The organism is Streptomyces sp. NPDC057486 (assembly GCF_042802415.1).
Lineage (GTDB): Bacteria > Actinomycetota > Actinomycetes > Streptomycetales > Streptomycetaceae > Streptomyces > Streptomyces yanii.
The window spans coordinates 21193-78180 of the sequence record NZ_JBHVEE010000032.1 but is presented as its reverse complement, the minus strand read 5'-3'; the positions used below and the strand labels follow the sequence as shown (position 1 = coordinate 78180).

The window sequence follows — 56988 nt, the reverse complement described above, 5'->3', positions numbered from 1 at the left end:
TCCGGCGCAGCGACAGCTCCTCGCGGGGCGCCAGCACGAACCTGGCCTTGTGCAGGTCGACCGCGTCACCGAACCGCCCGTCGTCCAGCCGCACTCCGCCGCGGCACTCGAAGACCTGCGCCCGGGTGCCGTGTGCCGGGGCCTGGGCCTGGGCCATGACGATGCCGAAGGGGGGAGTGGTGCCCAGGTTCCCCGTGTCGACACTGACCCATGCCTCGGTCATGTACAAGGTCCGCTCCACCGTCAGCTGCGGGGCGTTCAGTGCGCGCCGGCCACGCCCCGCCCGCAGCCGGCTGCCGCGCAGACTCAGCGAACCGCCTACCTTCGCGCCGCGCAGACTCAGCTCGCCACGCGTCTCGACCATCTCCGCCTGCAGGTCCTGCGCGACCGTCAGACCGTCCGCGGCGAGCGCGCGGCCCTGCCGGTCGGCCCCGAGCTCGATCTGGTTGAGCAGCAGATCGGTGCCGATATGGGCGTCGGTGAGCCGGATCCCGCGCTCGATTCGGCAGCGCGGCAGATGCAGATCGCCCTCGGTGCGCAGCCGCGCCGCCTCCAGCCGGGGCACCGCGCAGCCGACCATCCGCAACGTCGTGAAGTGACACTCCGGCAGGACCACCTCCTCCTCGAAGCGGCACCCGGTCAGCTCCACGTACGGAGCGACACGCCCGCCCGCGAGATCGAGCGTCCCGGTGATCCGTATCCCCCGGAGCTTCAGCGCGGCGACCCGTCCGGGCCGGGCGGGCGGCCCGCTCAGCAGCAGCCGGGCGACGACACGGGCGTCCACACTGCGCTCGGCGCCCCAGACCGTCGGCGCGAACGGGTCGTCCCGCATCGGGTCGCGGGCGCGCAGATCGTAGGTGCTGCCGTTCCGGAACGCCCGCCACATACCCAGTTCCGCCGTGCTGAGGCTGTCCGGGATCTCGCTGTCCTGCGGTTCGGTCACCGGGGCCCCTTCCGCTTGCAGCTGTTATTCCCTCTGTGTTCCCTCTGGGTGACGGAGTGAACGCCGACGGTCAGTAGTGGCCGGGAGTAGTCGGCCGTGACGGCCGGGTCATGTATCAGCCAGTGATACGGGCGAACTGCCGCCGGAGGCGGTCTGAGAGAATTGGGGTGTGATCTCTCGAATCGATCTGCGCGGCGATGCCCTCCCCGAGGGCGGCGACCTGCGCGACCTGCTGCCCCGAGCCGAGTTCGACGTGGAAGCCGCACTGGAGACGGTGCGCCCCATCTGCGAGGACGTACGCCATCGTGGCTCAGCGGCAGTGATCGAGTGGGGGGAGAAATTCGACGGCGTACGGCTCGACTCGATCCGGGTCCCGGCCGCGGCGCTCTCCGAGGCGCTGGACCGGCTCGACCCCGCCGTACGGGCCGCCCTGGAGGAGTCGATCCGCCGCGCCCGTCTCGTCCACCACGAGCAGCGCCGCACCACGCACACCACGCAGGTCGTCCCCGGCGGCACCGTGACCGAGAAGTGGGTGCCCGTCGAGCGCGTCGGCCTGTATGTGCCGGGCGGGCGCTCCGTCTACCCGTCGTCCGTGGTCATGAACGTCGTCCCGGCGCAGGAGGCGGGTGTCGAGGGCATCGCCGTCGCCTCCCCGCCGCAGAAGGAGTTCGGCGGTCTGCCGCACCCCACCATCCTCGCCGCCTGCGCCCTGCTCGGCGTCGACGAGGTGTACGCCGCCGGCGGCGCCCAGGCCATCGCGATGTTTGCGTACGGAACGGCCGAATGTCTCCCGGTGAACCTCGTCACCGGTCCCGGCAACATCTATGTCGCCGCCGCCAAGCGCCTCCTCAAGGGCCGCATCGGCATCGACGCCGAGGCCGGACCCACCGAGATCGCGATCCTCGCCGACTCCACCGCCGACCCGGTGCACGTCGCCGCCGATCTGATCAGCCAGGCCGAGCACGACCCGATGGCCGCCGCCGTCCTCGTCACCGACTCCGAGGAACTGGCCGCCGCCACCGAGGCCGAGCTGAAGCCGCAGATCGCCGCGACCAAGCACATCACCGACCGGATCGAGCCCGCGCTGGCCGGCCGTCAGTCCGCGATCGTCCTGGTCAATGATCTGGAGGACGGCCTCAAGGTCGTCGACGCGTACGCCGCCGAGCACCTGGAGATCCAGACCGCCGACGCCGCAGCCGTCGCCGACCGGGTCCGCAACGCCGGAGCGATCTTCGTCGGCCCGTGGTCCCCGGTCTCGCTCGGCGACTACTGCGCCGGCTCCAACCACGTCCTGCCCACCGGTGGCTGCGCCTGCCACTCCTCGGGCCTGTCCGTGCAGTCCTTCCTGCGCGGTATCCACATCGTCGACTACACGCGCGACGCGCTCGCCGAGGTCACCCACCATGTCGTGGCCCTCGCCGAGGCGGAGGACCTCCCCGCCCACGGCGCCGCTCTCAGGGCCCGATTCGCCGAAGGCGAACTGGACGAGCACAGTGGCTGGAAGGTTCCGCAGCAGTGACGAACAGCAGCACCACCCGTATCGACGACCTGCCGATCCGGGACGAGCTCCGTGGTCAGTCCCCGTACGGTGCGCCCCAACTCGACGTGGCCGTACGGCTGAACACCAACGAGAACCCGTACCCGCTCCCCGAGGCGCTCGTCGACCGTATCGCCGAGCGTGTCCGCGAGGCCGCCCGCGACCTCAACCGTTACCCCGACCGGGACGCCGTCGAGCTCCGTACCGAACTGGCCCGCTATCTCACCCGCACCGCCGGGCACGAGGTCGGTCTCGCCAACGTCTGGGCGGCCAACGGCTCCAACGAGGTGCTGCAGCAGTTGCTGCAGACCTTCGGCGGCCCCGGACGCACCGCGATCGGCTTCGAGCCCTCGTACTCGATGCACGCTCTCATCGCGCGCGGCACCGGCACGGGCTGGATCTCCGGACCGCGCAAGGACGACTTCACGATCGATGTCGACGCGGCCTGCGAGGCCATCGCCGAGCAGTGCCCGGACGTCGTCTTCATCACCTCGCCCAACAACCCCACGGGCACCGCGGTCGACGCGGCCACCGTCCTCGCGCTGTACGACGCCGCCCAGGCCGCCAGGCCCTCGATGGTCGTCGTCGACGAGGCGTACGGCGAATTCAGCCACCACCCCTCGCTCCTCCCGCTGATCGAGGGCCGGCCGAACATGGTGCTCTCGCGCACCATGTCGAAGGCGTTCGGCGCCGCCGGACTGCGCCTCGGCTATCTCGCCGCCGACCCGGCCGTCGTGGACGCCGTCCAGTTGGTGCGGCTGCCCTACCACCTGTCCTCCGTCACCCAGGCCACGGCACTCGCCGCCCTGGAGCACACCGAGACGCTCCTCGGATACGTCGCGCAGCTCAAGAGCGAGCGCGACCGGATCGTCACCGAACTGCGTGCCCTCGGCTTCGACGTGACGGACTCGGACGCCAACTTCGTCCAGTTCGGCCGCTTCGCCGACAGCCACACCGCCTGGCAGCAGATCCTCGACCGGGGCGTCCTGGTCCGGGACAACGGCGTACCGGGATGGCTGCGGGTCTCCGCAGGAACCCCGGCAGAGAACGACGCGTTCCTCGATGCGGTACGCGAACTCAAGAAGGAGCACGACGGATGAGCCCCCGCGTAGGCCGCGTGGAACGCACCACCAAGGAGACGTCGGTGCTCGTCGAGGTCAACCTCGACGGCACCGGGAAGGTCGACGTGTCGACCGGGGTCGGCTTCTACGACCACATGCTCGACCAGCTCGGCCGCCACGGCCTCTTCGACCTCACGGTCAAGACCGAGGGCGACCTGCACATCGACACGCACCACACGATCGAGGACACCGCCCTGGCCCTCGGCGCCGCCTTCAAGCAGGCGCTCGGCGACAAGGTCGGCATCTACCGCTTCGGCAACTGCACCGTCCCGCTGGACGAGTCGCTCGCCCAGGTCACCGTCGACCTCTCCGGCCGCCCCTACCTGGTGCACACCGAGCCGGAGAACATCGCGCCGATGATCGGCTCGTACGACACCACGATGACCCGGCACATCCTGGAGTCCTTCGTCGCCCAGGCACAGATCGCCCTGCACGTCCACGTCCCGTACGGCCGCAACGCCCACCACATCGTGGAGTGCCAGTTCAAGGCGCTCGCCCGCGCCCTGCGGTACGCCTGTGAGCACGACCCGCGCGCCGCCGGAATTCTTCCTTCCACGAAGGGAGCCCTGTGACCGGCCTCAACACCGTTCTGATCGTCCTCGGCCTCTTCCTGGCCGGCGGCGTCTACTCCTTCTCGAAGCAGAAGATGCCCAAGGGCGTCATCGTGCTGCTCGGGATCGCATCCGTGATGTGCCTGGTCGCAGGTGTCATGCGGATCCAGGGACTCTGGGACTGAGGGAGCGACCTGTGAGTGAGAAGAAGAAGGTCGTCGTCTTCGACTACGGCTTCGGCAACGTCCGTTCCGCCGAGCGCGCCCTCGCCCACGTCGGCGCGGACGTCGAGATCACACGCGACTTCGACCGGGCGATGAACGCCGACGGGCTGCTGGTGCCCGGCGTCGGCGCGTTCTCCGCCTGCATGGAGGGGCTGAAGAAGGCCCGCGGCGACTGGGTCATCGGCCGCAGGCTCTCCGGAGGCCGACCGGTGATGGGCATCTGCGTCGGCATGCAGATCCTCTTCGAGCGCGGGATCGAGCACGGCGTGGAGACGGAGGGCCTCGACGAGTGGCCCGGCACCGTCGCCCCGCTGAAGGCCCCGGTCGTCCCGCACATGGGCTGGAACACCGTGCGGTCCCCCGAGGACTCCGAGCTCTTCGCCGGTCTCGACCCCGAGGCCCGGTTCTACTTCGTGCACTCGTACGCGGTGCACGACTGGAGCCTCGAAGTCACGAACGCCAGGATCAGGGCCCCCCGGGTCACCTGGGCCACCCACGGTGAGCCGTTCGTCGCCGCCGTGGAGAACGGCGCCCTGTGGGCCACCCAGTTCCACCCCGAGAAGTCCGGCGATGCCGGCGCCCAGCTGCTGACCAACTGGATCGGAACACTCTGATGTCCACCAAGCTTGAGCTCCTCCCCGCCGTCGACGTCCGCGACGGCCAGGCCGTCCGCCTCGTGCACGGCGAGTCCGGCTCCGAGACCTCGTACGGCGACCCCCTGCAGGCCGCTCTCGCCTGGCAGAAGGCGGGCGCCGAGTGGCTGCATCTCGTCGACCTGGACGCCGCGTTCGGCACCGGTGACAACCGGGCGCAGATCGCCGAGGTCGCCCGCTCCATGGACATCAAGGTCGAGCTGTCCGGCGGCATCCGTGACGACGCCTCGCTCGCCGCCGCCCTCGCCACCGGCTGCACCCGGGTCAACCTCGGTACCGCCGCCCTGGAGACCCCCGAGTGGGTCGCCAAGGTCATCGCCGAGCACGGCGACAAGATCGCCGTCGGCCTCGACGTCCGCGGTACGACGCTCCGCGGCCGCGGCTGGACCCGCGACGGCGGCGACCTCTACGAGACCCTCGCCCGCCTCGACTCCGAGGGCTGTGCCCGCTACGTCGTCACCGACATCGCCAAGGACGGCACGCTCCAGGGCCCCAACCTGGAGCTCCTGAAGAACGTCTGCGCGGCCACCGACAAGCCGGTCGTCGCCTCCGGCGGCGTCTCCTCGCTGGACGACCTGCGGGCGATCGCCTCGCTCGTGCCGGACGGTGTCGAGGGCGCGATCGTCGGCAAGGCGCTGTACGCGAAGGCGTTCACCCTCGAAGAGGCGCTGCAGGTGGTCTCCGGATGACCGATTCCGTCAACCGCATCTCCTCCGGCGCACCCTGGGAGGACAAGTTCGGCTACTCCCGCGCGGTGCAGCTGCCGAACGGGCTGGTCCTGGTCGCCGGCTGCACGTCGGTCGTCAACGGACAGATCTCCGCGGGCGGCCCGTACGAGCAGGCCGTCGTTGCCTTCAACGTCGCCTTCGACGCACTGAAGCAAGTGGGGCTGGGTCGCGAGGACGTCGTCCGTACCCGGATGTACATCACGCACGCCCGGGACGTGGACGAGGTCGGCCGCGCCCACAAGGAGCTGTTCGACGACGTCCGCCCCGCCGCTTCCATGATCATCGTCTCCGGTTTCGTCGACCCCAGCCTGGTCGTCGAGGTCGAGATCGAGGCCTACCGGGAAGGTGCGCAATGAGTCTCGCGGTACGAGTCATCCCGTGCCTGGACGTCGACAACGGCCGGGTCGTCAAGGGTGTCAACTTCCAGAACCTGCGCGACGCGGGTGACCCCGTCGAGATGGCCAAGCTGTACGACGCCGAGGGCGCCGACGAGCTGACCTTCCTCGACATCACCGCGTCCAGCGGCGACCGGGAGACGACCTACGACGTGGTGCGCCGCACCGCGGAGCAGGTTTTCATCCCGCTCACCGTCGGCGGCGGTGTCCGTACCGCCGAGGACGTCGACAAACTGCTGAGGGCCGGCGCCGACAAGGTCGGCGTCAACACCGCGGCGATCGCCCGCCCGGACCTCATCCGGGAGATCGCCGAGCGGTTCGGCCGACAGGTCCTCGTCCTGTCCGTGGACGCCCGGCGTACCCCCGCGGGCACCTTCGAGGTCACCACGCACGGCGGCCGCAAGGGCACCGGCATCGACGCCGTCGAGTGGGCGCACCGGGCCGCCGAGCTGGGCGCGGGCGAGATCCTGCTCAACTCGATGGACGCCGACGGCACGAAGGACGGCTACGACACCGAGATGATCGCGGCGGTCCGCACTCATGTCACCGTCCCCGTCATCGCCTCCGGCGGCGCGGGCCGTCTCGCGCACTTCGCACCGGCCATCGTGGCAGGCGCCGACGCGGTGCTCGCCGCGTCCGTCTTCCACTTCGGCGATCTGCGGATCTCCGAGGTCAAGGGTGCTCTCAGGGAGGCCGGACACCCGGTCCGCTGACCGCAGTACTCCGTCGATCGCCGGACGAGCCGTTGTGGCCCGTCCGGCGATCGACGTTTTGCGGGCCGTCCCCTCACGGCATCAGGGCGGTATCCGAGATTCCGCAAGTTTTATTGCACAAAAAAGATTGTGCAAGTTTTCTTTCCTGTCTACGGTGAGGGCATGGCAAGCAACGAATCTCGCCGGATCTCCGACCTGGAGACCCTGAAGGCGTTCGGGCACCCCCTGCGGATGAAGCTCTACCGGGCGCTCTACATCTCCCGTACGGCCACCGCCTCCCAGCTCGCCGAGCAGGTTGACGAGGCGGTCTCGCTGGTCAGTTACCACCTGCGCAAGCTCGCCGACCACGGCCTGATCGAGGAGGCCGAGCAGCAGGGCAAGGACGGCCGCGAGCGCTGGTGGCAGCCGGCCTCGAAGGGGCTGAACGTCCATGCCGAGGATTTCAGTGACGCGCCCGAGAAGGTCGCCACGCACACCGCCATCGGTCGGCTCTCGTTCGACCAGCACGTCGAGCTGTACCGCAACTACATCGACTCGGCCCAGAGTTGGTCACTGGAGTGGCGCAGCGCCGCCTCCGGCTCCGAGTACCTGGCCCGGCTCACCGCCGACGAACTCGCCGCGCTCAGCCGTGAGGTGCACGAACTGATCGACCGGTACGAAGAACTCGGCCGCGCCCGCGACGAGGCCGGAGACACGGAAGGCCGCGAGAACGTCGCCATGCACCTGTACGCATTCCCGTTCCGCACCTGAGTCGCCGCCCCGGGAGGACGACCCTCATGACCGTCACCGTCACGGCCACGAAAGCACCCGAACGCCCAGCCCACCGCGACGGCAACGTCCTGCGCTGGCTCGGCGCCTACGCCGCGTCGATGATCGGCGACAGCGTCTACTACATGGCGCTCGCCTGGTCCGCCGCCCGCACCGGCAGCGCCACCCAGGCCGGGCTCGTCCTCGCCGTCGGCTCCATACCCCGGGCCCTGCTGATGCTCGGCGGGGGAGTGCTCGCCGACCGGCTCGGCCCGCGCCGCGTCGTCATCGGCAGCGACGCCGCCCGCTGTCTGGTCGTGCTGGGCCTGGCGGGCGCGCTGCTGTTCACCTCGCCCGCCGTGTGGATGCTGGTCGCCGTCGCGCTCGTCTTCGGTGTGGTCGACGCGCTCTTCCTGCCCGCCGTCGGCGCCCTGCCGCCCCGGATCACCGCCGCCGGACAACTGGCCCGCGTCCAGGGACTGCGCGGACTCGCCTCCCGTGCCGCCAACGTCGTCGGAGCCCCGCTCGGTGGCGCCGCAGTGGCTTTCGGCGGCCCGACCCTCGCGTTCGCCGCGGCCGGGGTGCTCTTCGCCGTGTCGCTGCCGTTGCTCCTTGCCCTGCGGATCAGCCCGCTGCCCGCAGCGGAAGCCGGTGAACCGTCCGGCACCGCCTGGCACGACCTGACCGACGGGCTGCGCCACATCCGCCGCCACCCGGTGCTCGGACCGCTCATGCTCGTCGTGGCCCTCAGCGAGCTGGGCTTCACCGGGCCGTTCAACCTCGGCCTGGTCCTGCTTGCCGGGCAGCGCGGCTGGGGGGCGTCCGGCATGGGCTGGATCGTCGCCGCGTTCGGGATCGGAGCCGGTGCGTCGGCGCTGCTCCTCGCGGTGCGCGGCCGGGTGCCACGGGCCGGTCTCGTCATGTGCCTGACGGCACTGGTCGGCGCACTCGCCACAGCCGTCCTGGCCTTTGCCCCCTCGGTGGGCCTCGCCGCCGCGGTCGCCTTCTGCGTCGGGCTCTTCGCCGGACTCGGCGGCGCCCTGTGCGGCGCCCTGATCCAGACCGTCACCGACCCTGCCTACCTGGGCCGGGTCACCTCGGTCTCGACGCTCTTCACCCACGCGATCGCCCCGCTCAGCTACCCGGTCACAGGAGCCGCCGTCGCCGCCTGGGGGACGGGCCCGGTCTTCGTCACCAGTGCAGTGGTGTGCGTGGCCGGGGCGACGGCCGGTCTGGCCTTCACCCGACTGCGCCGCGCCGAACTGCCGCACTGACATCGGGCGGCGGGTCGCGCGTACGGCACGCCGCCGACCACGCCCCGTCGTCCTACATGCCGAGCTCCGCCGTCCGCAGCCGGGCCACCGCCTCCTTGTCGCCCTCGACCTCCACCCGGGCCGCGTCCTGCCGCCCGGACGCGTACAGCAGAAGTTCGCCCGGCTCGCCGGTGACGGTCACCACCGGAGTGCCCTTGTGCGCCACCGCGGTCTGCCCGTCCGGGCGGCGCAGCACAAGACCCACCGGCGCCTTGCGCCCCATCAGCCGCGCCGCCTTCTCCATGCGCGACCAGAGCGCATCGGCGAAGACCGGGTCCAGCTCCCGCTGCGACCAGTCGGGCTGCGCCCGGCGCACATCCTCGGCGTGGATGTAGAACTCCACCGTGTTGGCCGCCTCGTCCACCTGCTTCAGCCCGAACGGCGACATCCGGGGCGGCCCCGTGCGGATCAGCTGGATGAGTTCCTCGTACGGCTTCTCGGCGAACTCGGCCTGCACCCGTTCGAGCCGGTTCTTCAGCGGGCCCAGCAGCACCCCGGCCGCCGCGTCCGGTCGGCGCTCGCGCACCACGACATGGGCCGCCAGGTCCCGGGCCGTCCAGCCCTGGCACAGGGTGGCGGCTTCGGGGCCCGCCGCCTCCAACAGGTCGGCAAGCAGAAGTCGTTCGCGCTTCGCATGGGTCGACATGCTCGCCAGCGTACGACCGGGCCCCGCGGTCCGCCCAGTGGACGTCTCACGGAACCGCCCTCGCGACCACGGCAGAATGGGACCCATGACCAGCATGCCCGCGCCCAGCACCCCGCCCGCCAGCAGCCTGGACCCCGCCATCGCCGCCCGCCTCAAGCGCGGTGCCGACGGACTGGTCCCGGCCATCGCCCAGCAGTACGACACCGGCGAGGTGCTCATGCTCGGCTGGATGGACGACGAGGCCCTGCACCGCACCCTGACCACCGGCCGCTGCACCTACTGGTCGCGCAGCCGCCAGGAGTACTGGGTCAAGGGCGACACCTCGGGCCACATCCAGGTGGTCAAGTCCGTCGCCCTCGACTGCGACGCCGACACCGTTCTCGTCAAGGTCGACCAGACGGGTGCCGCCTGTCACACCGGTGACCGGACGTGCTTCGACGCAGACGTACTCCCGCTGGGACAGTAGGGTCAGCCGCCATGGATCTTGAGACCTTCCGCAAGCTGGCCGCCGACCGGCGTGTCATCCCCGTCAGCCGCCGACTCCTCGCGGACGGCGACACCCCGGTCGCGCTCTACCGCAAGCTCGCGGGCGAGCGCACCGGCACGTTCCTCCTCGAATCCGCGGAGAACGGCCGTACCTGGTCCCGTTACTCCTTCATCGGCGTCCGCAGCGCCGCCACCCTCACCGTCCGCGACGGGCAGGCGCACTGGCTCGGCACCCCGCCCGTCGGCGTCCCCGTCGACGGGGATCCGCTGGACGCCCTGCGCGCCACCGTCGAGGCCCTGCACACGCCCCGCGACCTGCACTCCGGCATGCCGCCGTTCACCGGCGGCATGGTCGGCTATCTCGGTTACGACATCGTGCGCAGACTGGAGCGGATCGGCGAGCACGGAGGCGACGACCTGCAGCTCCCCGAGCTGACGATGCTCCTCACCTCGGACCTGGCCGTCCTCGACCACTGGGACGGCAGCGTCCTGCTGATCGCCAACGCGATCAACCACAACGACCTGGAGACCGGGGTCGACGAGGCGTACGCCGACGCCGTCGCCCGGCTCGACGCCATGGAGGCGGACCTCTCCCGTCCGGTCGAGAGCGCCCCCGTGGCCCTTCCGCCGTCCGAGCTCCCGCCGTACACCGCGCTCTGGGGCGGCCAGGCCTTCCAGGACGCGGTCGTCGACGTGAAGGAGCGCATCAGGGCCGGCGAGGCGTTCCAGGTCGTCCCGTCCCAGCGCTTCGAGACCCCGTGCACGGCAAGCGCGTTGGACGTCTACCGGGTGCTGCGTGCGACCAACCCGTCGCCGTACATGTACCTCTTCCGGTTCGAGGGCTTCGATGTCGCGGGTTCCAGCCCCGAAGCCCTCGTCAAGGTCGAGGAAGGGCGCGCGATGGTCCACCCGATCGCCGGGACACGGCCCCGCGGCGCCACCCCGCAGGAGGACCAGGCTCTCGCCGACGAGCTCCTCGCCGACCCGAAGGAACGCGCCGAGCACCTGATGCTCGTCGACCTCGGCCGCAACGACCTGGGACGGGTCTGTGTGCCCGGCAGCGTCGAGGTCGTCGACTTCATGTCGATCGAGCGGTACTCGCACGTGATGCACATCGTCTCCACGGTCACCGGCCGCGTCGCCGAAGGCCGTACCGCCTTCGACGTCCTGACCGCGTGCTTCCCGGCCGGGACTCTCTCCGGCGCCCCCAAGCCGCGGGCCATGCAGATCATCGAGGAGCTCGAACCCACCCGCCGCGGACTGTACGGAGGCTGCGTCGGCTACCTCGACTTCGCCGGGGACTCCGACACCGCGATCGCGATCCGTACGGCTCTGCTGCGCGACGGCACCGCGTACGTCCAGGCCGGAGCGGGAATCGTCGCCGACTCGGACCCGGTCGCCGAGGACACCGAATGCCGCAACAAGGCCGCCGCGGTCCTGCGCGCCGTCCATACCGCCAACCGCCTCCACGAAAGCTGAACGGGTAAGGGATAGTGGGGTACGTGAGTGCTGTCCCCGTACCCCAGCCCCGTGCCCGAGCCGCCACCGCGCCCGACGCCACGGGAAGCCGCCGCAGCCTGGCCGCCGGCCTGCTTCTCGGGGCGGTCGGTGCCACCGTCGTCCTCCTCGCCTCCGGCCAGACATGGGCCGAGGGCAAGGCCGCCGTCGGCGGCGGCTCCCTGCCTCTGACCGCCGACGGCCGGGACGTCACCGGACTCCCCGCGGCCCTCGCCATCGTCGGCCTGGCCGCCCTCGTCGCCGTCTTCGCCGTCCGCAGCACCGGCCGGCTGCTCGTCGCCGGGCTGCTCGCCCTCAGCGGCCTCGGTGCCGGACTGAGCGCCTACCTCGGCGCCTCCGACAGCGCGGCCCTCGACGAGAAGGCGGCGCAGACCACCGGCGACACCTCCGCCACCATCGACGCCCTCAGCCACACCGCCTGGCCGTACGTCACCGCCGCAGGCGGACTGCTGATCCTCATCGCCGGGCTGCTCGCCCTGCGGTACGGGAAGCTCTGGCCGACCATGTCGGGCCGGTACGAGCGCGACGGCACCCCACGCCCCCGCAAGGCCCCCCGCACCGCCCCGGACCCGGACCGGCCCGAGGACCTGTGGAAGGCCCTGGACCGCGGCGAGGACCCGACGCACTGAAGGACTTCCCGGCGCGAGCGGGGCGTGACCGGTAGGACACACCCCGGGTACGACCCCCAGCTCACGTCGTACCCGTCCGTACGGGACAATGGTCGTGAGCTTTCTGCACAGCGGCAGCACAGCGCCACCAGCTTTGCGTACAGCGATACAGCGATACCCACAGCGCAACACCAACGAGGAGCAACTCATGGCGGGCAGCAGCCACGGTCACACCCCGGCCGCCTGGACCGGTGTCATCATCTCGTTCATCGGCTTCTGCGTCGCAGGCGTCTTCATGGTCGCGGCCAACCCGCTCGGCTTCTGGGCAGGTGTCGCGGTCATCCTCATCGGCGGAGTCGTCGGTTTCGCGATGAAGGCCGCCGGCCTCGGCATGCCGAAGGAGTCGGCCGAGATGGCCGCCGCCCGGGCGCGCGCCGGACAGGCCCAGACGTCCGCCTGACGCCGGTCGGAGCATCGTGAAAGGCGCAGCCCGGGCCGGGCTGCGCCTTTCCGCGTGAGCGGGGACAATCACCGGGTGGACGCCTCGCCTTCTCCCGAAGCCGCACCGGGCCCGCCCGGTCACCAGCCCGCGCCGGTCGTCGTGCCGGCGCCCGGTCACCCCGCGTCGGCCTTCCCGCCGGCACCCGTGCCCGCATCACCTTTCCGGCGGCTCGTCACCCCGGTGGCGGTGATGGCGGCCGTCATCGGGGCCTTCGGCTACGTCGGCGCCGTCGACCCCAACCAGCCGGGCCACTACCCGGTCTGCCCGATGCTGCAGGTCACCGGCCTGTTCTGCCCCGGCTGCGGCGGGCTGCGCAGCGCCCACGCCGTTGCCCACGGCGATATCGCCGCCGCCTTCGGCTCCAATGCCCTCGCCGTCGTCGGCTACGCGATCTTCGCCGCCGTCTGGGTGGTCTGGATGGTCCGCGCGAGCAGAGGAATGCCCGTACGGATCAACCTCGCACCGGCCTACTGGTGGGGGATCGGCGCTGTGCTGCTGATTTTCACCGTCGTTCGGAATCTGCCGTTCGGATCAGTACTGGCGCCATGAATGCCCAGCTAGTGGGACATTCGGCGGCCGGATGCGGGCCCTCGGCCCTCCTACGGATACCATCGAGATGGCTGATCCTGTTCCCTCATCACCGTCCCGGAAGGGGGCCGCTCGCGTGAGTGTGCTCGACGAGATCATCGACGGCGTCCGCGCCGACCTCGCAGAGCGGCAGGCGCGTGTCAGCCTCGACGAGCTCAAGGAACGCGCGGCGCGCGCTCCGGCGGCCAAGGACGGAGTCGCCGCCCTGCGCGGCGAGGGCGTGACCGTCATCTGCGAGGTCAAGCGCTCCAGCCCCTCCAAGGGGGCCCTGGCCGCGATCGCCGACCCGGCCGCGCTCGCCGCGGACTACGAGGCCGGTGGCGCGTCCGTCATCTCCGTCCTCACCGAGGAGCGTCGCTTCGGCGGTTCGCTCGCCGACCTGGAAGCCGTCCGCGCCAAGGTCGACATCCCGATCCTGCGCAAGGACTTCATCGTCACCTCGTACCAGCTCTGGGAGGCCCGCGCCTACGGCGCCGACCTCGCCCTGCTGATCGTCGCCGCCCTCGACCAGGAGGCCCTCGTCTCCCTGATCGAGCGCGCCGAGTCCATCGGCCTCACGCCGCTGGTCGAGGCGCACGACGAGGAGGAGGCGGAGCGCGCCGTCGACGCCGGAGCGAAGATCATCGGTATCAATGCGCGCAATCTGAAGGACCTCAAGGTCGACCGCTCCACCTTCGAGCGTGTCGCCCCCGAGATCCCGGCGGGCATCGTCAAGGTCGCCGAGTCCGGCGTCCGCGGCCCGCACGACCTCATCGCCTACGCAAATGCCGGCGCCGACGCCGTACTCGTCGGCGAGTCCCTGGTCACCGGTCGCGACCCGCGGGCCGCTGTCGCCGACCTGGTCGCCGCGGGCGCCCACCCGGCCCTGCGGCACGGACGGGGCTGACCCGCACCATGTCCGCCGACCGTCCCCTGCCCCGCACCCGGCCGCGCCTGCGCCTGGCCATGGTGACGGCTGCCCGGGACCCGCACGCGCCGCTGGCGCGCGGCTGCCGCCCCCGCGGCTGCCGCGCCCCCGCGCGCCGCGTGCACGGACGGCGGGTGCGGTATGTGATCGGCGACGAGCCCGGCCAGGTCAACGGCATGCGATGGCGCACGGGGACCGCGCTGTAGCGAGCCCCGGCCGACGTACTCGCACCACCCACTCGTACGTACGACCGCACCGTCCGACCGTCCCCGGTCGCGGCGGCGCTCTGCTGACGGCGCATACGGTGAACCCACCCGTTGCCATGACGAGGAGCACGTCGGATGTCATCTGACTTCTTCATTCCGGACCCCGAGGGTCTGATCCCCAGCGCCGAGGGCTACTTCGGCGCGTTCGGCGGCAAGTTCATCCCGGAGGCGCTCGTCGCCGCCGTGGACGAGGTCGCCGTCGAGTACGACAAGGCGAAGGCCGACCCGGCCTTCGCCGCCGAGCTCAATGAGCTCATGGTCAACTACACCGGTCGGCCCAGTGCGCTGACCGAGGTGCCCCGCTTCGCCGAGCACGCGGGCGGAGCCCGGATCTTCCTCAAGCGCGAGGACCTGAACCACACCGGCTCGCACAAGATCAACAACGTGCTGGGCCAGGCACTGCTCACCAAGCGCATGGGCAAGACCCGCGTCATCGCCGAGACCGGCGCCGGCCAGCACGGCGTCGCCACCGCGACCGCCTGCGCCCTCTTCGGCCTCGAATGCACCATCTACATGGGTGAGATCGACACCGAGCGGCAGGCGCTGAACGTGGCGCGGATGCGGATGCTCGGCGCCGAGGTCGTCGCCGTGAAATCCGGCTCCCGCACACTCAAGGACGCCATCAACGAGGCGTTCCGCGACTGGGTCGCCAATGTGGACCGCACGCACTACCTCTTCGGTACGGTCGCGGGCCCGCACCCCTTCCCGGCGATGGTCCGCGACTTCCACCGCGTCATCGGCGTCGAGGCCCGACGACAGGTCCTGGAACGGACCGGCCGGCTGCCGGACGCCGCGATCGCCTGTGTCGGCGGCGGCTCCAACGCCATCGGCCTGTTCCACGCCTTCATCCCGGACGCGCACGTCCGGCTGATCGGCTGCGAGCCGGCCGGACACGGCGTGGAGACCGGCGAGCACGCGGCGACCCTGACCGCGGGCGAGCCCGGCATCCTGCACGGCTCGCGCAGTTACGTCCTCCAGGACGACGAGGGCCAGATCACCGAGCCCTACTCCATCTCGGCCGGTCTGGACTACCCGGGCATCGGCCCGGAGCACGCGTACCTCAAGGACATCGGTCGCGGCGAGTACCGCGCGGTCACCGACGATGCCGCCATGCAGGCGCTGCTGCTGCTCTCCCGCACCGAAGGGATCATTCCGGCCATCGAGAGCGCCCACGCGCTGGCCGGAGCCCTGGAGGTCGGCAAGGAGTTCGGCAAGGACGCACTGCTCGTGGTCAACCTGTCCGGCCGTGGCGACAAGGACATGGACACGGCGGCCCGCTACTTCGGGCTGTACGACGCGGACGCGACCGTCGAGGCGGACGCGGGGAACGGCGACGCCGAGATCGAGGAGGACGCCAAGTGAGTGGCAACATCGAGCTGTTGAGCGCCGCTCTCGCCGGCGCCAAGGCGGAGGACCGTGCCGCGCTCATCGCCTACCTGCCGGCCGGGTTCCCGACGGTCGACGGCGGTATCGAGGCCGTGAAGGCCGTCGTCGCCGGTGGTGCCGATGTCGTTGAGGTGGGCCTGCCGCACAGCGACCCCGTGCTCGACGGGCCGGTCATCCAGACAGCCGACGACATCGCTCTGCGCGGCGGCGTGAAGATCGCCGACGTGATGCGTACGGTCCGCGAGGCGTACGAGGCGACCGGCGCCCCGATCCTTGTCATGACGTACTGGAACCCCATCGACCGGTACGGCATCGAGCGGTTCACCGCCGAGCTCGCCGAGGCGGGCGGCGCCGGGTGCATCCTGCCCGACCTGCCGGTCCAGGAGTCCTCGGTGTGGCGCGAGCACGCCGACAAGCACGGTCTCGCGACCGTCTTCGTCGTCGCACCGAGCAGCAAGGACGAGCGCCTCACCACCATCACCGCGGCCGGCTCCGGCTTCGTCTACGCGGCCTCGCTGATGGGGGTCACCGGCACCCGCGAATCGGTCGGCGAGCAGGCCCAGGACCTGGTCCGGCGCACCTGCGCAACGACCGAGCTCCCGGTCTGCGTCGGCCTCGGCGTCTCCAACGCCCAGCAGGCCGCCGAGGTCGCGGTCTTCGCCGACGGGGTGATCGTCGGCTCCGCCTTCGTCAAGCGGATCCTGGACGCCCCCGACGAGGCGTCCGGTCTCGCCGCGGTCCGCTCATTGGCGGGCGAATTGGCCGAAGGCGTTCGAAAGCGCTGACATCGGGTGTAATCCATCCGGGTGGACCTGGGGCCGGGGAGGCACGCGCGTGCCTCCCCGGTTCGTTGCTGCGGGTGTGAGCGAGAACAACCAAGAGGGAAAAAGGGCCGCGCGCGACCGGCTCATCCAGCAGCGTGAGCAGGAGAAGGCGCGCGAGCGCCGCCGGCGCACGCTGATCGTCTCCACCGCCGTGGTGGGTGTGCTGGCGCTGGCCGCCGTCATCGGCGTGATCGCCGCGAATTCGGGGGGCAAGGGCAACAAGGCGAGCAAGTCGGGGCCGGCCGTCGCACCGTCGGGGGCGACGGGCAAGGACAGCCTGGCCATCCAGGTGGGCGCGAACGACGCCCCGTCCACGCTGACGGTCTGGGAGGACTTCCGCTGCCCGGTCTGTGGCCAGTTCGAGAATGCGTTCCGGAACACGATCCACGAGCTGGAGAACACCGGACAGCTCAAGGTCCTGTACCACCTGGTCACGCTCATCGACGGCAATCTCGGCGGCAGCGGATCGCTGGACGCGGCCAATGCGGCCGCTTGCGCGCAGGACGTCGGGAAGTTCTCCGCGTACCACGACGTCCTGTACCGCAATCAGCCGCCGGAGACCGACGACGCCTTCGGCAAGAGCAGCAAGCTGATCGAGCTGGCGGGCAAGGTCGAGGGCCTCGACACGCCCGACTTCCGCAGCTGCGTGGAGGACGGCACGCACAACACCTGGGTCCAGAAGTCCCACACCGCCTTCCAGAACGGCGGATTCCAGGGCACGCCGACCGCGCTCCTCAACGGCGAATCGATCTTCCCGAAGAAGGGGAACGAACCGATCACCGAGGCGAACCTGAAGAAGTGGGTCGTCGAGGCGAACAAGGGCAAGAAGCCGGTGAAGGTCACACCGTCGCCCTCCGGTTCCTGAGTCACCCCGCTGACGTGGGCTGCGGGGCGGCCCGGACGGGGAATTGATGACCGGCTCGTTACCCAGAAGTTGTCGGGCGGGTTGCCGCACCTCCCGCCCGGCAGGGTAGCGTCGACCCTGTCATGGACCTTGCCTACATTCCCAGCCCGTCGACCGGCGTGATCAATCTCGGCCCGATCCCGCTTCGCGGCTACGCGTTCTGCATCATCATCGGTGTGTTTGTCGCCGTCTGGTTCGGCAACAAGCGCTGGATCGCCCGGGGCGGCAGAGCCGGCACGGTGGCCGACATCGCCGTCTGGGCCGTGCCCTTCGGTCTCGTCGGCGGTCGGCTCTACCACGTCATCACCGACTATCAGCTGTATTTCAGCGACGGTGAGAACTGGGTCGATGCCTTCAAGATCTGGCAGGGAGGCCTCGGTATCTGGGGCGCGATCGCGCTCGGCGCGGTCGGCGCCTGGATCGGCTGCCGTCGTCGAGGTATCCCGCTGCCCGCCTGGGCCGACGCGCTCGCCCCCGGCATCGCCATCGCCCAGGCGTTCGGCCGCTGGGGCAACTGGTTCAACCAGGAGCTGTACGGCAAGCCGACGGATCTGCCGTGGGCGCTGAAGATCAGCGAAGGTCCCAACCGGGTCGCCGGAACGTACCACCCGACGTTCCTGTACGAGTCGCTGTGGTGCGTGGGCGTCGCCCTGCTGGTGATCTGGGCCGACCGCCGCTTCAAGCTCGGACACGGGCGGGCATTCGCGCTGTACGTCGCGGCGTACTGCACGGGTCGCGCCTGGATCGAGTACATGCGGGTCGACGAGGCGCACCACATCCTGGGCCTGCGCCTGAATGTGTGGACCGCGCTCATCATGTTCGTGCTGGCGGTGACGTACATCGTGATCTCGGCGAAGGTACGGCCGGGGCGCGAGGAGGTCGTCGAGCCGGGAGCGGCCGAGGACGCCAAGGGCGTCGAGGACGCGGCGCCCGACGCGGATGCCGCCGGTGACACGGACCGTGACGGCGACGCCGTCGGCGACACGCAGGCGCCCGATGCGGAGGCGCCGGATGCGGAGGCGCCGGATGCGGAGGCGCCGGAGAAGAACGGCACCGCAGAAGCAGCCAAGAACGCCTGACGCCACCCGTCTGTACGAAAGGCCCCGAACCAAACGGCTCGGGGCCTTTCGCTGTTCCCCCACCGAGGTCTCGGCCCCCGGCCCCCGCTTCTCGGTCGCCGGAGGCGCTGGATCCTTCCCCCGTCACCCCACCCGTTCCGCCAGCGCCAGCGTCCGGCGAGCCGAAGCCACCACTGCCGCGTCCACGAAGCGGCCGTCCGGCAGTGCCAGCGCACCCGCATCCGTCAGCGCCGCCGCCACGATCTCCTGCGCCGCCTCGATCTCCTCCGCCGTCGGCCGGAATGCCCGTTCGATGACCGGCAGCTGCCGGGGGTGGATCGCCGCCCGGCCGACGAATCCCAGCGCCCTCCCGTGCACGCAGGACTTCCACAGCCCGTCCAGGTCCAGGACGTCCGGGAACACCGACTGGGTCGGCGGGGCGAGCCCTGCCGCGCGGGCGGCGACCACCACCCGGCTGCGCGACCAGTCCAGGCCCGTGTCGTCCCGTACGCCCAGATCGGCCCGGAGATCGATCTCGCCGATGGCGATGGAGCGGACCTGGGAGTGGGAGGCCGCGATCGTGTACGCGTGCTCGATGCCGAGCGCCGACTCCAGCAGCGGACAGAGCGCGACGCCGGGGGCCAGAGCCGCGATGTGATGGACGGTCGCGGCATGCGTGATCTTGGGCAGCCGCAGTCCGGCCAGGCCGGGAAGTCCGGCCAGGGCCAGGATGTCGGCTTCGGTGTGGACCCGGACATGCACCGGCACACCGTCCGTGCCGGCGAGCGGTTCGGCGAGGAGTTCGGCGGTGGCGGACCGTGCATACGCCTTGCGGTCCGGCGCGACCGCGTCCTCCAGATCGACGATCACCACGTCCGCACCCGAATCGCGCGCCTTGCGCACCACGTCCGGACGGTCCCCGGGGACGTACAGCCAGGTCAGAGGCACCGCTGCCGCCGCCGTCACAGCACGCTCCCCGCCCGCAGCGCGGCGATCTCCGGATTCGTCAGGCCGAGCCCGGTGAGAATCTCGTCGGTGTCCGCGCCGTGCGGCCGGCCCGCCCAGCGGATCGCCCCCGGGGTCCCGGACAGCCGGAAGAGGACGTTCTGCATACGCAGCGGGCCCAGCTCCGGGTCGGGGACCTCGGTGATGGAGTTCAGGGCCCGGTACTGCGGGTCCTCCATCACGTCCCGGATGTCATGGATCGGCGCGATGGCTGCCTCCGCCTTCTCGAACGCGGAGATCGCGTCGTCACGGGTGTGCCGGGCGATCCAGTCGCCGACCGCCTCGTCGAGTTCGTCGGAGTGGTCGGCGCGGGTGGCGCCGGACGCGAACCACGGCTCGTCGATCAGTTCCGCGCGGCCGACCAGATGCATCACCCGTTCGGCGATCGACTGGGCGGACGTGGACACGGCGACCCACTGACCGTCGGACGTGCGGTACGTATTGCGCGGGGCGTTGTTGCGCGAGCGGTTGCCGGTGCGTTCCTGGACGTATCCGAGCTGGTCGTACCAGAGCGGCTGCGGGCCGAGCACGGTCAGGATCGGCTCGATGATCGCCATGTCGACGACCTGCCCCTCCCCGGTGCGGTCCCGCCCGGCCAGCGCCGCCATCACGGCGTACGCGGTGGCGAGCGCCGCGATCGAGTCGGCGAGCCCGAAGGGCGGCAGGGTCGGCGGCCCGTCCGGCTCCCCGGTGATCGCGGCGAACCCGCTCATGGCCTCGGCGAGTGTGCCGAAGCCGGGGCGGTGCGCATGCGGGCCGAACTGGCCGAAGCCGGTGACCCGGGTGAGCACCAGCCGCGGGTTGGCGGCGTGCAGCTCCTCCCAGCCGATGCCCCACCGTTCCAGTGTCCCCGGCCGGAAGTTCTCGATGATCACATCGGTGGACGCGGCCAGCCGCAGCAGGACGTCGCGGCCGCCGCGAGCGGAGAGATCGAGGGTCAGATTGCGTTTGTTGCGGCCGAGCAGCTTCCACCACAGACCGATGCCGTCCTTCGTCGGGCCGTGCCCGCGCGACGGATCGGGTTTCCGTGGATGCTCGACCTTGATCACCTCGGCGCCGAAGTCGCCGAGCATGGTGGCCGCGAGGGGGCCCGCGAAGAGCGTGGCGAGGTCGAGGACCCGCAGACCGGTGAGGGGTGCTTCCCCGGGCGCGGTCATGCGGCGTCGATCTCGCTGCGGTACGGCATGGAGGCCGAGGCGCCCGGCTTCTGCACACAGAGTGCGGCGGCCGACGACGCCCAGGCCAGCGCCTCCGGTACGGAACGCCCCTCGCCGAGCGCCACGGCGAGCGTGCCGACGAAGGTGTCCCCGGCGCCGGTGGTGTCCACGGCGGTGACCTCGGGCGCAGGGAAGTGGATCTTTTCGGTGCCCCGGGACGCGTACAGGCAGCCCTTCGCGCCGAGCGTGATGACGACCTCGGGGACCTGCCGGAGCAGGATGTCCGCCGCCGCGTGGGGTTCGACGTGCCCGGAGAGCGCGGCGGCCTCGTGCTCATTGGGAATCAGGAGATCGATGGTGTCGAAGAGTTGGTCCGGCAGCGGTTGCACGGGGGAGGGGGTGAGAATCGTCCGTACACCCTGCGCATGCGCGACCCGCGCCCCTTCCAGCACGGCGGACAGGGGCAGTTCCAGTTGCAGGAGCAGCAGGTCGGCGCCCGCGATGGCGGCCATCTCGCCGGGGCCGAGGGAGGTGACGGTTCCGTTGGCGCCGGGGATCACCACGATTGCGTTGCCGCCCGCGTCGTCGACGACGATGTGCGCGGTGCCGCTGGGGCCCTCCGCGGTGTGCAACAGGTCGGTGTCCACGCCCGCGTGCTCCAGTGCGGACCGCAGCTGCGCCCCGTACGCGTCGTCACCGACCGCGCCGATCATCATCACGTCGGCGCCCGCGCGGGCGGCGGCGACGGCCTGGTTCGCGCCCTTGCCGCCGGGGACGGTGCGGAACTCCCGCCCGGTGACGGTCTCTCCGCGCTGCGGAGCCCGTGCGACGTAGGCGACAAGGTCCATATTGGTGCTGCCGAGCACCGCGATGCCGGTCATGGGCGGCGTGCCTCCTCGTGGATGAGCCGGTGGGTCATTTCGGCGAGTGCGTCGAAGCCGATGGAGTCGAATCCGGGAACGGATGTGCCGAGCCGGTTCCCCAGCGGGGTGGTCCATCGGTCGGGCAGCGCCTCGGGCCGGCCGGCCAGCAGACCGGCAAGGGAACCGGCGGTCGCACCGTTCGAGTCGGTGTCCCAACCACCGGCCACCGCACGGCAGATGGAGCCGGAGAAGTCGCCGTCGGCGTGGGTGAGAGCAGCGGCGAGCAGAGCGGCGTTGGGCAGTACATGGACCCAGTGGTACCCGCCGAACTCGGCGTGCAGCCGGTCGACGACCTCGTCGAAGTCCTCCTCACCGCGGGCCGCGTCGATCCCGGTGCGGACCGCGTGCGCGAACCGGGAGCGGGGCGGTACGACGCGCAGACCGGCCGTCAGACAGCCGTGCACATCCGCGGCGCCACCGGCCGCCTCGGCGAGCGCCGCGGCGGTGAACATCGCCCCGTACACACCGTTGCCGGTATGCGTGAGGACGGCGTCCCGGTGTGCCTGCTCGGCCGCGGCCGCCGGGTCGCCGGGGTGGGTCCAGCCGTGCACGTCGGCGCGGATCCGGGCGCCGATCCACTCCCGGAACGGGTTGCGGTGCCGGGCGGTGTCCGGCGGTTCGATGCCGTCGAGCAGATTGCGGTACGCGACCCGCTCGGCGGTGAAGGTGCGGCCCGCGGGAAGTTCGTCGAGCCAGAGCCGGGCGAGATCGGCGGTACGGAAGGACGGCCCGTACCGCTGGATCAACAGCACGGTCAGGAGAGGGTAGTTGAGGTCGTCGTCCTCCGGCGTTCCGTCGATGTTCTCGGCGAGCGAGGTGGCTGCGGAGCGACGGTTCCAGGGGTGGGCGGATGCAAGTTCCGCGGGCAGGCCCTTCGCGGTGAACCAGGTGGCGAGCGGCCAGTTCCCGGTGGCCCTGGCCAGCGCACGGATCCCCGCGAGGGGCAGTTTCTCGACGGGTTTGCCGAGCACGCAGCCGGCCGCACGCCCCAGCCACGCCGCCTCCAGCGGGGCCGTGCCGGCCGGTGAGGGGGCCGTGCGGGACGCCGGCCAGTACGGGCAGGCCGCCCGGATCGCGGCGAGATCCGTCGGCTCGTCGACATGCAGCGGCGAGGTGAGCCCGGCGAGTTCGTCGAGCAGGCCCTCGGCGAGCGCGCGCAGGGCGGGTGGCGCGGGGGACTTCGACGCGCCCGCGCGCTCCGGGGCGGGTGCGCCGCCCGCCGCGTACCACCTGCGTTCGATGTGCCGCGCGTCCCGGCCGTCCTCGGCCGCCTGGCGCAGCTCGTGCCCGATCAGGTCCTCGGGTTGCACCCAGGTGACCCGCACGGTCATGGCGTGCCTGCCAGCGTCGCGAACGCCGCCTCGTGTGCACGCCGCCGGGCGGTGTCCCGTGCGAACACCTCGCGGGCGACGTCCGTGAGCGTCCGTGCCGGCGCGTGCAGATCGAGGCGGCTGGCCTCCGCCACCGTTTTCACCCAGGTGGCGGGGATTGCCGCTTCGCCGTGCAGCGCGCCCGCGAGCGCGCCGCTCATCGTGGCGATCGAGTCGCAGTCGCGGCCGTAGTTCACCGATCCGAGCACCGCTTGCCGGTAGTCGCCGTCCGCGACGAGCAGCATTCCGAGGGCGATCGGCAGCTCCTCGACGGCGTGCAGCCGGGACGGCCGGCGGGCGCCGAGGGACGGAGAGCGGTAGTCGGGTCCGACGGTGTCGAAGGGGGCCACCGCGGCACGCAGCGGCGCCAGCGCCGTCTCGAAGTCCTGGTGCCGGACGGCCACTTCGCACACGGCCTCGATGGCGGTCCGGGTTCCGTCCTTGGCGAGCGACAGGCAGGTGTCGACGACGGTGGCGGGCGTCGCGTCCGGGGCGCAGGCGGCGGCGACGGCCGCCGCGAAGACCCCGGCCGCCTCCCTCCCGTACGACGACTGATGGGCGCCCGCGAGGTCCAGTGCCTCGGCGTACGCGGCCTGCGGATGCGCGGCGTTGACCAGACCGACCGGCGCCATGTACATCGCCGCACCGCAGTTCACGATGTTTCCGGAGCCCGCCTCGCGCGGATCGACATGGCCGTAGTGGAGCCGGGCGACGATCCACTTCTCGGCGAGGAAGACCCGTTGCAGTGGCAGGGCCTCGGCCTGCAGCTCCGGAATCCAGCGGGGGTTCGCGATCAGCTCCGGTACGAGGTGGTCGGCCACGGAGTACGCGTCGAGGTGGTCCCGTACGGCGCCGTACACCCGTACCAGCGCATGGGTCATCAGGGTGTCGTCGGTGACGTGCCCGTCACCCTTGTAGTAAGGGGCGATGGGGCGGGCGGTGCGCCAGTCGTCGCCGTCCCACGGGCCGACGATGCCGGTGACCCGGCCGCCGTGGCGTTCGGCGATCTGCTCCGCGGACCGGCCCTCGACCGGGCCCCCGAGCGCGTCGCCGACGGCGGCGCCGACGAGGGCGCCGCCGATCCGTTCATCGAGGGTGAGCGCGGTGGGCAGTTTATTCCCTGTGGGCGTCATGTCGGAATTGTCCACCCGGAGGAGCTGGTTCCGTGTCTGTCAGCAGCCCGGCGAGTTCGATGAGATCCGTGCCCGCGAGTCGGGGCAGCGCACACCCGGCGAGGGTGCGGCAGGCCTCGCGCCAGCCGTCCGGGACGGCGGCGATACCGCCGAGCGCGCCGGTCAGCGCACCGGCCAGGGCGGGCGCCGAGTCCGCGACCCGTGACAGGCAGGCCGCCGCCGGAATGGCCTGGGCGATCTCGCCCCGGGCGGCGGTGGCGAGGGCGAGCGCGACCGGCACGGTCTCGGCGGCGGCGATCCCGTAGCTGTACACATGATCGACGATCTGATGCTCCAGCACCGGTACGAGCGCGAAGGCGCCCGCCGCCTCGCCCACGAAGTCCCGGGCGATCCGGACGGCGTGCGCGGCGTTGCGGGCGATCTCGGTGCCGTCGGGGAGCTGGGCGAGTGCGGCGTTCACCACGGTGTCGACATCGGCCCCGCCCAGCGCCTCGGCGATCGCGGCGGCCATCGCACGGGCACCGTGCACACCGTCGCCGTCCTGCGTGTATCGGGCGTCGAACTCGGCGAGTTCGGCGGCGGCTTCGGGCTCACCGGGGTGGACGACCGCCAGCACGGCGGCCCGCACACAGGCCGCGTCGTCGAAATAGTGCGGGTTGTCGTGGCCGGTTGCGGGCGGCCGCAGCCCGGCGGCGAGATTGCCGAGCCCGGCCCGGACCGAGATCCGGGCGCGCAGGGGGAGGACCGCCGACTCGACCTCCGGCGCCTGCGCGGCAGCCGCGGCGACCTCAGCGGCCAGCGCGTTCCAGGAGAGATCGATGGCGGCCCGCATCCGGCGCTCGGGGGAGAGATGGTGCAGCGACCCCGCCTCCGAGGCGAGCACGGTCCCGGCGGCGAACGCGGCCCATTCGGCATCGTCCGACGGCCCGAGTCGCAGCGGTTCGGGCGGCTGGTTGAGGGCGATCGGCACGGGCAGGGTGGTGGTGGCGTTCTGCTCGGCGAAGGTGTCGAGCTCCCGGGTGAGGCGCCGGGTCCACTCCGGCATCCGGGCCGCCCGGTGGCGCGCGGCGGGCCACCCCGCGGCATCCCCCGAGGCGAGCCCGAGGAGCAGTCCCTCGATCCGGGCGCGGCGCCCGGGCAGGGGCCGGGCGGGGAGGGAGGCGGGGTCGCTGGTGCGGCGAGTGTCGCGTGCCGTGGTCATGACGCGACCACCGCCGGTTCGCCTGCGCCGCCGTCTGCCCCGGCTGTCGGTTCGCCTGCCCCGCCGACCGCCCCGCCCGCCCTGCCGGTCCCGCCCATCGGGTCCGCCTCGTCCGTCTCGTCCGGCGTGAGCAGCTCCGCGATGTCCAGGACGTGGTAGCCCCGCATCGACGGCAGACAGCTGCCCCGGACCGGTCCGATCGCCTCGCCCCAGATCCGCGGGATCGCGGACACTCCGTGCAGTGCGCCGGCCAGCGCTCCCGCAACGGCCGCCGTCGTGTCCGCGTCGCGGCCCATGTTGACCGCGGTCAGGACCGCCGTACGGAAATCGCCGCGGGCCGCCGCGAACGCGCCGAACGCCAGGCCGACCGCCTCCGGCGCCAGGTCCGTCCATGGATATCCGCCGACCACCACCGCCGAGCGCACGGCCCGCTCCGTGGTGAGCCGGTCGGGATGGGCGCGCTGGGCGGCAGCCACGGCGCGGCGCAGCGAGCGCGCCGTCCAGGAGTCCATCGGTACGACGGACAGCGCGGCCGCGATCACGGAAGCGACCCCCGCGCCGACCATCGCGGCGGCCACTCCGGCCGCCACCGCCTGGCCGCCGTAGATACCCTCGCCGTCGTGGCTGACCCGGCCGTCGACCGCGACCAGGCGCGCGGCCTCCGCGGGCCGGCCTGCCGCGAACACGCCGAACGGCGCCGCCCGCATCGCGAGTCCGTCGCTCCAGGCGTGCCGGTGCTGGGCGGAGATCGGGGCGGCGAGACCCCGGCGCAGGTTCTCCAGCGTGCCGCGCTCGCTGAATCCGGCGCCGCGGAACGGCCCCTCGTCCAGGTCGGCGATCCACAGGTGCCAGGCCCGCTCGACGTGGGTGACGGTCAGAGCCGAACCGTGCCGGGCGAGCAACAGCCCGGAGAAGATCGCATACTCCGTGTCATCGGTGCCCGCCGGGTCGTCGCTGACGAAGCCCTCGATCCGGCCCCAGCGGCGGCGGATCTCGGACGGCCGCAGGTTCTCCGCCGGTGCGCCCAGGGCGTCACCCACGGCGAGCCCCAGGAGCGCGCCACGGGCCCGGTCGGCCCGGTCGAGGCGTCCGGCGTGGAGCATGTGGTCCGCATGGGCCGACCGGCCCCTGCCGGGGGCGTCCGGGGCGTGCCGTGCGGCCTCCGCCGCACCGCCTGCGCCCGCACCGCCCGTGCCCGTTGAGCCCGCGCTCGTACGGCCCGTCGGCCGCTCTGCCGGATTACCCGCAATCGACTCCATCGCGTCGACCCTTCGCTCGTACCGAGCCAGTTCTCGTGCCTGTCCGATCTGTGCCACGCGGAGACCCGACAAAGGCCGATAAGCGTGACAAAAGGGCCAGTCGGATGACGGCCTGCCTCTCCTGAGGCAGGCCTTGCTTACCTGGTCAGAGGGCAGGTAAGTACGGCCTGGCTTGCTGGCGGGGGGCTCTTTTCGTGCGTAGTTTCGAGGGTGTTGAGGGGGCGGAGCGAGTGAATCCCGCTGCCGGAGAAGGGGAGAGCTGTGTCCATCATCGAGACCGACGCCGTCCTGCATGAGGCGCACCGTGACAACCACACCCACCGTGATGTGAACGGCGGCTGGCTGCGCCCCGCGGTCTTCGGTGCGATGGACGGACTCGTCTCCAACCTCGCGCTGATGACCGGCGTAGCGGGCGGCTCGGTGTCCCAGCAGACGCTCGTGATCACCGGTCTGGCGGGTCTGGCCGCCGGTGCGTTCTCCATGGCGGCCGGCGAGTACACCTCCGTCGCTTCGCAACGAGAGCTTGTCGAGGCCGAACTCGACGTCGAGCGCCGCGAATTGCGCAAGCACCCCGCGGACGAGATGGAAGAGCTCGCCGCGCTGTACGAGTCCCGTGGTGTCGAGCCCGGGCTCGCCCGCGAGGTCGCCCGGCAGCTGTCCCGCGATCCGGAGCAGGCCCTGGAGATACACGCCCGCGAGGAGCTCGGCATCGACCCGAGCGATCTGCCGTCGCCGCTGGTCGCCGCCGTGTCGTCGTTCGGCGCGTTCGCGCTGGGGGCGCTGCTGCCCGTACTGCCGTATCTGCTCGGAGCACACGCCCTGTGGCCCGCGGTGCTGCTGGCGCTCATCGGGCTCTTCGGCTGCGGCGCGGTGGTGGCCAGGGTGACGGCGCGCAGCTGGTGGTTCAGCGGGCTGCGGCAGCTGACGCTCGGTGGTACGGCCGCGGCGATCACCTACGGGCTGGGCACGTTGTTCGGTGTGGCCGTCGGGGGCTGAGGCCCGGTCCGTCATCCCTGACGGGCGCACGACGACAGCTGTGGCACCTCGCCGGGTTGTCGGACATCCGAATGAGTCCAGCATGCGGACGTCCCTCCGCCCTGCGATGCACCTCATCCGATCGGCGCGCCGAGCCCCGTCGGGGATGACGGGACAGTCTTCGGGGTCGCTCGTTCGGATCATGCCGGGCCCGCGGGTTCGGCACACATGTCTGCGGCGTTGCCGTCGGTCTTCCCCGGGCTCTCGGCTTCGCTCGAGCGGGCGAGCCCTCCCATTCGCTTCGCGGGGAGCGTGACCGGGCCCGCGTTCGCCGTCTGTCCGCACTGTGCCGTCACGGGCCGGACGGGCCCGACTGTCCCGCCTGTCCCGCGTCGCGCGTGGACGTCCGGGGTGTGTGCGCGGATCATGCCCGTAACCTGGGCGCCATCCGTGTGACGTACGTCTTGGCCGACGCCTCTGGGCGGAACCCCTCCGCGGACGTAAAATGAGTTCCTATACAGGGCTCCACATATATAGCCGTTACTCGGCGGTTTCGATTCCTTTTCCGCCGGGCATGAGCCGTAGACACCGCAGGCAACGACGCCTGCTCTCTGCGGTCCCCCCGGGCGCCGATCCTCCGACTGCGACCCAAAACTCCCGCCGCTCCGCGAGCGGTGTCCGCATGTTGGAACGGACTATCCGCTTCTTGAGAAGCGCCCCATTATGTAACCTGCATGAAATTTCGCAGAGGGCCAACGTCGTCCCTCGGCACTGCATATGCCACGACGACGACGGGAGAGCCGATGCGTTCCGACGCCTGGTCGCCCATGGACGGTCGCCCCGCCCAGCAGGGGATGTACGACCCCCGTAACGAGCACGACGCCTGTGGCGTCGGGTTCGTGGCCACTCTGACCGGTGTGGCCAGCCATGAGCTGGTCGAGCAGGCGCTTACCGTGCTGCGCAACCTCGAACACCGCGGCGCCACCGGATCCGAGCCCGACTCGGGCGACGGCGCCGGAATCCTGCTCCAGGTGCCCGACACCTTCCTCCGTGAAGAGGTCCCCTTCGACCTCCCCGAGGCCGGTGCCTACGCCGTCGGTATCGCCTTCCTGCCCGCGGACGACTCCGCCGAGGCCGTCCAGAAGCTTGAGAAGATCGCCGCCGAGGAGGGCCTCAAGGTCCTCGGCTGGCGCGAGGTCCCGGTCACCCCCGATTTCCTCGGCAACGGCGCCCGCGCCACCATGCCCGAGTTCCGGCAGCTCTTCGTTGCCGACGGTACGAGCGCCGGCATCGCCCTCGACCGCAAGGCCTTCGTGCTGCGCAAGCGCGCCGAGCGTGAGGCAGGGGTCTACTTCCCCTCGCTCTCCGCCCGCACGATCGTCTACAAGGGCATGCTCACCACCGGGCAGCTGGAGCCGTTCTTCCCGGACCTCTCCGACCACCGCTTCGCCACCACGGTCGCACTGGTCCACTCGCGTTTCTCCACGAACACCTTCCCGAGCTGGCCGCTCGCCCACCCGTACCGCTTCGTCGCGCACAACGGCGAGATCAACACGGTCAAGGGCAACCGCAACTGGATGAAGGCCCGCGAGTCCCAGCTGGCGTCGAGCCTCTTCGGCAGCGAGCAGCTCGACCGGATCTTCCCCGTCTGCACCCCGGACGCCTCCGACTCCGCCTCCTTCGACGAGGTCCTGGAGCTGCTCCACCTCGGCGGCCGCTCGCTGCCGCACTCGGTGCTGATGATGGTCCCCGAGGCGTGGGAGAACCACGACTCCATGGACCCGGCCCGCCGCGCCTTCTACCAGTACCACTCCACGATGATGGAGCCCTGGGACGGCCCGGCCTGCGTCACCTTCACCGACGGCACCCAGGTCGGCGCGGTCCTCGACCGCAACGGTCTGCGCCCGGGCCGTTACTGGGTCACCGACGGCGGCCTCGTCGTCCTCTCCTCCGAGGTCGGGGTCCTGGACATCGACCCCGCGAAGGTGGTCCGCAAGGGCCGCCTGCAGCCCGGCAAGATGTTCCTCGTCGACACCGCCGAGGGCCGCATCATCGAGGACGACGAGATCAAGGCGGGCCTCGCCGCCGAGCAGCCGTACCAGGAGTGGCTGGAGACCGGCGAGATCGAGCTGGAGGATCTCCCCGAGCGCGAGCACATCGTGCACACGCACGCCTCCGTCACCCGCCGCCAGCAGACGTTCGGCTACACCGAGGAAGAGCTCCGCGTCATCCTCGCGCCGATGGCCCGCACCGCCGGCGAGCCGCTCGGCTCCATGGGTACGGACTCGCCGATCGCCGCTCTGTCCGAGCGCCCCCGGCTGCTCTTCGACTACTTCACCCAGCTGTTCGCGCAGGTCACCAACCCGCCGCTGGACGCCATCCGCGAGGAGCTGGTCACCTCGCTGCGCTCCACGCTCGGCCCGCAGGGCAACCTGCTGGAGCCGACCGCCGCGTCGTGCCGCAGTGTCACGCTGCCGTTCCCGGTGATCGACAACGACGAGCTGGCCAAGCTGATACACATCAATGCCGACGGCGACATGCCGGGCATGAAGGCCGCCACGCTCTCCGGTCTCTACCGGGTCAGCGGCAGCGGTGAGGCCCTCGCCGCGCGGATCGAGCAGATCTGTACCGAGGTCGACGCCGCCATAGAGGACGGCGCCCGCCTGATCGTCCTGTCCGACCGGCACTCCGACGCCGAGCACGCGCCGATCCCGTCGCTGCTGCTCACCTCGGCCGTCCACCATCACCTCATCCGTACCAAGCAGCGCACTCAGGTGGGTCTGCTGGTCGAGGCCGGGGACGTCCGCGAGGTCCACCACGTCGCGCTGCTGATCGGTTACGGCGCCGCCGCGGTCAACCCGTACCTCGCGATGGAGTCCGTCGAGGACCTGGTCCGGGCCGGCACGTTCATCGAGGGCATCGAGCCCGAGAAGGCCATCCGGAACCTGATCTACGCGCTCGGCAAGGGCGTCCTGAAGGTCATGTCCAAGATGGGCATCTCCACCGTCGCCTCCTACCGCGGCGCCCAGGTCTTCGAGGCCGTCGGCCTGGACGAGGCCTTCGTCGCGAAGTACTTCAACGGCACCGCCACCAAGATCGGCGGCGCCGGACTCGACGTGGTCGCCAGGGAGGTCGCCGCCCGGCACGCCAAGGCGTACCCCGCCTCCGGCATCTCCGCCTCGCACCGCGCGCTGGAGATCGGCGGCGAGTACCAGTGGCGCCGCGAGGGCGAGCCGCACCTCTTCGACCCGGAGACGGTCTTCCGCCTCCAGCACGCCACGCGCAACAAGCGGTACGACATCTTCAAAAAGTACACGGACCGGGTGAACGAGCAGTCCGAGCGCCTGATGACGCTCCGCGGCCTGTTCGGCTTCAAGTCGGACCGTGAGGCGATCCCGGTCGACGAGGTCGAGTCCGTCTCCGACATCGTCAAGCGATTCTCGACCGGAGCCATGTCGTACGGCTCGATCTCCCGCGAGGCGCACGAGACCCTCGCCATCGCCATGAACCAGCTGGGCGGCAAGTCCAACACCGGTGAGGGCGGCGAGGACGCCGACCGGCTGTACGACCCGGCGCGCCGCTCGTCCATCAAGCAGGTCGCCTCCGGCCGCTTCGGTGTGACCAGCGAGTACCTGGTCAACGCGGACGACATCCAGATCAAGATGGCGCAGGGTGCCAAGCCCGGCGAGGGCGGCCAGCTGCCCGGCCACAAGGTCTACCCGTGGGTCGCCAAGACCCGGCACTCCACCCCGGGCGTCGGTCTGATCTCCCCGCCGCCGCACCACGACATCTACTCCATCGAGGACCTGGCTCAGCTGATCCACGACCTCAAGAACGCCAATCCGGCGGCCCGCATCCACGTGAAGCTGGTCTCCGAGGTCGGCGTCGGCACGGTCGCCGCGGGTGTCTCCAAGGCGCACGCGGACGTCGTCCTGATCTCCGGCCACGACGGCGGAACGGGCGCCTCCCCGCTCACCTCGCTGAAGCACGCGGGCGGCCCCTGGGAGCTCGGCCTCGCCGAGACGCAGCAGACCCTGCTGCTCAACGGCCTGCGCGACCGCATCGTCGTGCAGACGGACGGCCAGCTGAAGACCGGCCGCGACGTCATCATCGCCGCGCTGCTCGGCGCCGAGGAGTTCGGTTTCGCGACCGCGCCGCTCGTCGTCTCCGGCTGCGTCATGATGCGTGTCTGCCACCTCGACACCTGCCCGGTCGGCATTGCCACCCAGAACCCGGTCCTGCGCGACCGGTTCTCCGGCAAGGCCGAGTACGTCGTCAACTTCTTCGAGTTCATCGCCCAGGAAGTCCGCGAGCTCCTCGCCGAGCTCGGCTTCCGTACGATCGAAGAGGCCGTCGGCCACGCCGAGTTGCTGGACACCGACCGTGCGATCACGCACTGGAAGGCGCAGGGCCTCGACCTGAAGCCCCTGTTCCACGTCCCCGAGCTGCCCGAGGGCGCGGTCCGCCACCAGCTGATCGAGCAGGACCACGGTCTCGCCAAGGCCCTCGACAACGAGCTGATCAAGCTCGCCGCCGACGCCCTGAACGTGGACAGTGCCGAGGCCGCCCAGCCGGTCCGGGCCCAGATCGCGATCCGGAACATCAACCGGACCGTCGGGACGATGCTCGGCCACGAGGTGACGAAGAAGTTCGGCGGCGCGGGTCTGCCGCAGGACACCATCGACATCACCTTCACCGGGTCCGCCGGCCAGTCGTTCGGCGCGTTCGTGCCGAGCGGTGTGACGCTGCGACTGGAGGGCGACGCCAACGACTACGTCGGCAAGGGCCTCTCCGGCGGCCGCGTCATCGTCCGCCCGGACCGCGGCGCCGAGCACCTCGCCGAGTACTCCACCATCGCGGGCAACACCATCGCCTACGGCGCGACCGGCGGCGAGCTGTTCCTGCGCGGCCGCACCGGTGAGCGGTTCTGCGTCCGCAACTCCGGCGCGACGGTCGTCTCGGAAGGTGTGGGCGACCACGGCTGCGAGTACATGACCGGCGGTCACGCCGTCGTCCTCGGCGAGACCGGCCGCAACTTCGCCGCCGGTATGTCGGGTGGTGTCGCGTACGTCGTCGACCTGGACCGCGACAACGTCAACGTCGGCAACCTCGGCGCGATCGAGGCGCTCTCCGACAGCGACAAGCAGTGGCTGCACGACGTCGTGCGCCGCCACCAGGAGGAGACCGGCTCCACGGTCGCAGAGAAGCTTCTTGCCGAGTGGGACAGCGCCGACGGCGGTGTCTCCCGCTTCAGCAAGATCATCCCGTCCACCTACAAGGCAGTGCTCGCCGCCAAGGACGCCGCTGAGCTCGCCGGTCTCTCCGAGCAGGAGACCACCGAGAAGATGATGGAGGCGGCGACCAATGGCTGACCCCAAGGGCTTCCTGACCACCGGGCGCGAGGTCGCCGAGACCCGCCCCGCGGGCGAGCGAGTCAAGGACTGGAACGAGGTCTACGTTCCGGGCTCGCTGCTCCCGATCATCAGCAAGCAGGCCGGGCGCTGCATGGACTGCGGCATCCCGTTCTGCCACAACGGCTGCCCGCTGGGGAACCTCATCCCCGAGTGGAACGACTACGCCTACCGCGAGGACTGGAAGGCTGCGTCCGAGCGCCTGCACGCCACGAACAACTTCCCGGAGTTCACCGGGCGGCTGTGCCCGGCTCCCTGTGAGTCGGCGTGCGTGCTCGGCATCAACCAGCCGGCCGTCACCATCAAGAACGTCGAAGTCTCGATCATCGACAAGGCGTGGGGCAGCGGCGACGTCACCCCGCAGCCGCCCGAGCGCCTCTCCGGCAAGACGGTCGCGGTCATCGGTTCGGGTCCGGCGGGTCTCGCCGCCGCCCAGCAGCTGACCCGGGCCGGTCACACGGTCGCCGTCTACGAGCGCGCGGACCGCATCGGAGGCCTTCTCAGGTACGGCATCCCCGAGTTCAAGATGGAGAAGTCGCACATCAACCGCCGCATCGAGCAGATGCGCGCGGAAGGCACCAAGTTCCGTACGGAGGTGGAGATCGGCAAGGACATCGACGCCGCCAAGCTCCGCCGCCGCTACGACGCGGTCGTCATCGCCGCCGGTGCCACCGTCTCCCGCGACCTGCCCGTCCCGGGCCGCGAGCTGAACGGCGTGCACTTCGCGATGGAGTACCTGCCGCTCGCCAACAAGGTGCAGGAGGGCGACCTGACGGTCTCCCCGATCAGCGCCGAGGGCAAGCATGTCGTCGTCATCGGCGGCGGTGACACCGGCGCCGACTGCGTCGGCACCGCTCACCGGCAGGGCGCGGCCTCCGTCACCCAGCTGGAGATCATGCCGAAGCCGGGCGAGGAGCGGAACGCCAACCAGCCCTGGCCGACCTTCCCGATGCTGTACAAGGTCACCTCGGCGCACGAGGAGGGCGGGGAACGGGTCTACTCCGTCTCGACCACGCACTTCGAGGGCGACGAGGACGGCAACGTCCAGGCGCTGCACCTCGTCGAGGTGGAGTTCAAGGACGGCAAGCTGGAACAGAAGCCCGGCACCGAGCGGCGGATCCCCGCGCAGCTGGTCACCCTGGCCATGGGCTTCACCGGCACCGACCAGGCCAACGGTCTGGTCCAGCAGTTCGGCCTCGAACTCGATGAGCGCGGCAATGTCGCGCGCGACGCGGACTTCGCCACCAATGTCGGCGGTGTGTTCGTCGCCGGTGACGCGGGCCGCGGCCAGTCCCTCATCGTGTGGGCCATCGCCGAGGGCCGCTCCGCGGCGCGTGGCGTGGACCGCTTCCTGACCGGGGCCAGCGCACTGCCGGCCCCGATCCGCCCGACGGACCGTTCCCTGATGGTCTGAGCACCACCGGCAGTACGCATCACCACAACAGACGTCCCGTACAACGGCGTACGGAACTGAACGCGGCGCCTGCCCGTCCCCGACCGGACGATTCGGCAGGCGCCGTGGCGCGTCCGGGCCCGGGGCGCCGGCCGGGACCGGGCAGGCGGAACCTCACGCCACGGCGCCGCCGGTCAGCTGCGAGGTCTTCAGAACGACCAGGGCGACCAGCACCAGGAAGACCACCCCGCACGCAGCGATCTGCACCGCGGTACGGCGCTTCGCCGGGGCGTACGCGAGCGCGGCCATGACGACGCCGCCCGTGAGGAGCCCGCCCAGGTGCCCCTGCCACGAGGTGAACCACGCGGATATCAGCATCCAGATCAGGAACCCGGCCATGAAGCGGTTGACCGCCTCCATGTCCCGGCCCAGCCGCCGGTTGATGACATAGAACGCCGCCGCCAGACCGAAGACCGCACCCGAGGCGCCCACCGTCAGGGCGGCCGGTGCGATCAGGTACACCAGCACCGAGCCGCCCAGCGCCGACAGCAGATACAGCGCGAGATACCGGCCCCGGCCGAGCTGCTCCTCGACGACCCGGCCCAGATTCCACAGGCCGTACATGTTGAAGAGGATGTGCAGCATCCCGAACGGCAACGCACCGAAGGACGACTCGCCCGGCGGAAGATGAAGGAAGGCCCCGGTCAGCAGCCGGTACCACTCGCCGTCCACCACCCCGACCGCGTGGAACCCGTGGAAGTCCCCGCTCTCGTACATGTACCGGCCGCCGTGGGGCCCGACCAGAACCGCGCCGAGCATCCCGAACCGGTCGACGATCCCGGGGCGTACCAACTCGCCCAGATACGCCGCTATGTTCAGGCCCATGAGGACGTACGTCACCACGGGGACCGCCGTCCTCGACACCGCACCGCCGAAGACCGTGCGCGCCTGCCGGATCGACCGCTGCCCCTCCTTCACGCACTCCACGCAGTGGTGGCCGACCGCGGCCTCACGCATGCAGTCCGGGCAGATGTAGCGGTCGCAGCGGGTGCAGCGCACATACGTCTCGTACGACGGATGGCGGTAGCAGGTGGTGACAGCGGCCTCCATGGCCGGCTCCTTCACGGGGGGACGGTGGCGGGCGGCCGGTGGGGGTCGGCGGCGATCAACATAGCGAACGCGGGCCGCACGGAAGCGGCGGGGTGCCAGGACGGACCGGGTGTGGGAACGGCCGGTACGTCCCCGACGCCGCAGCCGGTCCACCACGGTGACGTAACCTCGTAACTCCCTTCCCAGGAACGGAGCCCCGTATGGCCGGCATCAGTCTCCGCAAGGTCGAGGAGACCGCCCCCGCGCTCGTCAGCCTCTACAGGAGCGCCGGGGTCTCCCTGGAGAAGCACCGGCTCAGTGGAGAGCGCGCCGCCGTCTATCTCGTGCTCGACTACTCCGGCTCCATGAAGGAGTACTACAGGGACGGCAGCGTCCAGGCCCTCGCCGACCGGGTCCTCGGCCTGTCGGCGCACCTCGACGACGACGGCCGCGTGCCGGTCGTCTTCTTCTCCACGGACATCGACGCCGTCACCGACATAGCCCTCGACGACCACCTCGGGCGCGTCGACCGGATCGTCGCCGGACTCGGACACATGGGGAAGACCAGCTACCACCTGGCCATGGACGCGGTCATCGACCACTACCTCGACAGCGGCTCGACCGCACCCGCGCTCGTCGTCTTCCAGACCGACGGCGGCCCGATCAACAAGCTCGCGGCGGAGCGCTATCTCTGCAAGGCGGCGAAGCTGCCGCTGTTCTGGCAGTTCATCGGCTTCGGCAACAAGCGCAGCTCTCAGTTCAACTTCCTGCACAAGCTCGACGAGCTGGCGGTGCCCGCGCGGCGCCCCGTCGACAATGCCGGCTTCTTCCACGCCGGACTCGATCCGCGGCAGGTTCCGGACTCCGAGCTGTACGACCGGCTCGTCGCCGAATTCCCCAGCTGGCTGGCCGCGGCCCGGGCGCAGGGGATCGTCAAGTGATGCCACGGGTACTGAGGGCGGCCGACCGCACGGCCGTGCCCTGGAAGAACGGTGGGGGAGTCACCCGGGAGATCGCCGCTTCCCCCGAGGGCGCACGGCTGGACGACTTCGACTGGCGGGTCAGCCTCGCCGATGTGACCGCGGACGGGCCGTTCTCCTCGTTTCCCGGAGTCGACCGCACGCTGACCGTGGTCGAGGGCGCCGGGATGGATCTCATGGTGGGCGGCGAGCACCACATCGTCGACGAGCAGTACTGGCCCCACGACTTCCCCGGGGACCTGGAGACGGACGGGCAGCTCCTCGGCGGCCCCGTCGTGAACGTCAATGTGATGTACCGCAGGGAACGTACGGCGGCGGAGGTCGCGGTCGTACGTGGCACCCTCCGGCTGCAGGCACCGGAGGGCGGCACGGTCCTGGCCGTCGCGCTGGAGGACGGCGCGACGCTCGACGGCCGGGACATCGAACTCGACTGCTACGACGCCGTGTTGATGGAGGGTGCGGCACCTGTGGTGCTCCGCACCCAGGGCTGGGCGCTGGTGATCACCCTGTCACCGGCCGGCGGGCAGGGCTAAGGGCACCCGGTGATGGTGGGTCCGCGCGGTCCTCGGCGGTCCGGACGGCATCGGCAGGCCGAGCCTTCGGGCGATCGGCAGCATGGCCGCGCCGAAGTTCTCCACGGCCTCCGGCGACTCCCACAGGTCGAAGAGCTCCACGCCCGAATCGGTCGTGACGCAGACGTGGGAGAGGCAGCCGGCGAAGGCGTCGCCGGGGAGTGCCTGGAGTTCTTTGTCGAGAGCGTCGTACTGGTCTGCCGTGACGCCCGACAAAGTGGCATGCACGAAGATTGCCATCGGATTCCACCTCGGGTCGCGGGAACAGTCCCTCCCCGCCGCCACGATGACGGCCAAGTGCCTCGTACAGCACACCACGATCATGGCGGTACGGCATCCGAACCAGTGGCGGCCCGGAAATCCGGACAGAAGATGTCGGGTTTCAAAGGTTCGATGGAACCATGACATCGAGTTCATGGGCAGCGTTCCAGGTGGCGGAGCCGGGGTTCGCCGAGACCGTTCAGGCCCGCTTCGAGCAGCACAAACACCACGTCCTGGCCACCCTGCGCAAGGACGGTTCACCACGCCTGACCGGGCTGGAAGTGAACTTCCACTTCGGTGAGCTGTGGCTCGGCATGATGCCGAACTCGCGCAAGGCTCTGGACCTGCGGCGCGATCCGCGGTTCGCGGTGCACGCGAATCCGGGACCGGACGACGCGATGGAGTACGCCGACGTCCGGGTCTGCGGCCACGCGGTGGAGGAGACCGACCCCGCCGTCCTGGCCCGTTTCGTCGGGGAGGTGAAGCCGCCGGAGCCGTTCCATCTCTTCCGCGCGGAGCTGACGGAGGTCGTCAGCACGGGGGTGGAGAACGAGGAACTGGTCGTCCGGGTCTGGCGACCGGGCGAGCCGCTGCGCACGATCCATCGCGGAACGGACGACGGCAACCCGCGCGAGACGACCTGACGCCCGAGCCGGTGCCTGCCGTGCCCGGCAGGCACCGCCCCTCGGCCCGGCGACCGGGGCGGAACGACCTCCGGACGCCCCCGGCCCCTCGGTCGCCCGCGCCCGTTGCCCATGGTCGACATGGCGATGCGCCGACCCTGCCCCGGGTCCCCGATGACGTCCTCGTCCGGTACGAACACCTCGTCCAGGAAGAGTGCGGAGAAGGCCGGCTCGGCCGGCGTCATGGCGCTCACCCGGTGCGCCGCCATGTGCGGCGTACGGGGCAACGCCGTCGCCCCCGGCCTCGCCATGCACCCGCCGACGCGTCCGCGGGGCATCGCGCGGGCGGAGAATGGGCGGGTGCCTACCAAGAAGAAGCCCCAGGTGACCCCCTCGCCCGAGCGGCGCCGCGAACTCCTCGACACCGCCGCAGAGGTCTTTGCCGCACAGGGATACAACGCCACCACGGTCCGCAGGATCGCGGACGAGGCCGGGATGCTCGCGGGCAGCCTCTACTACCACTTCGATTCCAAGGAATCGATGATCGACGAGATCCTCTCCACCTTCCTCACCGAACTCTGGGAGGGGTACGACGCGGTGCTCGCCGCCGGACTCGGCCCCCGCGAGACCATCGAGGCCCTCGTCACCGAGTCCTTCCGGGAGATCGACCGGCACCGCGCCGCCGTCGCCATCTACCAGAAGGAGTCCAAGCACCTCGCCACCCAGCCACGCTTCGCCTATCTCGTCGACTCCCAGCAGAAGTTCGAGAAGGCCTGGCTCGGCACGCTGGAACGCGGCGTCGCCGCCGAGGTCTTCCGCGCCGACCTCGACATCCGGCTCACCTACCGGTTCGTCCGCGACACCGTCTGGGTCGCGGCCTCCTGGTACCGGCCGGGCGGACAGCACAGCCCCGAGGAAATCGCTCGCCAGTACCTCTCGATGGTCCTGGACGGCATCGCTCTGCGTACGTGACCGACACTCACGGACCTCTCAGGGAGCGGCAGTCATGGCCGAGGCCTGCATCGTCGAAGCGGTACGCACCCCGGTCGGCGCAGGGGAGGCCTCGGAGCCGTCCACCCAGCCGACCTCGGCGCCCATGTGCTGAGGGCCCTCGTCGAGCGCACCGGCATCGACCTGGTGGCCGCCGAACCCCTCGGCGCCGCTGCACGAACCGGAACGCACGGCCGGCCGCCACGGCCTGCAGGCCATGTGCGAGGGCGGCGGCCGGGTGAACGTGACGATCATCGAACGGCGGTGAATCGCTTGCCGCCAAGGCTTCCGCGGAAGTCCGCCGACCGGCGGCGTGGCAGGATCCGCCACTGGTCGGCAGAACGTGCTACGGTGGTCCGGTTGCAGTTTTGGTACCCATGAACTTTATGTGCGCCTGACGGGAATGCTTCCTCAGGCGCATTATTGTTTTCCGGCTTTCTCCGGATGGGGCTCAATGCGGCGACTTGGAATTCGTAAAGTGCGAATTTCCGGCACTGCACCTCTTGAGGAGAATGACATGGCTACTGGAACCGTGAAGTGGTTCAACTCGGAAAAGGGCTTCGGCTTCATCGAGCAGGACGGCGGCGGCGCCGACGTCTTCGCCCACTACTCCAACATCGCCACCTCGGGCTTCCGTGAGCTCCAGGAGGGCCAGAAGGTCTCCTTCGACGTCACGCAGGGCCAGAAGGGCCCGCAGGCGGAGAACATCGTCCCGGCCTAATTGCCGCGACGCGTACCTCGCAGCCGGGGCCCGCACCGTGAAGGTGCGGGTCCCGGCTTGTGCTGTCCCCGGAGAAATGCGCCGAGAGTTCCACGGGTACGAGCGCGCAGGCGCATACCGACCGGAATTCTCGAACATTCACCGAGAATTCACGAGCCGGTACACGCGCTCCGTAGAGTCCCCCAGCAGTCCCCAGTAGTTCCCAGGAATCCCCAGGAGGGCAATTCCGTATGACCCGCTCCGAACGCCAGGACCGACCCGCCCGCACCCGCCCGTCGAGGGGGCGCGGCACGGCCCCGGCACAGGCAACCGCTAAGGGTTCCGGCAAGGGATCCGGCAAGGCGTCGCCCCGTAGAAGGGCCACGCCGCCGCAGGGCGAATTCGCCCTGCCCGAAACCATGACCCCCGCACTGCCCGCCGTCGAGGCGTTCGCCGAGCTGGACATGCCCGCCGCCCTGCTGAAAACCCTTGCCGCGCAGGGCGTCACCGATCCGTTCCCGATCCAGGGCGCCACCCTGCCGAACTCGCTCGCAGGCCGGGACATCCTCGGCCGCGGACGTACCGGCTCCGGCAAGACCCTGGCCTTCGGCCTTGCGCTTCTCGCCCGTACCGCCGGACGCCGCTCCGAGCCGCGCGCCCCGCTGGCACTCGTCCTCGTCCCCACCCGCGAGCTCGCCCAGCAGGTCACCGACGCGCTCACGCCGTACGCGACATCCGTGAACCTGCGGCTCGCCACCGTCGTCGGCGGCATGTCGATCAGCAGGCAGGCAGGCACGCTGCGCCGCGGCGCCGAGGTGCTCGTCGCCACGCCGGGCCGGCTGAAGGACCTCATCGAGCGCGGCGACGCCCGACTCGACCAGGTGTCCATCACCGTTCTCGACGAGGCCGACCAGATGGCCGACATGGGCTTCATGCCCCAGGTGGTCGGGCTGCTCAAGCAGGTCGAGCCGGACGGTCAGAGGATGCTGTTCTCGGCGACCCTGGACAAGAACATCGACCGTCTGGTCAAGATGTTCCTGACCGACCCGGTCGTGCACTCGGTCGACCCCTCCGCGGGCGCCGTCACCACCATGGAGCACCACGTGCTGCATGTGGCCGACGAGACCGACAAGAAGGTCATCGCCACCAGGATCGCGGCCCGCGACGGCCGGGTGATCATGTTCGTGGACACCAAGCGTGCCGCCGACCGCTTCGCCAAGCGGCTGCTGGCCAGCGGTGTCCGGGCTGCCGCGCTGCACGGCGGGCGCTCCCAGCCGCAGCGCAACCGGACGCTCGACCAGTTCAAGAACGGTCAGGTCACCGCACTCGTCGCGACGAACGTGGCCGCCCGCGGCATCCACGTCGACGACCTCGACCTGGTCGTGAACGTGGACCCGCCGACGGACCACAAGGACTATCTCCACCGCGGCGGTCGCACGGCGCGCGCCGGGGAATCGGGCAGTGTCGTCACGCTGGTGCTGCCGGAGGAGAAGCGGGAGATGACCCGGCTGATGGCCGACGCGGGCATCGCGCCGCGAACCACCCGGATCAAGTCCAGCGACGAGGAGCTCAGCCGGATCACCGGGGCGCGCGAGCCGTCCGGCATCGCGGTCGTCATCGAGGTACCCCAGCCGACCCAGCCGAAGCCGCGCACACGGTCCGGCGGGGCCGGTGGAAGCGGAGGCGGTGCGCCGTTCCGTTCCGGCACCCGAGGCCGGGGCCGACGCGGTGGGTCCGGCGCCGGAAGCGGAGCCGGGGTCGGGGCCACGCAGGGTGGCGGAACGGCGCGGGCCGGCGGCGCGGGCCGTGGCAGCGGTTCGGGTGCGTCCTCCGGGCGTGCGGGAGGCTCCGGGCGGAGCAACGGCAGTGCGGCCGCGCGGGGTCGCAGGGCGGCGTAGTCGCGTACGAGGTGTGGTGGCCGGTCGACCCGGTCGCCGCACCGAGGCTCGCCCCGAACCCCTTTCGGGGGTAGCCGGACAGGCTGGATCCAACCGCCTGTCCGGCTTTTTCGTTCCGCATCGTGGTGGCCCCCGTACGGACCTGGCACCCCGCCCCTGCATCCGCGGCAGTCCCTTCAGTACCTCCCGCGCCTCCTCCATCACCCGTTCCTCCAGCTCCGCGGAGTGCGGCAGGTCCTCGATCAGGACCGCCACCTGTCCCGACGCCATCAGGCAGTCCGAACGTCGCGTCCTCGCTCGCCAGGATCGCGTCGGCGTTCCCTACCGGACCGATGCCGCCGGGACAGAAGCCGTTCACCGCGGCCGACGATGGCGACGGACATGCCTGTGGCGGGCTGGAGGTGGAGACACGCATGAGCGGATCGGCTACCTTTCCACCAAGCATTTGTTAGGCGTGGAAGGTGACAGCCTGCCCCGCATCGCCACCAAGGGGATGTGAGATGACCGCAAGCGGCGACGCACACGACACCCGGATCTGCGCCGGACGCATCGTCGTCGTGACGGGCGTCGGGCCCGTGCGCGGGCGTTCGCCGTCGAGGGGGCGAAGGTCGTGGTCAACGACCTGGGTGTCGGACCCGACAGCGACGGAGGGCCCGCCCGGAACCCATCCCACCCCCGGAAACGGAGACCGACGATGCACACCCACGACCGCCTCGTCCCCGATCCCTTCGCCCCCGCCTCGCTCGGCCCCCTCGCCCTCCGCAACCGCATCATCAAGTCCGCCACCTTCGAGGGCGTCACACCCCAGGGCCTCGTCACCGACGCCCTGATCGCCTACCACCGCAGACCCGCCGCGGGCGGCGTCGGCATGACCACCCTCGCGTACTGCGCCGTCGCCCCCGAAGGCCGCACCGAGCGACGCCAGATCTGGATGCGTCGGGAAGCCCTGCCCGGGCTGCGCCGCCTCACCGACGCGGTCCACGACGAGGGCGCCGCCGTCAGCGCGCAGCTCGGACACGCCGGCCCGGTCGCCGACGCCCGCTCCAACCGGCTCCCCGCCCTGGCGCCTTGCCGCTTCCTCAGCCCGCTCGGCATGCGGATGACGAAAGCGGCGACGCCCGTCGACATCGACCGGGTGACCCGCGCACACGCCACCGCCGCCCGCCTCGCCGTCGAGTCCGGATTCGACGCCGTCGAACTGCACTTCGGCCACAACTACCTCGCCAGCTCTTTCCTCAGCCGCCGCCTCAACCGCCGCGACGACGCCTACGGAGGAAGCCTCGCCAACCGGGCCAAAGTGGCCCTCGGCATCGCCCGTGCCGTCCGCGACGAGGTCGGCGACCGGATCGCCGTCACCGCCAAGCTCAACATGGACGACGGCGTACCCGGCGGCTTCTGGCTCGACGAGAGCCTCCAGGTCGCCCGCTGGCTCCAGGACGACGGCACAGTCGACGCCCTTGAACTGACTGCGGGAAGCTCCCTGCTGAACCCCATGTACCTCTTCCGGGGCGACGCACCGCTCGCCGAGTTCGCCGCGGTCTTCCCGCAGCCGATGCGCCTCGGTGTACGCCTCGCCGGCGGCAGATTCCTGCGCACCTACCCGTACGAGGAGGCGTTCCTGCTGCCCTGTGCCCGCCAGTTCAGGGCGGAGCTCAGCCTCCCGCTGATCCTCCTCGGCGGCATCAGCCGCCGCGAAACCGTCACGCGGGCCATGGCGGAAGGGTTCGAGTACGTGGCCATGGCCCGGGCGCTGCTGCGCGAGCCGGATCTGGTCAACCGGATGGCCGAGGACGCCGGAGCGCGTTCCCTGTGCATCCACTGCAACAAGTGCATGCCGACCATCTACTCGGGCACCCGCTGCCCGCTCGTCACCGCGCCGCTCACGGCAGGCGCGGACACAGCCGTTCCAGACGCTCCCTGACCGGGCCGTCCGCCACGTACGCCGCCGCGTCGACCGCCACCGACCGCGCATAACCGTCCGGCTCCGACTCCCGCAACAACCGCTCCAACACCGTTACCGCCCGCGGGTCCTGACGGTGCGCCAGGCCATGTGCCGCCTCCGCGACCGTGTCCGGATCCGCGTCGTCCAGCCGCTCCGCCAGCGCCGCGCGGAGCGTCGGTGTGTCCGCGTCCAGCGTGGCCAGCGCCGTCGTCGCCCAGTCCCGCACCTCCGCATCGGTGTCCCGGCTCAGTTCCACCAGGGCCGCGACCCCCTCTGCATGGTCACCGGAGACCAGGTCGAACAGCGCCAGTGTCACCGCACGGCGCACCACCCGCTCCGGATTCCGCGCATGCAGCAGCACCTCCGGCAGGGCCACCGGATCGCCATGGTGCCCCAGCCCCAGCACCGCCGACCGGATCAGCTCCGTATCCGCCGCCTCCCGCGCGAGCTCCCGCAGCAGCGGAACCGAACGGGCGGCAAAAGGCTTCGACCCGGTGCGGAAACCGAGCTGGGCCAGCACATCCGCACCGAACGCCTGTCGCAACGGCTCACCGTCGCTCGCGCACCACGCGGCGCCCGCCTGGAACGTCTCCTCGTCGCCCCGCCGCCACAGCACCTCGACCGCCTCGTGCCAGTTGTCCAGTTCCGGGTTCCCGCCGCGCAGCGCCCGCGCCGCCAGCTCCGCGTACGGCGCCCGCAGGCCCAGCTCCCCCTCCAGGACCGTGGCGATCGCACCGTGCCCCGTCTGCTGTTCCTGCCCCACGAACGGCTCCCCGTCCCGCACCAGTTCGACGGTCACCGTCTCCCCGCCGTCCACCGCCGTGCGGCGCACCACCAGCCCCGGCCCGTCCCCGTACGTCTCCCGGAGCGCGCGCCGCATCTCCTGCTCCACATCCAGCGCAAGCATCCCTTGCGCCTCCCGCAGCGCCTCCTCCAGTGCCCCGGCCCGCGCACCTGCCCCGTACCGCAGCAGCGCCCGCACCGTCTCCAGAGACCCGCGCCGTACCGCGAACACCAGCGGCGGTTCGTGCCCCGGCCCCGGTCCCGGCAGATCGGGGTCCGCACCATGGGCGAGCAGCGCCTCCGCGATCCGCGCATGACCCAGACCCACCGCCCATCGCAGCGCCGTGAACCCGAACTGCTCCCGCAGATCGGGCTGCGCCCCGGCCGCCAGCAGCGCCTCGACGACCTCCGTGTGCCCGCCGCACACCGCGCCGCAGATCGGCAGATCGCCGGCCTCGGGCCCGCACGCCCGGTCCGGATCGGCGCCCGCCGCCAGCAGCAGCCGCACCACACCCGGTCGGTCCGACACCGCCGCCAGATAGAGCGCCGTCGTACCGTCCTCGTCGACCGCCTCGGCGGGAGCCCCCGCGCGCAGCAGCCGCACGACGGCGTCCTCACCCTCGTGCACGGCCTCGAACAGGTTCCGTGTGTCCGTCACCGGGTCTTCTGCCACCCATCGACTCTACGGCGGAGGGCCCCGACGGGCTCAGGTATTGCAGTCCAGTACGGTGCGGCACAGTCCGCACCGAGCCCGCACCCGGCCGCGGACCGGTACCCGGATGCGCTGGTGGCAGGTCGGGCAGGCGAACGAGACCCGCCAACCCCCCGGACCCCCCTCGAACCGGTACGGGACCCCGGGGGGCGCGGCGGCCCCCGCATGGTCCTGGGCGTACCGCCGGTCCTTCGCGTAACGGTGTCGGCCGGCCCAGCCCGCCGCAGCCAGCGGAGGCTGCTGTGCGTCCCGCAGCGCCAGCGCCCGCCCCTTCACATACGCCGTGTACGCCTGCGGACTCGTGAACCACGGCGACGGATCCTCGTCGAACACCAACGCCCGCTTGGCCAGCACGTATCCGAACTCCTCCGGGGTGAGATAGCCGAGCTTCTGACTGGAGGCGGCGTCCTCCCGGAACGCGTCGAGCAGCAGCCAGCCCGCCCCCAGATACGCCGCCGCCGTGTCGGTCAGGATCTCGTTGTCCCGCGTACCGGTGAACTCCAGACCCAGCCGGTGCAACAACACATGCGTCACCTCGTGCGACAGCGCGGCACCGATGTCCCTGCGATGCGTGCGGAAGCGGTCGTTCAGCTCGATGAAGTACTCGGGCCCCGCCGCGAGTTCGACACTCCCCGCATGCTCCATCGTCCGGAACCCGACGATCATGCGGGCATCCGGCAGATGCAGATGCCGGACCATCGCCCGCGCCACGCGCTGCGCCCCCAGGTACAGATCGTCCTGGTCGGAGAAGGCCGCGTCGGCGGGCAGCAGGCTCGGGGCGTACCTGAGCACACCGTCGTACGACAGCCTCCGGTACAGCGCGGTGATCGCGGACCGGACGATGTCCAGATGAGGGAAGCCATGCACCACCGGGCTGCCGTCCGGCACGTCCGCACCCCCATCCGTGACGCTCAACCGGCCTCCACTGTAAGCGGATGCGCGCGCAACAGTGGCGAGGACGGCCCCGAACACCGCTCGCGATCTCGGCCGGAATGCGGACCCTGTGAGGACTGCGAGCGCTTCCCGGCAATCCGGCAGCCACGCTCTGACGCCCCGACCGGCCCCACCGCATCAGCTCTGAGCGCCCCCGGGTGTGCTCGTCCGGACGGGCACACCCGGACCCAGCTCCACCCACGGATCCCCGGCGCCCTCCACCTCCAGCACCCATACCTCGTTGACGCCCTCGCGCAGTACCGGACCCGGTACATACAGCGTCCGCTGCGGGCCCGCCGACCAGTAACGGCCCAGACAGAAACCGTTCACCCAGACGAACCCGCGGGTCCAGCCCGGCAGTTCGAGCCCCGCGTGATCCGGAAGACCCGTGTCCGCGGAAACCGCCGACTCGAACCAACCCCGGTACAGCCCGGCACGACCCCTCTCGGCGACAGCCCCGAACGGCACCGCGTCCACCGCACCCGGCTCCTCGAAAGATGCCAGCCGCAGCGCCCGCGCGCTCACCCCGTGCAGATACTGCCGCTCGTGCCGGATGCCGCCCGTGATGCCCTTCGGCTCACCCAGCCGCGGCCCGTAATTGACCCGGCCCAGCGACTCCACCCACAGCTCGACCCACGCGGGGCCGGCCACCGGCTCGTCGAGGGTGGCGTTCTTGCCGCTGAGCACGCCCTCCCGGACCCCGTTCACATACACCACCGCCCGGTCCCGGAGGCCGGTCACACCCAGCGCATACGGGCGTCGCAAACCCGGAACGGCGACCTCGTACCGCACCAGCCCCCGGTCCACGCCCAGCTCCTCGAACGTCGGCGGCACACCGGACTCCGCCCGCTCCGCGTCGCCCAGCACCTCCAGCACCACGGACAGCGGCGCCCACCCGGTCAGCTCCGCCCGCACCGGCTCCGCAAGCCCGGACGGCTCCGGCGGCAGCTCCGGAAGCGGACCGTCCGCGAACTCCGCCAGGACCTTCCGGAACAGCCAGAACTTCTCGGTCGGCCGCCCGTACTCGTCGATCGGCGCATCGTAGTCGTACGACGTCACGGTCGGCTGAAGATCCTGGTCCTGCACCGGACCCGAGCGGTTCGCCCCCGCCCAGCCCGCAAAATTCGTCCCCCCGTGCGCCATGTAGACATTCACCGACGCCCCGCACTCCAGGATCTCCCGCAGGGCATCCGCGGACTCCGCCGGATCCCGTACCACCGGCGCGGCACCCCAGTGCTCGAACCAGCCGCACCAGAACTCCATGCACATCAGCGGACCCTCCGGCTGATGCCGGCGCAGCACCTCGAACGCCTCACGCGCCCCCGAGCCGAAATTCACCGTCGCCAGTACCCCCGGCACGGAACCACCGGTCAGCATGTGGTCCTCCGGCCCGTCCGACGTGAACAGCGGCACACTCACCCCGTGCCCGCGCAGCACCTCCGCCAGCCGACCCAGATAGACCTGATCGGTGCCGTAGCTCCCGTACTCGTTCTCCACCTGAACCATGACCACCGGGCCGCCGCGGTCGATCTGCCGCTCCACCACCTGCGGCAACAACTCGGCGAACCACCGCTCGACCGCCTCCAGATACCCGGCGTCCCGCGTCCGTACCCGCCGCCCGAACCGGCCCGTCACCCACGCGGGCAAGCCGCCGTTCTCCCACTCGGCGCAGATGTACGGACCCGGGCGCACGATCGCCCACAGCCCCGCACGGTGCGCCGCATCCAGGAACCGGCCTAGCGCCGCCACCTCCCGGAACACCCCGGGCTCCGGCTCATGCAGATTCCACGGAACGTACGTCTCCACACAGTTCAGGCCCATCGCCCGCAGCATCGACAGCCGATGATCCCACTGCGCCTCGTGCACCCGGAAATAGTGCAGGGCCCCCGACAGCAGGCGTACGGGCTTCCCGTCGAGCCGGAAGTGGTCGTCCCCCACGGTGAAATCAGCCATCGTGCTCGTACTCTCCTGTTGCGCCGGTCCCACCCCCGGGTCCGCGCACCCCGGGGCCGCACAACGGCACGCACCACGGAGCGGGCGAACCCGGGAGGAATGTTCCACCCACCCTCGCCCCCTGGCGTGCGGCCGGTCCATGGACAAAGATCACTGCTGTTTGGACACAATGCGCAGATCGCCGCGGCCGGCCGAGCCGAAGCGAGCCCGGCGGAGTCGAGCCCGGCCGAGCCGAGCGGAGGAAGGAAAGCGGATGCCGACGTACCACACCTGGATGCGATTCTTCACGCCCAGCCCGCTCCACCACCGCCTCGGCCTCGTCTGCCTGGGCGTCGGCCTGCAACACGGCGCCCTGCCCACCGTCGGTCCCCGCACCCTCGACCACCACGTCGCCGTGGTCATCAACTCCGGCAGCGGCTGGTTCAGCGGTCCCGACGGCCGCCGCATACCCGTCACCGCACCCAGCCTCATCTGGCTCACTCCCGGCACCCCGCACCACTACGGCGCCGACCCCGGCACCGGCTGGGACGAAGCCTTCGTCGACTTCACCGGCCCCGCCACCACCACCTACACCGAACTCGGCTACATCGAACCCGACCGCCCCCTCGTCCCCCTCGCCGACACCGCAGGAGCACGTGCCGCCGTCAGCCGCATGGTGCGCGCCGCCAGACGCGGCAATCCCCTTCTCGAAGTCGAGACCTCCGCCGCCGTCCACGAACTCCTCGTCGCCCTGCGCCGCGCCCGTGCCGACGTCAGCCCCGACGGCGACCCCGTCCTGCAGGCGCTCGCCCGCGACGCTTTCCAACCTCTCTCCGTCGCCGAACACGCGGCCCGCCACAGCATGACCCCCGCCGAACTGCGCACCGCCGTACGCCGCGGCGCCGGCTGCAGTCCCAAGGACTACCTCCTCGGCATCCGCCTCGGCCGAGCCAAAGAACTCCTCGCCGCAACCGACCTGCCGGTCGCCGCGGTCGCCCGCCGCGTCGGCTACGACGACCCCGCCTACTTCTCCCGCCTCTTCGCCCGCCGCGTCGGCACCGCCCCCGTCCGCTTCCGTGAACAACAGGGCCGCGCCGTTCCCGGCGGCTGGAGCGACCAGGTCCCCGACCCCGAACACCCACCGACGATCACCGCGTGGACCCCGGGCGTCTAAGCTCGACGACCATGACCCCGAGCGACATCGACGAGTCCGTACGCGCGGAACTGAACCGGCTCCGCGAGAGCATCGACAACATCGACGCTGCTGTTGTCCACATGCTCGCCGAGCGCTTCAAGTGCACCCAGCAGGTCGGCCACCTCAAGGCGAACCACAAACTGCCCCCGGCCGACCCGACGCGCGAAACCGAACAGATCGCCCGTCTGCGCCGCCTCGCCGAGAACGCGAAGCTCGACCCCGCCTTCGCCGAGAAGCTCCTGAACTTCATCATCGCCGAAGTGATCAGGCACCATGAGCGGATTGCCGGTGACCCCCCGACCGGCGACGCACCCTCCGAGAACTGATCCTCTGCACCCTGCGCCGTACGGCGGGCCGAGCCCGCGCGCCCCGGGCCCCGCGGGCTCGGGGCCGTCATCGCTGCAGCTCCTCCTACGGCCCGGTGCACGACGGAGAGTGCACCGGGCCGTTACCGCTTCCGGGCCTCCATCACGTCCTGAGCCGGCGACGTTCGCGGAGATCACCCACTCCACGAGGCCCTGACGAACATCAGTCAGGTACGAACACGCAGCGAGGGCCGCGACCTCAAGGCCGCGGCCCTCGCTTCCGTGCCGCTACAGCGAGTATCCGAGGGGGTAGGCATCCCCCGGAGTCACGCTTGGGGTCGACCGATCGCGACTACAGGTTCCGCACCCGGATGTTGCGGAAATCGATCTGGTCGTTGTTGCTGTGGTTCTGCAACCCCACGTACCCGCTGAGGAACTGACGCAGGTCCGTGGGCGGGTCACCCGCCCGGGACGACGACTTGCCGGGCGTGTTGTCGAACTCGTTGATCACCACGCCGTTGCGGATGATCGTGTAGTGCTGCCCGACCGCGCGGATCTCGTAGTCGTTCCACTGGCCCTTCGGGGTCACCCCCGCCTTGTCCAGGCCCACCGGCTTGAAGTTGTACACCGAGCCGGTCTTCTGGACCTCGCCCGTGGCCCCGTCGTAGATCTGGATCTCCTGACCGCAGTAGATCGCGAGCCACTCGGGGGCGGTGCGAGCCGAACCGACCGTGCCGCAACTACCGGCCGGGCGGTCGGCCAGCGGCGTCCGCGGGTCCGGGAACCGGATGAAGACACCGCTGTTGGCGTTGCCGTTACCCGGAGCCATGTCCCGGAACTGGAGCCTGACCGAGAAGTCTCCGAGCTCCTGCTTGGCGTACCACAGCATGCCCAGGCCGCCTGAGCTGCGGATGGTGCCGTCGGGCTGGAGGGAGAACTTCCCGGGGCCGGCCTGCCGCCAGTCGGCGAGGCTTGCCGCGGTCCCGTCGAAGAGGGGCCGGTACCCGGCGACCTTGCCGATATCGCTCTGCGCCGCCGCCTTGCTGATCGCCGCCGACTCGCGGTTGTCGAGGACGCCCTCCTTGCGGAGGTTGTTGACCACGCCGTTGACGTGGCTGACGAACTCGCCGTGGTTCGGCCAGGACGCCTCGTCGTCGATCAGGTCGTTGACGGTGCAGTCGCCGCCCGCGCGGTGGTTGGCCACGCCGGTGTCGGTGTCGAGCAGCTTGACGGTCGGACGGGCGTCGGGCGCGGGGCAGCCGGCCTTGGCGTCGAACGTCGAGGTTGCCTTCTCGCCGTCGGCGTAGGTGACCGTCAGCTTCGCCTGGTACGTGCCGTAGTCGGCGTAGGTGTGCGTGGGGTTGGCCTCGTGCGACGGCGCGCTGCCGTCACCGAAGTCCCACTCCCAGGCCACACCGCCGACCTTGGCACCGGAGAACGCCACCGTCTTGGGCTTGCTCTGGGTGATGACGCGCGCCCCGGCGTCCTGCGGCTTCGGGGTGGCCGGGCCACCCTGGTAGGTGATGCGGATGAGCTTCTGGTTGGAGTGCAGGCTGAAGAAACCGCCCGCGTAGTCGAGCATGTACAGCGCACCGTCGGGACCGAACTTGGCGTCCATCCAGCTCTGCAGCTGGGTGGAGCCGCTGCCCGGCGCGATGATGCTGCGCAGGTCCTCGCCGAAGGCCGGCGCGCCCGCGTCCTTGACCTGGTCGGGGTCGACGGTCACCGCGACCCGGTTGTTGGAGTTGGACTCGTCACCGATGAACCACTTGTCCTCCCAGTACGCCGGCCAGGCGACACCGCTCTTGGTGTCCACCTGGGAGCGGTGGTAGGTCGGACCGGACATGATGGCCTGGCCGCCGCCCTTGAGGTACGGCTGGGTGTAGGTGGCCTCGCTGTCGACGTAGCTCGGGACACCGCTGCCGTCGGAGCGCTCGGGGAAGACGGGGCCGCCGCCCTGGGGTGAGTACCAGATCATGTTGTCGCGGGCCGGCGGGATGTCCACCAGGCCGGTGTTGCGCGGCGACTCGTTCTTGAGGTTGTCGCAGTCGTACCAGCCGGTGAGGACACTGGCGTCGGTGTTGCTGCGGTCACGGTACGGCTGCCGGTTGCCCATGCAGTACGGCCAGCCCTGGTTGCCCGCGGAGGTGATGATCGTGGCCGTCTCGTACTTGGCCGGGCCCAGCTCGGGGCTCGACGTTCCCGCGTCCGGCCCGACCCAGCCGGCGTTGAGCCAGTTGTGCACCGGGTCGACGGAGAGCCGAGCGATGTTGCGGACACCCATCACATAGATCTCGGGACGGGTCTTGGCCTTGCCCGGCGCGAAGAGGTTGCCCTTGGGGATGGTGTAGGTGCCGTCGGGCTCGGGGTGGATACGGATGATCTTGCCGTTGAGGTCGTTGGTGTTACCGGCGGTGCGGCGGGCGTCCTGGAAGGAGACACCCTTGTAGTCCTGGGTCCAGTTGTTCCCGGAGTAGCCGCTGGAGCCGCCGGAGGAGTTGCTGTCACCGGAGCCGATGTAGAGGTTGCCGTCCTTGTCGAAGGACATCCCGCCACCGGCGTGGCAGCAGCTGTGGATCTGGGTGTCCCAGTGCAGCAGATCCTTGCGGGTGGACTGGTCGATGGACTCGTTCGCGAAGTCGTAGGTGAGCCGGGAGACCGTCCGCTGGCCGATCCGCTTGTCGCGGTCGATCGACTCGTACGGCATCCAGTAGATGTAGATCCACCCGTTCTTCTCGAACTTCGGGTCGAGGGTGATACCGACGAGGCCTTCCTCGTTCTTGACCAGTTCGTCACCGCTGCCCCGGTTGCCCATCACATCGAGTGTGGTGAGCAGCTTGACCTGCTTGGTCTTGGAGTCCCACTGGTGGATGGTGCCGCAGCCCAGGCCGACCTTGGGGTCGTTCCAGGAGCTGATCGGGCCGGACGGGCAGGCGGCCTTGCCGATGTAGAAGGCCTTGCCGTCGGGGGCCATGGTGAGGCCGTGCGGCTCACCGATCTGGTCGAGCTTCCCCGCCTGGTTCTGGGCGGTCAGCCGCTCGGTCTTGTAGTTGGACGCGATGGTCGCCTGGCAGTCGCCGCGGACCATGCCGGTGGTCCACTGGATGGCGCCGAGGAGGTGGTTCTGGAACTTCGTGTCGGTGGTGTAGCTCTCCTCGGTGCGGCCCATGCCGGTGTAGAAGGACCGGCCGCCCTCGTAGTCACGGCACCACGAGATCGGGTGGAACGGGCCGTTGGCGCTGAGCCCGGGCTTGTACTTCCCCTCCTCGACCTGGGCAATGGTGTGAACCTTGCCGATCGGGTTGGGGTCCCAGTTGATCCACTGGTCGGAGCGCGTCCAGTTGAGCGGAAGCCCCTTGTTGGCGGGATGCTGACGGTCCGTCACGTTGACGACGGACTCCTGGACCTTGGAATCCTGCGGGGGCGTCGGCTTGGCGCTGAAGAGCCGCAGCTCGGCCAGCTGGGTCAGCGGCTCACCGCTGTTGGCGGTGATGTCCAGCCGGTAGTGCTGGTAGGCCGTGCTGTTGGTGAACTGGAACTGCCTGGTCTGGAACCGCGACGAGAAGGTCTCGCCGGTCCGGGTGTCCAGGGTCTTCCAGGTCTCGCCGTCCTCCGAGCCCTGCAGCTTCCAGTCCTTCGGGTCCCGTCCCGAGGAGTCGTTGGCGGAGGTCAACGCGTAGTTGACCACCGCGACGGGCTTGTCCAGCTTCATGGTGACCCAGCCGGTCGGCGTACGGGCCAGCCACTTGGTGTCGTTCTTGCCGTCGAACAGCTTGTCCTTGGTCTCGTTCGGCGGGTTCTCCCCGTTGGCCGCGCTCTCGACGACCTTCTCGGGGTCGGGGAGGCCCAGGGCCGGGCGGGTGCCGATCAGCCCGGTGAACCAGGAGGAGTCGGACTGGGCCCGGGCGGCGTCGTGGACGCCGACGAAGCCGCCGCCGTTGTTGATGTACGACTGGAACGCGGCTTCCTGCTCGGCGTTGAGCGTCACGCCGTCGGCCGACAGGAACACCACCCCTCGGTACTTGGCGAGGTCGGCGGTGTTGAACACGCTCGCGTCCTCGGACTCGACGACCTTGAACCCGTTCTTCTCGCCGAGGTTCTCGATCGCCGCCGTGGCCTTGTTGACCGGGTCGTCCTGCTTGGCGGCCGGTCCGTGGAAGACCAGGACGTTCACCTTGGTTTCGGTGGCGGCGCCCTGGTCCTGGCCGACGCTTTCGACGGGCGGCTGCGCCTGTGCCTGCACGGAAGGCAGCGTGGACAGCCCCACGGTCAGTGCGGCGCTGGACAGCAGAACGACCGCGCGGCGCCAGGGCCACGCGTGACGAGAGGTCCGCGCAGGACGCGACGGCGGTGATCCGCTTCGTCTCGACAGGGCGAACAGGTCTCTCTTGCCCATGTGTGCTCCTTGACTCGATCCGGAAACGGAAGAGCGATCAGGGGATGGAGCGAGGGCTGCCGCAGGTGCCCCCGCCCGGCATGCGCCGGGCGCGACGGCTTTCGGTGGGCGGTCACGCTGCCCGGGAAGGGCAGGGTGCCGGAGCAGGGAGGCCAGGTTCGCCTCCGGTCCTCGCGGACGAGGACCGACCGGCGGCAGGTTGGTACACGCCCGTCAGGCCGTCAGGCAGGCCTGACGGGCGTGGCTTCGGGGGGCGGAGCCCGTATCGGGACCCCGCCGCTGCCTTCTAGTGGTGGGGCATGCCGCCGGGGACCGAGCCGTCGGCCTCGGTCACGAGGAAGATCCCGGCCATGCCCATGTCCGCGTGGCTCTGGACGTGGCAGTGGTACATCCAGGCACCTGCGCCGACCCGGGCACCCGCGATCACCTGGAACCCGAAGGAGTCCGCGGGGCCGACGGTCTTGGTGTCGATGATCCGGCTCACGTCCTGCGGACCCTGCAGGATCCCGGTGCGGTTGTCCGCCCAGCGGTGGCCGTGAACATGGAAGGTGTGGAAGAAATCCCCGTGGGTGATGACGATGAACTCCACCCGCTCGCCGCGGACGGCCGTGAAGGTGGGGGTGTCGTGGTGGGCCTTGTTGTTGATCGTCATGTCGTTGAACACGACCGTGAACTGCTTGTCGGGCAGCACGTCGCCCTTGCGGCGCACGATCACGGGGCCGTACAGGCCCTTCTTGAGGCCGCCCGTGCCGTGTTCGGTCCCCACGTTGTGATCGTGATAGTGCCAGTATCCGGCGCTGCCGGCCTCCCACGTCCCGTCGCGGTTCGGTCCCGGAGCATGGGTGCGCCAGACGTAGGTCCGGCGGCCGCCCGGCTCGACAACGCTGTCATTCATCTTGGTGCCGTCGCTGGCGACGTCGTAGTCCACACCGTGCACGTGCAGACTCGCGGCGACGTTCAGGTTGTTGACGACCTCGATGCGCATCGTGTCGCCCTCGGTCAGCTCGATGAGCGGGCCGGGGATCGACGCCTTACCGGGCTCCAGGCCGTAGCCCATTTGCCCGTTCGGCAGGTTCTCCATGTACAGCGTCAGCTCACGGACGGTGCCCTTGTCGTTTCCTTGACCGCTTCCTTCGCCGGGTTTGTCCTTCGGGGCGGCGGCGGAGGTGCCGAGCACCGTGGGCACGACCGCCGCGGCGGCCGCGCCGGTGGCGAACGCTCGCCGGGAGAAGAGGTGTCTCGTGCCTGCGCCTGAGTCGGTCATCGCTCTCCAAATCCTCGAAACACGAAGGTGCCCGAAGGCTTTTCGTCGTCGTGGTGTGAGTCGCCGCCGACGGCAGCTGTCCCGTCACGGCGGTACGCGGTGGTGCGCCGGGCGTTCGACCCCGCGAGACAGGCGGGGCGGTCGCCGGACCGAACTCCGGTGGGTACGGTCCGACTTGGCCGGACCCCGGTGGAAGCGGTCCGGCTTGGCTCGATGTGCCGGCTACGGCCGGGATCGGATCGGCTGGGCGAAGGGGGTTCGCCTCGGGACCTGGACACCGTAGCGAGCACGCATCCAGTTTTTCCAGACTCAGGTCAAAGTTGGTTGGATTCTCGTCATAGGTCTTGGCGGATAGTCAAAAGACCCGCTAGCTTCCCCTCGTTGCCGCATTGAAAGAGGTTGCGTGAACCCCGCCCTCGGGTTCGCGGCGCCAGCGGCCTCGCAGCGACAGGGGCGGATGCCGCCTGTGCGTGAGTGACGGCGGTCCCCGTCGTCGTCGCGCGCGGGCGACTACCGAAGCGCGGCACTCGCCCCGTTCCGTCCAGGGCGCCGGTCCGGTGAGCGCAGTACTCGCTTCCCGAACGCGCTCATCCCGGCGGCTGATCGTCCACCCGGCGGGACCGCGAGTCCTGCGCGGTGCCGCACAAGCGAATTCCTGAAAGGTGCAGTGGTGTTCAGAAGACTGCTCCATGCCCAGACGGATCCGCCCCCCTCAAGATCCGCGCTACGTGACCGATTCAGCGAGCATCCGGTGCTGATGGCACTGATGGCCGTTGTCTTCACAGCTTTCGCATTGGCCGTTCCGGCCGCGTACGCGGCGGTGAATCACGCGGAGAAGACCGCAGCGCCCCAGGTGCTCACCTGGACGGCCGGCGACGATTACACGAAGTACACGTCAGCCCCCACCACCGCGGTGGCGGGCAAGGCGACCATTGTGTTCGAGAGCAGTGCGGCGACCGGCAACACGACGGGGTTGACGCACACCCTGACGTTCGACGCCTCGAACACCGACTACAACAACGATGTCAGCCTCAACATCCTGGCGAGCCCCTTCGACTCCGAGGGAGGCAGGCACACGGTCGAAGTCACCCTCACGCCTGGCGTCTACCGCTACTTCTGCGCGATGCCGGGCCACCAGATGATGACGGGTGAGCTCATTGTCACCGCCGCGCCCGGCGACGACACCACTGCGCCGGACACGTCGGCGACGGTGTCGGGGACGAAGGACTCCGCCGGGAACTACGTGGGCAGCGCGAGCGTGGCGTTGACCGCTTCGGACGCGGAGTCCGGTGTGGCCAGGATCGAATACTCCCTCGACGGTGCCTCATACAGCGACTACACAGCTCCAGTTGAGGTCGACAAAGTAGGCCGGCACACGTTGAGCTACCGGGCGACGGACAAGGCGGGTAACACGTCGTCGGTGAAGTCGGTCGACTTCACTGTCGTGGCGCCGGAGCCGCCGAAGGACACCACGCCGCCCGAGACCTCCGCGACGGTGTCGGGGACGAAGGACTCCGCCGGGAACTACGTGTCCAGCGCGAGGGTCACAGTGACCGCTTCCGATGCTGAGTCGGGCGTGGCGGGAATTGAGTACTCGCTCGATGGTGCGTCCTACCGCAGCTACACGGTGCCGGTTGACGTCGACGCCGTGGGTCGGCACACGTTGAGCTACCGGGCGACGGACAAGGCGGGCAACACGTCGTCGGTGAAGTCGGTTGACTTCACTGTCGTGGCGCCGGAGCCGCCGAAGGACACCACGCCGCCCGAGACCTCCGCGACGGTGTCGGGGACGAAGGACTCCGCCGGGAACTACGTGTCCAGCGCGAGGGTCACAGTGACCGCTTCCGATGCTGAGTCGGGCGTGGCGGGAATCGAGTACTCGCTCGATGGTGCGTCCTACCGCAGCTACACGGTGCCGGTTGACGTCGACGCCGTGGGTCGGCACACGTTGAGCTACCGGGCGACGGA

General features: G+C 70.5%; 50 protein-coding genes and 2 pseudogenes (1 of these 52 only partly in view). 35 read left to right on the top strand and 17 right to left on the bottom strand.

All coding sequences use genetic code 11. From position 1 onward, the window contains the following. On the bottom strand, positions 1–943 hold the 5' portion of the coding sequence (locus tag ACFU6I_RS17565) for an oxidoreductase (RefSeq protein WP_384367089.1). 665 nt of this gene lie to the left of the window's left edge; 943 of the gene's 1608 nt are visible here — the first part of the coding sequence; it begins with the start codon at positions 941–943; the stop codon falls past the left edge of the window. Between the two features lie 169 nt (positions 944–1112). Between ACFU6I_RS17565 and hisD the strand changes: the two genes are divergently transcribed. From hisD to ACFU6I_RS17515, 10 genes are all read left to right on the top strand, one after another. Beyond that, a complete protein-coding gene (hisD, locus tag ACFU6I_RS17560) occupies positions 1113–2462 on the top strand; it encodes a histidinol dehydrogenase (protein ID WP_384367086.1) in 1350 nt (449 codons plus the stop codon). Continuing rightward, positions 2459–3580 carry a histidinol-phosphate transaminase gene (locus ACFU6I_RS17555; protein WP_384367083.1) on the top strand — a complete coding sequence of 374 codons (1122 nt, stop codon included), beginning with the start codon at positions 2459–2461 and terminating at the stop codon, positions 3578–3580. Before hisD ends, ACFU6I_RS17555 begins: the two co-directional genes overlap by 4 nt. Beyond that, complete coding sequence (gene hisB, locus ACFU6I_RS17550; RefSeq protein WP_030919430.1) at positions 3577–4173, top strand: imidazoleglycerol-phosphate dehydratase HisB; 597 nt, start codon at positions 3577–3579, stop codon at positions 4171–4173. The genes ACFU6I_RS17555 and hisB overlap by 4 nt, the downstream gene beginning before the upstream one ends. Then, the gene (locus tag ACFU6I_RS17545; RefSeq protein WP_266986719.1) at positions 4170–4337 is read left to right on the top strand and encodes a hypothetical protein; all 168 of its coding nucleotides are present in this window, start codon (positions 4170–4172) and stop codon (positions 4335–4337) included. The genes hisB and ACFU6I_RS17545 overlap by 4 nt, the downstream gene beginning before the upstream one ends. Before the next feature lie 11 nt (positions 4338–4348). Then, positions 4349–4990 carry an imidazole glycerol phosphate synthase subunit HisH gene (gene hisH, locus ACFU6I_RS17540; protein WP_266986721.1) on the top strand — a complete coding sequence of 214 codons (642 nt, stop codon included), beginning with the start codon at positions 4349–4351 and terminating at the stop codon, positions 4988–4990. Next, entirely contained in the window at positions 4990–5718 is a 729-nt protein-coding gene (gene priA, locus ACFU6I_RS17535) for a bifunctional 1-(5-phosphoribosyl)-5-((5-phosphoribosylamino)methylideneamino)imidazole-4-carboxamide isomerase/phosphoribosylanthranilate isomerase PriA (RefSeq protein ID WP_384367080.1), read from the top strand. Before hisH ends, priA begins: the two co-directional genes overlap by 1 nt. Beyond that, the gene (locus tag ACFU6I_RS17530) at positions 5715–6113 is read left to right on the top strand and encodes a RidA family protein (protein ID WP_384367077.1); all 399 of its coding nucleotides are present in this window, start codon (positions 5715–5717) and stop codon (positions 6111–6113) included. Before priA ends, ACFU6I_RS17530 begins: the two co-directional genes overlap by 4 nt. Beyond that, the gene (gene hisF / locus ACFU6I_RS17525; RefSeq protein ID WP_384367074.1) at positions 6110–6865 is read left to right on the top strand and encodes an imidazole glycerol phosphate synthase subunit HisF; all 756 of its coding nucleotides are present in this window, start codon (positions 6110–6112) and stop codon (positions 6863–6865) included. The genes ACFU6I_RS17530 and hisF overlap by 4 nt, the downstream gene beginning before the upstream one ends. Positions 6866–7027: 162 nt before the next feature. Beyond that, positions 7028–7615 (top strand): ArsR/SmtB family transcription factor, encoded by a 588-nt coding sequence (locus ACFU6I_RS17520; RefSeq protein ID WP_384367071.1) that lies wholly within the window; start codon positions 7028–7030, stop codon positions 7613–7615. Between the two features lie 26 nt (positions 7616–7641). Then, positions 7642–8886, top strand: a complete 1245-nt coding sequence (locus tag ACFU6I_RS17515) for an MFS transporter (RefSeq protein WP_384367068.1) — start codon at positions 7642–7644, stop codon at positions 8884–8886. 52 nt (positions 8887–8938) lie between these two features. On the opposite strand, the gene ACFU6I_RS17510 is transcribed toward ACFU6I_RS17515, so the two are convergent. Next, positions 8939–9571, bottom strand: coding sequence for a TIGR03085 family metal-binding protein (locus ACFU6I_RS17510; protein ID WP_384033866.1), 633 nt, complete (start codon positions 9569–9571; stop codon positions 8939–8941). 85 nt (positions 9572–9656) lie between these two features. Between ACFU6I_RS17510 and hisI the strand changes: the two genes are divergently transcribed. The 11 genes from hisI to lgt all read left to right on the top strand — a co-directional run bounded on the left by hisI (position 9657) and on the right by lgt (position 18639). Further along, positions 9657–10037, top strand: a complete 381-nt coding sequence (gene hisI, locus ACFU6I_RS17505; RefSeq protein WP_266986735.1) for a phosphoribosyl-AMP cyclohydrolase — start codon at positions 9657–9659, stop codon at positions 10035–10037. 11 nt (positions 10038–10048) lie between these two features. Next, positions 10049–11536 (top strand): anthranilate synthase component I, encoded by a 1488-nt coding sequence (locus tag ACFU6I_RS17500; protein WP_384367065.1) that lies wholly within the window; start codon positions 10049–10051, stop codon positions 11534–11536. A 14-nt stretch (positions 11537–11550) separates the two neighbouring features. Beyond that, positions 11551–12204, top strand: a complete 654-nt coding sequence (locus ACFU6I_RS17495) for a TIGR02234 family membrane protein (protein WP_384367062.1) — start codon at positions 11551–11553, stop codon at positions 12202–12204. Positions 12205–12391: 187 nt separating this feature from the next. Then, the gene (locus tag ACFU6I_RS17490; RefSeq protein WP_384367059.1) at positions 12392–12643 is read left to right on the top strand and encodes an HGxxPAAW family protein; all 252 of its coding nucleotides are present in this window, start codon (positions 12392–12394) and stop codon (positions 12641–12643) included. A gap of 75 nt (positions 12644–12718) precedes the next feature. Further along, a complete protein-coding gene (locus tag ACFU6I_RS17485) occupies positions 12719–13234 on the top strand; it encodes a DUF2752 domain-containing protein (protein ID WP_384367056.1) in 516 nt (171 codons plus the stop codon). Positions 13235–13349: 115 nt separating this feature from the next. Continuing rightward, entirely contained in the window at positions 13350–14159 is an 810-nt protein-coding gene (gene trpC, locus ACFU6I_RS17480; RefSeq protein ID WP_384367053.1) for an indole-3-glycerol phosphate synthase TrpC, read from the top strand. 8 nt (positions 14160–14167) lie between these two features. Then, positions 14168–14386, top strand: coding sequence for a tryptophan biosynthesis modulator TrpM (gene trpM, locus ACFU6I_RS17475; protein WP_266986747.1), 219 nt, complete (start codon positions 14168–14170; stop codon positions 14384–14386). Between the two features lie 135 nt (positions 14387–14521). Beyond that, a complete protein-coding gene (gene trpB / locus ACFU6I_RS17470; RefSeq protein ID WP_384367049.1) occupies positions 14522–15808 on the top strand; it encodes a tryptophan synthase subunit beta in 1287 nt (428 codons plus the stop codon). After that, on the top strand, positions 15805–16617 hold the full coding sequence (gene trpA, locus ACFU6I_RS17465) for a tryptophan synthase subunit alpha (protein ID WP_384367046.1): 813 nt from the start codon (positions 15805–15807) through the stop codon (positions 16615–16617). The genes trpB and trpA overlap by 4 nt, the downstream gene beginning before the upstream one ends. A gap of 76 nt (positions 16618–16693) precedes the next feature. Continuing rightward, complete coding sequence (locus ACFU6I_RS17460; RefSeq protein WP_384367043.1) at positions 16694–17521, top strand: thioredoxin domain-containing protein; 828 nt, start codon at positions 16694–16696, stop codon at positions 17519–17521. A 122-nt stretch (positions 17522–17643) separates the two neighbouring features. Then, entirely contained in the window at positions 17644–18639 is a 996-nt protein-coding gene (lgt, locus tag ACFU6I_RS17455; RefSeq protein ID WP_384367040.1) for a prolipoprotein diacylglyceryl transferase, read from the top strand. Positions 18640–18762: 123 nt separating this feature from the next. On the opposite strand, the gene ACFU6I_RS17450 is transcribed toward lgt, so the two are convergent. Genes ACFU6I_RS17450 through ACFU6I_RS17420 form a run of 7 tightly spaced genes read right to left on the bottom strand, consistent with a single transcriptional unit; the run spans position 18763 to position 26510 of the window. Beyond that, positions 18763–19584 carry a CoA ester lyase gene (locus tag ACFU6I_RS17450; RefSeq protein ID WP_266986759.1) on the bottom strand — a complete coding sequence of 274 codons (822 nt, stop codon included), beginning with the start codon at positions 19582–19584 and terminating at the stop codon, positions 18763–18765. Continuing rightward, positions 19581–20780, bottom strand: coding sequence for a CaiB/BaiF CoA transferase family protein (locus tag ACFU6I_RS17445; RefSeq protein WP_384367037.1), 1200 nt, complete (start codon positions 20778–20780; stop codon positions 19581–19583). The genes ACFU6I_RS17450 and ACFU6I_RS17445 overlap by 4 nt, the downstream gene beginning before the upstream one ends. Then, a complete protein-coding gene (rbsK, locus tag ACFU6I_RS17440; protein ID WP_384367034.1) occupies positions 20777–21661 on the bottom strand; it encodes a ribokinase in 885 nt (294 codons plus the stop codon). The genes ACFU6I_RS17445 and rbsK overlap by 4 nt, the downstream gene beginning before the upstream one ends. Beyond that, the gene (locus tag ACFU6I_RS17435; RefSeq protein ID WP_384367031.1) at positions 21658–23034 is read right to left on the bottom strand and encodes an ADP-ribosylglycohydrolase family protein; all 1377 of its coding nucleotides are present in this window, start codon (positions 23032–23034) and stop codon (positions 21658–21660) included. The genes rbsK and ACFU6I_RS17435 overlap by 4 nt, the downstream gene beginning before the upstream one ends. Then, positions 23031–24206 carry an ADP-ribosylglycohydrolase family protein gene (locus ACFU6I_RS17430; RefSeq protein ID WP_384367028.1) on the bottom strand — a complete coding sequence of 392 codons (1176 nt, stop codon included), beginning with the start codon at positions 24204–24206 and terminating at the stop codon, positions 23031–23033. Before ACFU6I_RS17430 ends, ACFU6I_RS17435 begins: the two co-directional genes overlap by 4 nt. Next, the gene (locus ACFU6I_RS17425; protein WP_384367025.1) at positions 24187–25407 is read right to left on the bottom strand and encodes an ADP-ribosylglycohydrolase family protein; all 1221 of its coding nucleotides are present in this window, start codon (positions 25405–25407) and stop codon (positions 24187–24189) included. The genes ACFU6I_RS17430 and ACFU6I_RS17425 overlap by 20 nt, the downstream gene beginning before the upstream one ends. Then, on the bottom strand, positions 25404–26510 hold the full coding sequence (locus ACFU6I_RS17420; protein WP_384367107.1) for an ADP-ribosylglycohydrolase family protein: 1107 nt from the start codon (positions 26508–26510) through the stop codon (positions 25404–25406). The genes ACFU6I_RS17425 and ACFU6I_RS17420 overlap by 4 nt, the downstream gene beginning before the upstream one ends. Positions 26511–26927: 417 nt before the next feature. Between ACFU6I_RS17420 and ACFU6I_RS17415 the strand changes: the two genes are divergently transcribed. From ACFU6I_RS17415 to ACFU6I_RS17405, 3 genes are all read left to right on the top strand, one after another. Further along, a complete protein-coding gene (locus tag ACFU6I_RS17415; protein ID WP_384367022.1) occupies positions 26928–27662 on the top strand; it encodes a VIT1/CCC1 transporter family protein in 735 nt (244 codons plus the stop codon). 782 nt (positions 27663–28444) lie between these two features. Further along, positions 28445–33013: a glutamate synthase large subunit gene (gene gltB, locus ACFU6I_RS17410; protein ID WP_384367018.1), complete on the top strand. Its 4569-nt coding sequence runs from the start codon at positions 28445–28447 to the stop codon at positions 33011–33013. Continuing rightward, positions 33006–34466 carry a glutamate synthase subunit beta gene (locus ACFU6I_RS17405; RefSeq protein WP_384367015.1) on the top strand — a complete coding sequence of 487 codons (1461 nt, stop codon included), beginning with the start codon at positions 33006–33008 and terminating at the stop codon, positions 34464–34466. Before gltB ends, ACFU6I_RS17405 begins: the two co-directional genes overlap by 8 nt. Before the next feature lie 153 nt (positions 34467–34619). Here ACFU6I_RS17405 and ACFU6I_RS17400 read toward each other — a convergent pair whose 3' ends face one another. Next, positions 34620–35555 (bottom strand): rhomboid family intramembrane serine protease, encoded by a 936-nt coding sequence (locus ACFU6I_RS17400; RefSeq protein WP_384367012.1) that lies wholly within the window; start codon positions 35553–35555, stop codon positions 34620–34622. A gap of 200 nt (positions 35556–35755) precedes the next feature. On the opposite strand from ACFU6I_RS17400, the gene ACFU6I_RS17395 reads away from it, so the two are divergent. Both ACFU6I_RS17395 and ACFU6I_RS17390 read left to right on the top strand, forming a co-directional pair. Next, positions 35756–36475 carry a vWA domain-containing protein gene (locus ACFU6I_RS17395; protein ID WP_384367009.1) on the top strand — a complete coding sequence of 240 codons (720 nt, stop codon included), beginning with the start codon at positions 35756–35758 and terminating at the stop codon, positions 36473–36475. Beyond that, on the top strand, positions 36472–37047 hold the full coding sequence (locus tag ACFU6I_RS17390; RefSeq protein WP_384367006.1) for a HutD family protein: 576 nt from the start codon (positions 36472–36474) through the stop codon (positions 37045–37047). The genes ACFU6I_RS17395 and ACFU6I_RS17390 overlap by 4 nt, the downstream gene beginning before the upstream one ends. Here ACFU6I_RS17390 and ACFU6I_RS17385 read toward each other — a convergent pair. Beyond that, positions 37024–37326, bottom strand: a complete 303-nt coding sequence (locus tag ACFU6I_RS17385) for a hypothetical protein (protein WP_384367003.1) — start codon at positions 37324–37326, stop codon at positions 37024–37026. The genes ACFU6I_RS17390 and ACFU6I_RS17385 overlap by 24 nt on opposite strands. A gap of 161 nt (positions 37327–37487) precedes the next feature. On the opposite strand from ACFU6I_RS17385, the gene ACFU6I_RS17380 reads away from it, so the two are divergent. The 5 genes and pseudogenes from ACFU6I_RS17380 to ACFU6I_RS17360 all read left to right on the top strand — a co-directional run bounded on the left by ACFU6I_RS17380 (position 37488) and on the right by ACFU6I_RS17360 (position 41558). After that, positions 37488–37991: a pyridoxamine 5'-phosphate oxidase family protein gene (locus tag ACFU6I_RS17380; RefSeq protein ID WP_384367000.1), complete on the top strand. Its 504-nt coding sequence runs from the start codon at positions 37488–37490 to the stop codon at positions 37989–37991. Positions 37992–38354: 363 nt separating this feature from the next. Then, positions 38355–38942 (top strand): TetR/AcrR family transcriptional regulator, encoded by a 588-nt coding sequence (locus ACFU6I_RS17375; RefSeq protein ID WP_384367104.1) that lies wholly within the window; start codon positions 38355–38357, stop codon positions 38940–38942. A gap of 34 nt (positions 38943–38976) precedes the next feature. After that, positions 38977–39119: pseudogene (locus ACFU6I_RS17370) on the top strand (acetyl-CoA C-acetyltransferase); the annotation flags it as partial. 358 nt (positions 39120–39477) lie between these two features. After that, positions 39478–39681, top strand: coding sequence for a cold-shock protein (locus ACFU6I_RS17365; RefSeq protein WP_003969786.1), 204 nt, complete (start codon positions 39478–39480; stop codon positions 39679–39681). Between the two features lie 230 nt (positions 39682–39911). Next, entirely contained in the window at positions 39912–41558 is a 1647-nt protein-coding gene (locus ACFU6I_RS17360) for a DEAD/DEAH box helicase (protein WP_384366997.1), read from the top strand. Positions 41559–41826: 268 nt separating this feature from the next. Here the strand turns inward: ACFU6I_RS17360 and ACFU6I_RS17355 are convergent. Continuing rightward, a pseudogene (locus ACFU6I_RS17355) lies at positions 41827–41940 on the bottom strand (enoyl-CoA hydratase); the annotation flags it as partial. 312 nt (positions 41941–42252) lie between these two features. On the opposite strand from ACFU6I_RS17355, the gene ACFU6I_RS17350 reads away from it, so the two are divergent. Then, positions 42253–43479 carry an NADH:flavin oxidoreductase gene (locus tag ACFU6I_RS17350; RefSeq protein ID WP_384366994.1) on the top strand — a complete coding sequence of 409 codons (1227 nt, stop codon included), beginning with the start codon at positions 42253–42255 and terminating at the stop codon, positions 43477–43479. Here ACFU6I_RS17350 and ACFU6I_RS17345 read toward each other — a convergent pair. The 3 genes from ACFU6I_RS17345 to ACFU6I_RS17335 form a co-directional block, all read right to left on the bottom strand. Further along, entirely contained in the window at positions 43439–44941 is a 1503-nt protein-coding gene (locus tag ACFU6I_RS17345; RefSeq protein ID WP_384366991.1) for an ankyrin repeat domain-containing protein, read from the bottom strand. The genes ACFU6I_RS17350 and ACFU6I_RS17345 overlap by 41 nt on opposite strands. 48 nt (positions 44942–44989) lie before the next feature. Further along, positions 44990–45910, bottom strand: a complete 921-nt coding sequence (locus ACFU6I_RS17340) for a hypothetical protein (protein WP_384366988.1) — start codon at positions 45908–45910, stop codon at positions 44990–44992. A gap of 156 nt (positions 45911–46066) precedes the next feature. Then, on the bottom strand, positions 46067–47881 hold the full coding sequence (locus ACFU6I_RS17335) for a beta-galactosidase family protein (RefSeq protein ID WP_384366985.1): 1815 nt from the start codon (positions 47879–47881) through the stop codon (positions 46067–46069). Between the two features lie 253 nt (positions 47882–48134). Between ACFU6I_RS17335 and ACFU6I_RS17330 the strand changes: the two genes are divergently transcribed. Next, entirely contained in the window at positions 48135–49034 is a 900-nt protein-coding gene (locus tag ACFU6I_RS17330) for a helix-turn-helix domain-containing protein (RefSeq protein ID WP_384366982.1), read from the top strand. 11 nt (positions 49035–49045) lie between these two features. Further along, positions 49046–49381, top strand: coding sequence for a chorismate mutase (locus ACFU6I_RS17325; protein ID WP_384366979.1), 336 nt, complete (start codon positions 49046–49048; stop codon positions 49379–49381). A gap of 331 nt (positions 49382–49712) precedes the next feature. Here the strand turns inward: ACFU6I_RS17325 and ACFU6I_RS17320 are convergent, their stop codons facing one another. Both ACFU6I_RS17320 and ACFU6I_RS17315 read right to left on the bottom strand, forming a co-directional pair. Then, entirely contained in the window at positions 49713–53756 is a 4044-nt protein-coding gene (locus tag ACFU6I_RS17320) for a ThuA domain-containing protein (RefSeq protein WP_384366975.1), read from the bottom strand. 286 nt (positions 53757–54042) lie between these two features. Beyond that, positions 54043–55020: a multicopper oxidase domain-containing protein gene (locus tag ACFU6I_RS17315; RefSeq protein WP_384366972.1), complete on the bottom strand. Its 978-nt coding sequence runs from the start codon at positions 55018–55020 to the stop codon at positions 54043–54045. Between the two features lie 757 nt (positions 55021–55777). Here ACFU6I_RS17315 and ACFU6I_RS17310 point away from each other — a divergent pair. After that, on the top strand, positions 55778–56988 hold a 1211-nt coding region (locus ACFU6I_RS17310), incomplete at its 3' end, for an OmpL47-type beta-barrel domain-containing protein (protein WP_384367101.1).

Excerpts from the sequence above, each read along its gene's own strand:
- ACFU6I_RS17500 (WP_384367065.1), top strand. The coding sequence starts at position 10,049 with ATGGATCTTGAGACCTTCCGCAAGCTGGCCGCCGACCGGCGTGTCATC.
- hisI (WP_266986735.1), top strand. The coding sequence starts at position 9,657 with ATGACCAGCATGCCCGCGCCCAGCACCCCGCCCGCCAGCAGCCTGGAC.
- ACFU6I_RS17400 (WP_384367012.1), bottom strand. The coding sequence starts at position 35,555 with ATGGAGGCCGCTGTCACCACCTGCTACCGCCATCCGTCGTACGAGACG.
- ACFU6I_RS17445 (WP_384367037.1), bottom strand. The coding sequence starts at position 20,780 with ATGACCGCGCCCGGGGAAGCACCCCTCACCGGTCTGCGGGTCCTCGAC.
- ACFU6I_RS17315 (WP_384366972.1), bottom strand. The coding sequence starts at position 55,020 with ATGACCGACTCAGGCGCAGGCACGAGACACCTCTTCTCCCGGCGAGCG.
- gltB (WP_384367018.1), top strand. The coding sequence starts at position 28,445 with ATGCGTTCCGACGCCTGGTCGCCCATGGACGGTCGCCCCGCCCAGCAG.
- ACFU6I_RS17380 (WP_384367000.1), top strand. The coding sequence starts at position 37,488 with ATGACATCGAGTTCATGGGCAGCGTTCCAGGTGGCGGAGCCGGGGTTC.
- ACFU6I_RS17405 (WP_384367015.1), top strand. The coding sequence starts at position 33,006 with ATGGCTGACCCCAAGGGCTTCCTGACCACCGGGCGCGAGGTCGCCGAG.
- ACFU6I_RS17395 (WP_384367009.1), top strand. The coding sequence starts at position 35,756 with ATGGCCGGCATCAGTCTCCGCAAGGTCGAGGAGACCGCCCCCGCGCTC.
- ACFU6I_RS17330 (WP_384366982.1), top strand. The coding sequence starts at position 48,135 with ATGCCGACGTACCACACCTGGATGCGATTCTTCACGCCCAGCCCGCTC.
- ACFU6I_RS17350 (WP_384366994.1), top strand. The coding sequence starts at position 42,253 with ATGCACACCCACGACCGCCTCGTCCCCGATCCCTTCGCCCCCGCCTCG.
- lgt (WP_384367040.1), top strand. The coding sequence starts at position 17,644 with ATGGACCTTGCCTACATTCCCAGCCCGTCGACCGGCGTGATCAATCTC.
- ACFU6I_RS17430 (WP_384367028.1), bottom strand. The coding sequence starts at position 24,206 with ATGACGCCCACAGGGAATAAACTGCCCACCGCGCTCACCCTCGATGAA.
- ACFU6I_RS17325 (WP_384366979.1), top strand. The coding sequence starts at position 49,046 with ATGACCCCGAGCGACATCGACGAGTCCGTACGCGCGGAACTGAACCGG.
- ACFU6I_RS17420 (WP_384367107.1), bottom strand. The coding sequence starts at position 26,510 with ATGCTCCACGCCGGACGCCTCGACCGGGCCGACCGGGCCCGTGGCGCG.
- ACFU6I_RS17520 (WP_384367071.1), top strand. The coding sequence starts at position 7,028 with ATGGCAAGCAACGAATCTCGCCGGATCTCCGACCTGGAGACCCTGAAG.
- ACFU6I_RS17335 (WP_384366985.1), bottom strand. The coding sequence starts at position 47,881 with ATGGCTGATTTCACCGTGGGGGACGACCACTTCCGGCTCGACGGGAAG.
- rbsK (WP_384367034.1), bottom strand. The coding sequence starts at position 21,661 with ATGACCGGCATCGCGGTGCTCGGCAGCACCAATATGGACCTTGTCGCC.
- trpM (WP_266986747.1), top strand. The coding sequence starts at position 14,168 with ATGTCCGCCGACCGTCCCCTGCCCCGCACCCGGCCGCGCCTGCGCCTG.
- ACFU6I_RS17530 (WP_384367077.1), top strand. The coding sequence starts at position 5,715 with ATGACCGATTCCGTCAACCGCATCTCCTCCGGCGCACCCTGGGAGGAC.
- ACFU6I_RS17435 (WP_384367031.1), bottom strand. The coding sequence starts at position 23,034 with ATGACCGTGCGGGTCACCTGGGTGCAACCCGAGGACCTGATCGGGCAC.
- ACFU6I_RS17385 (WP_384367003.1), bottom strand. The coding sequence starts at position 37,326 with ATGGCAATCTTCGTGCATGCCACTTTGTCGGGCGTCACGGCAGACCAG.
- trpB (WP_384367049.1), top strand. The coding sequence starts at position 14,522 with ATGTCATCTGACTTCTTCATTCCGGACCCCGAGGGTCTGATCCCCAGC.
- hisF (WP_384367074.1), top strand. The coding sequence starts at position 6,110 with ATGAGTCTCGCGGTACGAGTCATCCCGTGCCTGGACGTCGACAACGGC.
- hisB (WP_030919430.1), top strand. The coding sequence starts at position 3,577 with ATGAGCCCCCGCGTAGGCCGCGTGGAACGCACCACCAAGGAGACGTCG.
- ACFU6I_RS17320 (WP_384366975.1), bottom strand. The coding sequence starts at position 53,756 with ATGGGCAAGAGAGACCTGTTCGCCCTGTCGAGACGAAGCGGATCACCG.
- ACFU6I_RS17365 (WP_003969786.1), top strand. The coding sequence starts at position 39,478 with ATGGCTACTGGAACCGTGAAGTGGTTCAACTCGGAAAAGGGCTTCGGC.
- ACFU6I_RS17425 (WP_384367025.1), bottom strand. The coding sequence starts at position 25,407 with ATGACCACGGCACGCGACACTCGCCGCACCAGCGACCCCGCCTCCCTC.
- ACFU6I_RS17360 (WP_384366997.1), top strand. The coding sequence starts at position 39,912 with ATGACCCGCTCCGAACGCCAGGACCGACCCGCCCGCACCCGCCCGTCG.
- ACFU6I_RS17515 (WP_384367068.1), top strand. The coding sequence starts at position 7,642 with ATGACCGTCACCGTCACGGCCACGAAAGCACCCGAACGCCCAGCCCAC.
- priA (WP_384367080.1), top strand. The coding sequence starts at position 4,990 with ATGTCCACCAAGCTTGAGCTCCTCCCCGCCGTCGACGTCCGCGACGGC.
- ACFU6I_RS17510 (WP_384033866.1), bottom strand. The coding sequence starts at position 9,571 with ATGTCGACCCATGCGAAGCGCGAACGACTTCTGCTTGCCGACCTGTTG.
- ACFU6I_RS17490 (WP_384367059.1), top strand. The coding sequence starts at position 12,392 with ATGGCGGGCAGCAGCCACGGTCACACCCCGGCCGCCTGGACCGGTGTC.